General features: G+C 74.1%; 51 protein-coding genes and 1 tRNA gene (2 of these 52 cut by a window edge). 26 read left to right on the plus strand and 26 right to left on the minus strand.

The window, feature by feature from the left end; all coding sequences use genetic code 11:
* Window positions 1-335, plus strand: the end of a protein-coding gene (locus BCAV_RS14425) for an LLM class flavin-dependent oxidoreductase (protein ID WP_015883347.1). It extends 535 nt beyond the left edge of the window; 335 of the gene's 870 nt are visible here — the last part of the coding sequence; the start codon falls outside the window, past its left edge; it ends in the stop codon at window positions 333-335.
* Between the two features lie 294 nt (window positions 336-629).
* Here the strand turns inward: BCAV_RS14425 and BCAV_RS14430 are convergent, their stop codons facing one another.
* The gene (locus BCAV_RS14430; RefSeq protein ID WP_015883348.1) at window positions 630-1778 is read right to left on the minus strand and encodes a glycerate kinase; all 1149 of its coding nucleotides are present in this window, start codon (window positions 1776-1778) and stop codon (window positions 630-632) included.
* A 101-nt stretch (window positions 1779-1879) separates the two neighbouring features.
* Here BCAV_RS14430 and BCAV_RS14435 point away from each other — a divergent pair, with 101 nt between their 5' ends.
* Window positions 1880-2707 (plus strand): thymidylate synthase, encoded by an 828-nt coding sequence (locus BCAV_RS14435; RefSeq protein ID WP_015883349.1) that lies wholly within the window; start codon window positions 1880-1882, stop codon window positions 2705-2707.
* Between the two features lie 19 nt (window positions 2708-2726).
* Window positions 2727-3236, plus strand: a complete 510-nt coding sequence (locus BCAV_RS14440; RefSeq protein WP_015883350.1) for a dihydrofolate reductase — start codon at window positions 2727-2729, stop codon at window positions 3234-3236.
* Window positions 3237-3238: 2 nt separating this feature from the next.
* On the opposite strand, the gene BCAV_RS14445 is transcribed toward BCAV_RS14440, so the two are convergent.
* Complete coding sequence (locus BCAV_RS14445; RefSeq protein WP_015883351.1) at window positions 3239-5644, minus strand: DUF4838 domain-containing protein; 2406 nt, start codon at window positions 5642-5644, stop codon at window positions 3239-3241.
* A 104-nt stretch (window positions 5645-5748) separates the two neighbouring features.
* Between BCAV_RS14445 and BCAV_RS14450 the strand changes: the two genes are divergently transcribed.
* From BCAV_RS14450 to BCAV_RS14480, 7 genes are all read left to right on the plus strand, one after another.
* Window positions 5749-6759 (plus strand): LacI family DNA-binding transcriptional regulator, encoded by a 1011-nt coding sequence (locus tag BCAV_RS14450; protein WP_015883352.1) that lies wholly within the window; start codon window positions 5749-5751, stop codon window positions 6757-6759.
* 63 nt (window positions 6760-6822) lie between these two features.
* A complete protein-coding gene (locus BCAV_RS21695; protein ID WP_015883353.1) occupies window positions 6823-7545 on the plus strand; it encodes a DUF4129 domain-containing protein in 723 nt (240 codons plus the stop codon).
* Complete coding sequence (locus BCAV_RS22995) at window positions 7542-8042, plus strand: hypothetical protein (protein WP_015883354.1); 501 nt, start codon at window positions 7542-7544, stop codon at window positions 8040-8042. The genes BCAV_RS21695 and BCAV_RS22995 overlap by 4 nt, the downstream gene beginning before the upstream one ends.
* A complete protein-coding gene (locus tag BCAV_RS14465; RefSeq protein ID WP_015883355.1) occupies window positions 8039-9013 on the plus strand; it encodes an AAA family ATPase in 975 nt (324 codons plus the stop codon). The genes BCAV_RS22995 and BCAV_RS14465 overlap by 4 nt, the downstream gene beginning before the upstream one ends.
* Complete coding sequence (locus tag BCAV_RS14470) at window positions 9010-10350, plus strand: DUF58 domain-containing protein (protein ID WP_015883356.1); 1341 nt, start codon at window positions 9010-9012, stop codon at window positions 10348-10350. Before BCAV_RS14465 ends, BCAV_RS14470 begins: the two co-directional genes overlap by 4 nt.
* A complete protein-coding gene (locus BCAV_RS14475) occupies window positions 10347-10883 on the plus strand; it encodes a hypothetical protein (protein ID WP_015883357.1) in 537 nt (178 codons plus the stop codon). Before BCAV_RS14470 ends, BCAV_RS14475 begins: the two co-directional genes overlap by 4 nt.
* Before the next feature lie 39 nt (window positions 10884-10922).
* Window positions 10923-11822, plus strand: a complete 900-nt coding sequence (locus tag BCAV_RS14480; protein WP_043349986.1) for an Fpg/Nei family DNA glycosylase — start codon at window positions 10923-10925, stop codon at window positions 11820-11822.
* 92 nt (window positions 11823-11914) lie between these two features.
* On the opposite strand, the gene BCAV_RS14485 is transcribed toward BCAV_RS14480, so the two are convergent.
* From BCAV_RS14485 to BCAV_RS14495, 3 genes are read right to left on the minus strand one after another with little or no spacing between them, the layout of a single operon-like run.
* Window positions 11915-12829: a carbohydrate ABC transporter permease gene (locus BCAV_RS14485; RefSeq protein ID WP_015883359.1), complete on the minus strand. Its 915-nt coding sequence runs from the start codon at window positions 12827-12829 to the stop codon at window positions 11915-11917.
* Window position 12830: 1 nt separating this feature from the next.
* Complete coding sequence (locus BCAV_RS14490) at window positions 12831-13787, minus strand: carbohydrate ABC transporter permease (protein WP_015883360.1); 957 nt, start codon at window positions 13785-13787, stop codon at window positions 12831-12833.
* Window positions 13788-13800: 13 nt separating this feature from the next.
* Complete coding sequence (locus BCAV_RS14495) at window positions 13801-14952, minus strand: extracellular solute-binding protein (protein WP_245528858.1); 1152 nt, start codon at window positions 14950-14952, stop codon at window positions 13801-13803.
* 310 nt (window positions 14953-15262) lie between these two features.
* Here BCAV_RS14495 and BCAV_RS14500 point away from each other — a divergent pair, with 310 nt between their 5' ends.
* The 7 genes from BCAV_RS14500 to BCAV_RS14530 all read left to right on the plus strand — a co-directional run bounded on the left by BCAV_RS14500 (window position 15263) and on the right by BCAV_RS14530 (window position 21924).
* Entirely contained in the window at window positions 15263-16381 is a 1119-nt protein-coding gene (locus BCAV_RS14500) for a LacI family DNA-binding transcriptional regulator (protein ID WP_015883362.1), read from the plus strand.
* 118 nt (window positions 16382-16499) lie between these two features.
* Window positions 16500-18344, plus strand: a complete 1845-nt coding sequence (locus BCAV_RS14505) for a glycoside hydrolase family 2 protein (RefSeq protein WP_015883363.1) — start codon at window positions 16500-16502, stop codon at window positions 18342-18344.
* Between the two features lie 111 nt (window positions 18345-18455).
* Window positions 18456-19721 (plus strand): D-arabinono-1,4-lactone oxidase, encoded by a 1266-nt coding sequence (locus BCAV_RS14510; protein WP_015883364.1) that lies wholly within the window; start codon window positions 18456-18458, stop codon window positions 19719-19721.
* Window positions 19718-20431, plus strand: coding sequence for a DNA alkylation repair protein (locus tag BCAV_RS14515; RefSeq protein WP_015883365.1), 714 nt, complete (start codon window positions 19718-19720; stop codon window positions 20429-20431). The genes BCAV_RS14510 and BCAV_RS14515 overlap by 4 nt, the downstream gene beginning before the upstream one ends.
* Window positions 20432-20512: 81 nt before the next feature.
* Window positions 20513-20869, plus strand: a complete 357-nt coding sequence (locus tag BCAV_RS14520; RefSeq protein WP_015883366.1) for an ArsR/SmtB family transcription factor — start codon at window positions 20513-20515, stop codon at window positions 20867-20869.
* A complete protein-coding gene (locus BCAV_RS14525) occupies window positions 20866-21354 on the plus strand; it encodes an SRPBCC family protein (RefSeq protein WP_015883367.1) in 489 nt (162 codons plus the stop codon). Before BCAV_RS14520 ends, BCAV_RS14525 begins: the two co-directional genes overlap by 4 nt.
* A 3-nt stretch (window positions 21355-21357) precedes the next feature.
* A complete protein-coding gene (locus BCAV_RS14530) occupies window positions 21358-21924 on the plus strand; it encodes a dihydrofolate reductase family protein (RefSeq protein WP_015883368.1) in 567 nt (188 codons plus the stop codon).
* Window positions 21925-21946: 22 nt separating this feature from the next.
* Here BCAV_RS14530 and BCAV_RS14535 read toward each other — a convergent pair whose 3' ends face one another.
* From BCAV_RS14535 to BCAV_RS14545, 3 genes are all read right to left on the minus strand, one after another.
* On the minus strand, window positions 21947-22135 hold the full coding sequence (locus tag BCAV_RS14535; RefSeq protein WP_015883369.1) for a hypothetical protein: 189 nt from the start codon (window positions 22133-22135) through the stop codon (window positions 21947-21949).
* A 219-nt stretch (window positions 22136-22354) separates the two neighbouring features.
* Window positions 22355-22428: transfer RNA gene (locus BCAV_RS14540), tRNA-Met, on the minus strand.
* 113 nt (window positions 22429-22541) lie between these two features.
* Window positions 22542-25484, minus strand: coding sequence for a UPF0182 family membrane protein (locus tag BCAV_RS14545; protein ID WP_015883370.1), 2943 nt, complete (start codon window positions 25482-25484; stop codon window positions 22542-22544).
* Between the two features lie 217 nt (window positions 25485-25701).
* Here BCAV_RS14545 and BCAV_RS14550 point away from each other — a divergent pair, with 217 nt between their 5' ends.
* A complete protein-coding gene (locus BCAV_RS14550; protein WP_015883371.1) occupies window positions 25702-26241 on the plus strand; it encodes a PPA1309 family protein in 540 nt (179 codons plus the stop codon).
* A gap of 1 nt (window position 26242) precedes the next feature.
* Here BCAV_RS14550 and BCAV_RS14555 read toward each other — a convergent pair whose 3' ends face one another.
* Complete coding sequence (locus BCAV_RS14555; protein ID WP_015883372.1) at window positions 26243-26812, minus strand: DinB family protein; 570 nt, start codon at window positions 26810-26812, stop codon at window positions 26243-26245.
* An 81-nt stretch (window positions 26813-26893) separates the two neighbouring features.
* Between BCAV_RS14555 and BCAV_RS14560 the strand changes: the two genes are divergently transcribed.
* Window positions 26894-27847 (plus strand): helix-turn-helix transcriptional regulator, encoded by a 954-nt coding sequence (locus tag BCAV_RS14560; protein WP_015883373.1) that lies wholly within the window; start codon window positions 26894-26896, stop codon window positions 27845-27847.
* Window positions 27848-27859: 12 nt separating this feature from the next.
* On the opposite strand, the gene BCAV_RS14565 is transcribed toward BCAV_RS14560, so the two are convergent.
* Entirely contained in the window at window positions 27860-28963 is a 1104-nt protein-coding gene (locus BCAV_RS14565) for a YlbL family protein (RefSeq protein ID WP_245528860.1), read from the minus strand.
* Between the two features lie 142 nt (window positions 28964-29105).
* Here BCAV_RS14565 and BCAV_RS14570 point away from each other — a divergent pair, with 142 nt between their 5' ends.
* Window positions 29106-30614 carry a zinc-dependent metalloprotease gene (locus tag BCAV_RS14570; protein ID WP_015883375.1) on the plus strand — a complete coding sequence of 503 codons (1509 nt, stop codon included), beginning with the start codon at window positions 29106-29108 and terminating at the stop codon, window positions 30612-30614.
* A 9-nt stretch (window positions 30615-30623) separates the two neighbouring features.
* Here BCAV_RS14570 and BCAV_RS14575 read toward each other — a convergent pair whose 3' ends face one another.
* The 8 genes from BCAV_RS14575 to BCAV_RS14605 form a co-directional block, all read right to left on the minus strand.
* Window positions 30624-31250 carry a M48 metallopeptidase family protein gene (locus BCAV_RS14575; protein ID WP_015883376.1) on the minus strand — a complete coding sequence of 209 codons (627 nt, stop codon included), beginning with the start codon at window positions 31248-31250 and terminating at the stop codon, window positions 30624-30626.
* Between the two features lie 143 nt (window positions 31251-31393).
* Window positions 31394-32344 (minus strand): hypothetical protein, encoded by a 951-nt coding sequence (locus BCAV_RS22280; RefSeq protein WP_144016789.1) that lies wholly within the window; start codon window positions 32342-32344, stop codon window positions 31394-31396.
* Window positions 32345-32395: 51 nt separating this feature from the next.
* Window positions 32396-32818, minus strand: a complete 423-nt coding sequence (locus tag BCAV_RS22285; RefSeq protein WP_083770050.1) for a WhiB family transcriptional regulator — start codon at window positions 32816-32818, stop codon at window positions 32396-32398.
* A 53-nt stretch (window positions 32819-32871) separates the two neighbouring features.
* Window positions 32872-33102 (minus strand): hypothetical protein, encoded by a 231-nt coding sequence (locus BCAV_RS14585; RefSeq protein ID WP_015883378.1) that lies wholly within the window; start codon window positions 33100-33102, stop codon window positions 32872-32874.
* A gap of 191 nt (window positions 33103-33293) precedes the next feature.
* Window positions 33294-34271 carry an ABC-2 transporter permease gene (locus tag BCAV_RS14590; protein ID WP_015883379.1) on the minus strand — a complete coding sequence of 326 codons (978 nt, stop codon included), beginning with the start codon at window positions 34269-34271 and terminating at the stop codon, window positions 33294-33296.
* Window positions 34268-35248, minus strand: a complete 981-nt coding sequence (locus tag BCAV_RS14595; RefSeq protein WP_015883380.1) for an ABC transporter ATP-binding protein — start codon at window positions 35246-35248, stop codon at window positions 34268-34270. Before BCAV_RS14595 ends, BCAV_RS14590 begins: the two co-directional genes overlap by 4 nt.
* Window positions 35249-35414: 166 nt before the next feature.
* Window positions 35415-37001 (minus strand): alkaline phosphatase D family protein, encoded by a 1587-nt coding sequence (locus BCAV_RS14600; protein ID WP_144016790.1) that lies wholly within the window; start codon window positions 36999-37001, stop codon window positions 35415-35417.
* Window positions 37002-37123: 122 nt separating this feature from the next.
* Entirely contained in the window at window positions 37124-39148 is a 2025-nt protein-coding gene (locus tag BCAV_RS14605) for an ATP-dependent DNA helicase UvrD2 (RefSeq protein WP_083770180.1), read from the minus strand.
* A gap of 134 nt (window positions 39149-39282) precedes the next feature.
* Between BCAV_RS14605 and BCAV_RS14610 the strand changes: the two genes are divergently transcribed.
* A complete protein-coding gene (locus tag BCAV_RS14610) occupies window positions 39283-39543 on the plus strand; it encodes a mycoredoxin (RefSeq protein WP_015883383.1) in 261 nt (86 codons plus the stop codon).
* Between the two features lie 2 nt (window positions 39544-39545).
* On the opposite strand, the gene nudC is transcribed toward BCAV_RS14610, so the two are convergent.
* Window positions 39546-40493 carry an NAD(+) diphosphatase gene (gene nudC, locus BCAV_RS14615; protein WP_015883384.1) on the minus strand — a complete coding sequence of 316 codons (948 nt, stop codon included), beginning with the start codon at window positions 40491-40493 and terminating at the stop codon, window positions 39546-39548.
* Between the two features lie 104 nt (window positions 40494-40597).
* On the opposite strand from nudC, the gene BCAV_RS14620 reads away from it, so the two are divergent.
* A complete protein-coding gene (locus tag BCAV_RS14620; protein ID WP_015883385.1) occupies window positions 40598-41758 on the plus strand; it encodes a macrolide 2'-phosphotransferase in 1161 nt (386 codons plus the stop codon).
* Here BCAV_RS14620 and BCAV_RS14625 read toward each other — a convergent pair whose 3' ends face one another.
* The 3 genes from BCAV_RS14625 to BCAV_RS21710 form a co-directional block, all read right to left on the minus strand.
* Window positions 41759-45169 (minus strand): ATP-dependent helicase, encoded by a 3411-nt coding sequence (locus BCAV_RS14625; protein ID WP_015883386.1) that lies wholly within the window; start codon window positions 45167-45169, stop codon window positions 41759-41761.
* Entirely contained in the window at window positions 45166-48393 is a 3228-nt protein-coding gene (locus tag BCAV_RS14630; protein ID WP_245528862.1) for a UrvD/REP family ATP-dependent DNA helicase, read from the minus strand. Before BCAV_RS14630 ends, BCAV_RS14625 begins: the two co-directional genes overlap by 4 nt.
* A gap of 76 nt (window positions 48394-48469) precedes the next feature.
* Window positions 48470-49246, minus strand: a complete 777-nt coding sequence (locus tag BCAV_RS21710) for a DUF3152 domain-containing protein (protein ID WP_015883388.1) — start codon at window positions 49244-49246, stop codon at window positions 48470-48472.
* Between the two features lie 83 nt (window positions 49247-49329).
* On the opposite strand from BCAV_RS21710, the gene BCAV_RS14640 reads away from it, so the two are divergent.
* Complete coding sequence (locus BCAV_RS14640; RefSeq protein WP_015883389.1) at window positions 49330-49569, plus strand: DUF3107 domain-containing protein; 240 nt, start codon at window positions 49330-49332, stop codon at window positions 49567-49569.
* A gap of 33 nt (window positions 49570-49602) precedes the next feature.
* Here the strand turns inward: BCAV_RS14640 and BCAV_RS14645 are convergent, their stop codons facing one another.
* Window positions 49603-50301: a ferritin-like fold-containing protein gene (locus BCAV_RS14645; RefSeq protein ID WP_015883390.1), complete on the minus strand. Its 699-nt coding sequence runs from the start codon at window positions 50299-50301 to the stop codon at window positions 49603-49605.
* Between the two features lie 267 nt (window positions 50302-50568).
* On the opposite strand from BCAV_RS14645, the gene BCAV_RS14650 reads away from it, so the two are divergent.
* Window positions 50569-52311: a DEAD/DEAH box helicase gene (locus BCAV_RS14650; protein ID WP_015883391.1), complete on the plus strand. Its 1743-nt coding sequence runs from the start codon at window positions 50569-50571 to the stop codon at window positions 52309-52311.
* A gap of 7 nt (window positions 52312-52318) precedes the next feature.
* Here the strand turns inward: BCAV_RS14650 and BCAV_RS14655 are convergent, their stop codons facing one another.
* From BCAV_RS14655 to BCAV_RS14665, 3 genes are all read right to left on the minus strand, one after another.
* On the minus strand, window positions 52319-52939 hold the full coding sequence (locus tag BCAV_RS14655; RefSeq protein WP_015883392.1) for an L-threonylcarbamoyladenylate synthase: 621 nt from the start codon (window positions 52937-52939) through the stop codon (window positions 52319-52321).
* Between the two features lie 164 nt (window positions 52940-53103).
* The gene (locus BCAV_RS14660) at window positions 53104-53724 is read right to left on the minus strand and encodes a MarC family protein (RefSeq protein WP_015883393.1); all 621 of its coding nucleotides are present in this window, start codon (window positions 53722-53724) and stop codon (window positions 53104-53106) included.
* Window positions 53721-54563: a PHP domain-containing protein gene (locus BCAV_RS14665; protein WP_015883394.1), complete on the minus strand. Its 843-nt coding sequence runs from the start codon at window positions 54561-54563 to the stop codon at window positions 53721-53723. Before BCAV_RS14665 ends, BCAV_RS14660 begins: the two co-directional genes overlap by 4 nt.
* A gap of 181 nt (window positions 54564-54744) precedes the next feature.
* Here BCAV_RS14665 and BCAV_RS14670 point away from each other — a divergent pair, with 181 nt between their 5' ends.
* Together BCAV_RS14670 and BCAV_RS14675 are read left to right on the plus strand one after the other, a co-directional pair.
* The gene (locus BCAV_RS14670) at window positions 54745-56286 is read left to right on the plus strand and encodes an aminopeptidase P family protein (RefSeq protein WP_015883395.1); all 1542 of its coding nucleotides are present in this window, start codon (window positions 54745-54747) and stop codon (window positions 56284-56286) included.
* A gap of 13 nt (window positions 56287-56299) precedes the next feature.
* On the plus strand, window positions 56300-56783 hold the 5' portion of the coding sequence (locus tag BCAV_RS14675) for a DUF2079 domain-containing protein (protein ID WP_015883396.1). It continues 1001 nt past the right edge of the window; 484 of the gene's 1485 nt are visible here — the first part of the coding sequence; it begins with the start codon at window positions 56300-56302; the stop codon falls past the right edge of the window.

Genomic DNA, 56783 nt, shown 5'->3' on the forward strand with positions numbered 1-56783 from the left:
TCGTCTCCTCGACCGGCCCCGACGGCGTCCGGGCGGCGCTCGAGCACGTGCGCGAGGGGCGCGAGGCCGCCGGTCGCACGGACCCGCACGAGGTCGTCGCGTACGTGTCGTTCGCGCCCGGTCCCGACGGCGCCGAACGGGTGCGGCGCGAGCACGAGCCGTCGCGCGTGCTGGACCCGGAGCGCGCCGCCCTGGTCGGCGACGTCGCGGCCATGCGCGAGGTCGTGGCCGCGTACCGCGACGCCGGCGTCACGACGATCGCGCTCGAGCCGGTGGCCGAGGACCCCGAGCTGACCGGGGTCATCGACGTCGCCGCCGAGCTCGCGGGGCGCTGACCCGCATCTGGTCAGCTGGCCGAGCCGGCATCCGAGCTCGGGGTGAGTCGTTCTCGCGGTGCTACGTCACTGATCCACCACACGGATCAGTGACGTAGCCGACCGGGCCCCTCCCGCAGCCCTACGTCACTGATCCACCACACGGATCAGTGACGTAGCCGACCGGGCCGCTCCCACAGCCCTACGTCACTGATCCACCACACGGATCAGTGACGTAGCCCGCCGGAACGACCCGCGCCCAGGGCGGGCCGGCCCAACGCGCGCCGCGGCAGCACGCGGCGCGGCGCGGCCCGATCAGCGCAGCGCAAGCCGCGCGACGTGCGCGGCGGTCTCCCGGACCAGCTCGGCCGTCCGCGGGAGCAGCGTCTCGAGCGGCACCGGACCGGGCGCGATCGAGAACGCCGCCGTCAGCCCGGCCCGCGCGACGGCTCCCGCGTCCAGCTCGACGCGACCGGCGATCGCGACCACCGGGACGTGCCCGCCGGCCAGCTCGGCGATCGTGCCGACGACCTTGCCCTGCACGGACTGGTCGTCCAGCGCGCCCTCGCCGGTGAGCACGAGGTCGGCGCCGGTGAGCAGCACCGGCAGCCCCACCGCCTCCGCTACGAGCAGCCCCCCGGCCGTGATCTCGACGCAGTCCGCGCCGAGCACCCCCAGCAGTCCCGCGGGGACTCCCCCGGCGGCTCCGGTGCCGGGCACGGCAGGGTCCGCGCCGATCACGGCCGCCCAGCGCGCGAGCGCAGCGTCGAGCGCGGCGACGTCGTCGGGGGCGGCCCCCTTCTGCGGGCCGTAGACGGCGGCCGCGCCGGCGGGACCGAGGAGCGGGTTCGTGACGTCGACGGCGAGCCGCCACCGCACCGCCCGCGCCCGCGGGTGGAGCGCGGCGTCGTCGACCGCAGCCAGGCGCGCCAGGCCGCCGCCGCCGGGGGGCAGCTCAGCGCCGTCGTCGTCGAGCAGTCGCACGCCGAGCCCCCGCAGCAGGCCCGACCCTCCGTCCGTGCTCGCGGATCCGCCGAGGCACACCAGGATCTCCGCGACGCCGGCGTCGAGCAGTGCCCGCGCCACGACACCGGAGCCGGTCGTGTCCGCGTCGCGCGGCCGCGGGGCGACGTCGGCGACGGTCGGGAGCCCGCTCGCCTCCGCGAGCTCGAGCACGCCGAGCCGCCCGTCGGCGCTGATGCCGTACCGGGCGCGGCCCGGCCGGCCGAGGGCGTCCGGGGCGTCGACCGCGCGGGGCGCGACACCCCAGGAGGCGAGCAGCGCATCGAGGGTGCCCTCGCCGCCGTCGGCCATCGGGCACGCGACGACGTCCGCGTCGCTCCGCGCCGAGCGCACGCCGTCCGCCATCGCCGCAGCGACATCGGCGGCGGCGAGCGAGCCCTTGAACGAGTCGGGGGCGACGACGACGCGCGGGACGCTGCGGGTGGGATCGTCGTCGCTCACGCCGTGCACGATAGCGACGACGACGCCGGCGACGTCGTCGTCGTCCGACACACGAACCGATACACCCGGGTCTGTCGGCGCCGCGCCCTACCCTGGGAGGCGTGACGCTCACCGACGCGGCCGCCGCCCCCCGGACCGACACGCAGTACGAGGATCTCCTCGCCGAGGTGCTCGCCGACGGCGCGCACAAGTCCGACCGCACCGGGACCGGCACGCGGAGCGTGTTCGGCCGGCAACTGCGCTACGACCTGCGCCACTCCTTCCCGCTCGTCACCACGAAGCGGGTCCACGTGAAGTCCCTCGTGCACGAGCTCCTGTGGTTCCTGCGCGGCGAGTCGAACGTGCGGTACCTGCAGGAGAACGGCGTGCGGATCTGGAACGAGTGGGCGGACGACGACGGCGAGCTCGGCCCGGTCTACGGCGTCCAGTGGCGCTCGTGGCCCACGCCCGACGGTGGCCACATCGACCAGATCGCGCGTGTGGTGGAGAACCTGCGGACGGACCCGGACTCGCGGCGGCACATCGTCTCCGCGTGGAACGTGGCCGAGCTCGACGACATGGCGCTCGCGCCGTGCCACGCCCTGTTCCAGTTCTACGTGGCGAACGGCGAGCTCTCGTGCCAGCTGTACCAGCGCAGCGCCGACCTGTTCCTCGGCGTGCCGTTCAACGTCGCGAGCTACTCGCTGCTCACCCACATGGTCGCGCAGCAGACCGGGCTGGCCGTCGGCGACTTCGTGTGGACGGGCGGGGACTGCCACATCTACGACAACCACACGGAGCAGGTCCGGGAGCAGCTGGCGCGGGACCCGTACCCGTTCCCGACCCTCGCGCTGCGCCAGGCGCCGTCGATCTTCGACTACGCCTACGCCGACGTCGAGGTGGTGGGCTACCAGCACCACGCCCCGATCGCCGCGCCGATCGCCGTCTGAGGCGAGCCCAGGGCGAGCGATGATCGGGATGATCTGGGCGCAGGCCCACGACGGGGTGATCGGCGCCCGCGGCACGGTGCCGTGGCACGTGCCCGAGGACTTCGCGCACTTCAAGGCGACGACGCGCGGCCACGCCGTCGTCATGGGCCGCGCCACGTGGGACTCGCTGCCCGACCGCTACCGGCCCATGCCCGAGCGGCGCAACGTCGTCGTCACGCGGCAGGTGGACTGGTCGGCCGACGGCGCCGAGCGGGCCGGGTCGATCCCGGACGCCCTCGAGCGGTGCGCAGCCGAGCCGGAGACGTGGATCATGGGCGGCGCCCAGATCTACGCCGAGGCGATGCCCTACGCCGACACGCTCGTGGTCACGCAGCTCGACCTGGCCCTCGACGTCGAGGGCGCACCGGACGTCGTCCACGCGCCGCCGATCGGCCCGGAGTGGCGGATCGCGACGGACACGTGGGACGGGACGTGGCAGACGTCGCGGACGGGCGTGCGCTGGCAGGTCCACCAGTACGTGCGGGCCTGACGTCAGGCGCGGACGGCGACCACCCGGTCGATGTCCACGTGCGCGACGCTGTCGGAGTCCGGCGGCGACATCCAGAACGCGACGTCGAAGCTGCGCCCGTACGTGCCCGGAATCTCCACCGTGCGGAACTCCTCGCCGCCGACCTGCTCCACCGTGAGGTCGATCGTGGGAGTCCCCGGGTACACGCCCATCCGCATGGCGACGGCGTCGTCGGCGGCGTCGCCGGTGTCGGCCCGGACGACGGCGTGCAGCCGCCACGGGCCGTCGTCGGGCAGCTGGCCGAGGTTCAGCTGGAAGCCCCAGTCGGGGACGTCGCCCGGCATCCGCGCGAGGTAGCCGTCGGACGCCGCGTCGTCCGCCAGCACGCTCGTCACGGGCGGGTACAGGTCGAGCTCGAGCACCGAGAAGTCCGCCCAGTCGGACTCCGGCAGCCCGGCGGCCTCCTCGGGCACCGGCGCCTCGCGGGGCATGACCGACACCAGCGTGCGCAGCCAGCCCATGTCGCCGATCGCGGGACCGCCGAGGATCTCCCGGAACGCCGTCGTGCCGGCGTCCGAGAGCGCGCGCAGCACCCGCCGCAGCCGGCGCTCGACGTCGAGGTCCCACGAGATCCCGAGGCGCTCCGCGTCGCGGGCGAAGATCCGGCGCTGCTTGAGGACCACGAGGTCCATCCCGATGCGGGCCTCGCGCACGTGCGCGAGGCGCTCATGGTCCCGGCGCACCGCGCGCTCCGCTGCGGCGAGCAGCTGGTCCGCCCGGTGGGCGGTCTCGACGTCCAGGTACGGCACCACGACGGTGTCCACGTAGCACGGGAGCCGCATCTGCGTCCGCTCGAACGCGTCGGAGAGCAGGTCCATGTACTCGGCGACGTGCCGTCCGCCGGCGCCGTAGAAGCCGTCGGCGAACTCGCGCACGAGCGCGGCGGCGTCCTGCTCCGGGTCCCACAGCAGCCGCGCCAGCACCCACATGCGGAGGTCGGCGAGCTCCGCGCCGCCTCCCATGTCCCAGGCCGCCTGGCCGAAGTAGCCCTGGATCCCGCGCTCGGCGAGCTGCGCGACGCTCGTGAACATCGGCCGGTAGTTCGGGAACGGCATGAGGTAGTCGTGGAAGTTGGTGTTGTACGTCCACACCACGATCTCGCCCGTGAGGTCGGACCACCCCTGGATCGCCGCGGAGAACTCCGCGTTGCCGTCGTCGATCAACGGCCGCCCGAAGTCCGCCTGCAGCGGGGCCATCGTCACGACCACGCCGTCGTCCACGGAGAGGTCGGTCGGCGGAACGAGGCTGAACAGGTACGCGAGCGTGCCGATGCGGGCGCCGGGGATCTCCTGGCGGACCCGCTCGGCGACCTCGTTCACCATGTCGATGACGGGCGCGGACAGGGCTCCGCCGTGCGCGTCGGCGAACGCCCGGCTCTCCGCGTCCGGCGTCCACCCCCAGTCCATCTGGCCGAACCCGTGGGCCGCGGGGCCGCCCTCGGCGAGCTTCGCGTCGATGCGCCGCACGAGCTCCGTGGCGGCGGCCTCGCGGGTGCGTGGCTCCATCGCCAGGAGCTGCCCGCCGGACCAGAGCTGCTGGTCGGGGACGATCTGGTGGAAGTTGTGCGTCTCCCACGGCCAGTACCCGGACCACGTGTCGACCTCCGGCGGTGCGGGGACCTCGCGCGCCTCGAGACTGCGGCCGTTCAGCAGGTTGTGCTGCCGGCACACGGGGTCGAACCCGTCGGACGCGAACACCTCCCGGAAGCGGAAGCGCGGCACGTGGTCGCCGTCGACGTCACGGCGCCGCAGGCTGAGCCGGCGCTCGTCGGGCACCGCGGTGTACGTCGGTGCGAACCAGCGCACGCCGCACAGCCGGTCGAGGAACCAGGACACGCCGTAGAGCGTCCCGCGCTCCGTCCCACCCGCGATCAGCACGTCGTCGCGCGAGCCACGCCGCGCGGAGAACGTCCGGAGCGCGAACCCGTCGTCGCCGAGCGCCGCGGGGTCCACGCCGACGGCGCCCGCGTCGACGCCGTGCTCGCTGTCGAGCGTCTCGGCGCGCCCCACGAGCAGCACCTTCCGGCCCCGCCCGCGCGGCGGAGCGGAGACCAGGTCGAACCGCGCGCCCGTGATCTCGTGCAGGTAGTCCGCCAGCTCCTGGGCGGCGTGCCGCACCACGGGTGTCTCGTCCGCGGCCACCTGCACCACGTAGTCCGTGCGGCCCCCCGAGGCGAGCACGAGCCGCCCGCCGCCCGCTCCGTGCGTCTCGGCCCCGGCGGCGGTGGCCGTCGCGAGCGTCCCGGCCACCCCGACGACACCGGCCCCCAGCACCGTCCGGCGCGTCGTCCCCCTCGCCTGCGGGACGTCCGCGGGCCCGCCTCGCGCCGTCAGCCCCTGCGCCACTCGATCCGTCGGCTGCTCGGTCATCGTCGACTCCTGCCCGTAGACTTGAAGCGCTTCAATGCCGCCCGACGCTAGGACGCGTCCCTAGCCTTGTCAATGCCCCCGAGCCGGAGAGGACCCCGCGCCCGATGCCCGTGACCATCGCCGACGTCGCCCGCCGCGCCGCCGTCTCCCCCGGCACCGTCAGCAACGTCCTCAACCGCCCGCACATCGTGCGCGAGGCCACCCGCACGCGCGTCGAGGCCGCCATGGCCGAGCTCGACTTCGTGCCCAACCGGCAGGCGCGGGCGCTCGCCGGCGGGCTCAACCGCAGCATCGGGCTCGTCATCCACGACGCGGCCAACCCCTTCTTCGCCCAGGTGGCCGACGGCGCCGACGACGTCGCCGTCGCGCACGGGTACGGGCTCGTCCTCACCAGCAGCCGGGCGTCCCTCGCCCGGCAGGAGGCGTCGCTGCGCATGTTCGCGGAGCAGCGCGTGTCCGGCGTGCTGCTCGCCCCCACCGTCGACGGGCCGACGACGGCGGACCGGTTGCGGCAGGCGGGCATCGCCGTCGTGATCGTGGACTTCCCGGGAGGAGCGAGCGAGTGCTCCGTCACCGTCGACGACGTGACCGGCGGAGCCGTCGCCGCGCGCCACCTCCTCGACCTCGGCCGGAGGCGGATCGCGTTCGTCGGCGGCCCGCACCGGGTCCGCCAGCACGCCGACCGGCTCACCGGGGTGCGCCGGGCCGCCCGGGACGCGCGCCGCACCTCGGGCGCGGGCGTCAGCGTGCGGGTCCTCGAGGTCGAGGAGCACACGGTGGAGCACGGGCGCCGCGCAGGCGCGCGGCTGGCGGCCACACCCGGCGACGTGGACGCCGTCGTCTGCGGGAACGACCTCCTGGCCGTGGGGGTGATCAGCGAGCTCACCGGGGCGGGCGTCCGGGTGCCCGAGGACGTCGCCGTCGTGGGCTACGACGACGTCGACCTCGCCGCGCTGGTGGCCGTCCCGGTCACGTCGGTGCGCCAGCCGATGGCCGAGATCGGGCGTGCGGCGATGCGTCTGCTCCTCTCCGAGCTCTCCGGCGACGAGCACGTCCACGAGCACCTGCGGTTCGAGCCCGAGCTGGTCGTGCGCGCCTCGACCACCGCCGGCTAGCGGCGGCGACACCGGGCGGCGACCCGTCCCCCCGGCGCCGCTCGCGCGCCTAGGCTGGAGCGGATGACGGACGACGACGCCGAGCCCCGCACCGCGTGGCGACCGACCGCCCTGGTCGCGCTGCTGCTGGGCGTGCTCGCGATCGGCGCCGCCCTGCGGGGTCCCTGGGCGCTGAACCCGCCGCGCCTCGACCCGAGCGACGAGGCGCCCACGGATCCGGCCCCCACCGAGTCGCTCGTCCCGCAGCCGGGCGTCGAGCTCCCGCCGGACCTGCCGACGCTGTCCGGCTCACCGGACGTGCCGACGTGGGTCGGCATCGTGCTCGCTGTCGTGGTCGGAGCGGCGCTCGTCGCCGTCGTCGTCGTCCTCCTGCGCCGCTACGCGAGGTCCTGGCTGCGGGGTCGGCGGGTCGTCGCCCCGCCGACCATCGGTCGCGTCGGCGCGGACACCGAGGCGGAGGAGCTCCCCGACCTCGGTGAGGCCACGCAGGCCGCGCGGCGTGCCCTGGAGGAGCAGGCGGAGCCCCGCGACGCGATCGTCGCGGCCTGGGTCGAGCTGGAGCGCGCCGCCACAGCGGCCGGCCTGCAGCGCGCGGCATGGCAGACGCCCACCGAGTTCATCCACAGCGTCCTCGTTCGCACGGAGGCCGACCCGCCCGCCGTGACGCGCCTGCGCGAGCTGTACGAGGCCGCCCGGTTCGGCACCGCGGAACCCGGCACGGACGCCGTCGCCGACGCCGCGCTCGCGCTCGCCGCGATCGAGGCGAGCTGGCAGGTGCGCCGATGAGCCTCCTGCGCCGGCTGTCCCGGCGCGCGTGGGAGGTCATCGCCGTCGTCGCCGTCGTCGCGTTCGTCGCGTGGGTGCTGCGCGGCTCCCTGCTCGACGTGCTGCTCAGCGCGCTCGTCACGGTCGGGTTCATCGCCGTCGGGCACGCCGTCCCGTTCGGCGAGGCGACGGAGTGGCCGCGGCTGCCCGCGACCGAGCGGTCCGGCCGCCGCGCCGAGGTCTACCAGCTGTCGTGGAGCATGACGACGCGGGGCAACCTGGTCGACGACGCCGCCGTCCGCCGCCTGCGTGCCGTCGCCGCCGACCGGCTCGACCTGCTCGGCCTCGACCTCGACGAGGTCGACGACGACGCCCGGATCGCCGCCACCCTCGGCGCTCGGGCGCACGCCGTCCTCACCCGCGCCGAGGGCGGCACGAGCCTCGCCGAGGTCAGCGTCGTCCTCACCGCCCTCGAACGCCTCGATCCGACGACGCATCCCACCAGGAGTCCCGCATGACGTCACCCCTGCCCGTTCCCGAGGTCGCCCGGCTCGGCGCCACCGTGCTCGACGAGGTGGGCACCGTCGTCGTCGGGATGGACGAGGCGCTGCGCACCGCGCTCGCCACGATCCTCGCCGGGGGCCACGTGCTGCTCGAGGACGTGCCCGGGCTGGGGAAGACCCTGGCCGCGCGCAGCCTCGCGAGCGCCCTCGGCCTCGACTTCCGGCGCCTGCAGTGCACCCCCGACCTCCTGCCCGCCGACATCACCGGCTCGTACGTGTTCGACCCGGCGACGACGAGCTTCGAGTTCCGCGCCGGACCGGTCTTCACCGGGCTCTTCCTCGCGGACGAGATCAACCGGACGCCGCCCAAGACGCAGTCCGCGCTGCTCGAGGCGATGGCCGAGCGCCAGGTGACGGTCGAGGGCACGAGCTTCGCGCTGCCCGCCCCGTTCCACGTCATGGCGACGTCGAACCCGGTCGAGTACGAGGGCACCTACCCCCTGCCCGAGGCGCAGCTCGACCGGTTCATGGTGCGGCTCGCCGTCGGCTACCCCACCCGCGCGGCGGAGCAGGAGGTGCTCACCCGGCGGCTCGCGCGCCAGCGGGAGGACACGAGCGTCCGCGCCGTCGTCGACGACCAGACGCTGCTCGAGATGCAGGCCGGGGTCGAGCAGGTGCACGTGGACCCCGACGTGGTGGCCTACTGCGTGGACCTCGCCGCCGCGACGCGCAGCCACGCCCACGTCGAGGTGGGCGCGTCACCGCGCGGCTCCCAGTCGCTCATGCTCGTCTCCCGCGCCCGGGCGGTGCTGGACGGCCGCAACTTCGTGACGCCGGAGGACGTGAAGGCGGTCGCGGCGCCGGCGCTCGTGCACCGGCTCACGCTGACGCCGCAGGCCTGGGCGTCCGGCGTCGACCCGTCGTCGGTGGTCTCCGAGCTGCTCGGGAAGGTGCCGGGGCCGGCGACGACGGCGCAGGTCCGGTGACGACGCCGTCAGGGGCGCCCCGGCCGTTCGCGGCCGTCGGGTCGGCACGGCCCACGTGGCGACCCGGCCTCGCCGCCGCGTCGGTCGCCGTCGCGGCGATCCTGCTCGCGTTCGTCGGACTGCTCGCGGCGCGCCCCGACGTCGCGCTCCTCGGCGCGCCGATGCTCCTCACCGTCGCGTACGCGCTCGCCCGCCCTCGCGGCGTCCCCGCCGTGCGCCTGCGCGAGCAGCACGTGCGGGCGGAGGCCGGGCGGTTCACCGGCGCGCTGGAGATCGACGACGGCGGCGCCTCGACCGTGCGTCTGCGGGTGAGCACGCCGGGCTTCCGCAGCGTCGAGGCGCTCCTCGCCGCCGACGCCCGCGCCGAGGTGGCCGTCGTCAGCGCCCGGACCGGGCCCCAGGAGTTCTTCCGCACCGACTGGATCGCGGAGGGCGTCGACGCGGCGTTCGTGACGGAGCCGCGGCTCGTGCCCGCCGTCCGAGTCACCGTCGAGCCCGCGATGCACGCGCTCGGCCAGCAGCCGCTGCCGTTCCGGCTGCTCGGCCTCACCGGGGCGCACACGGGCCGCCGGCCGGGTGACGGCGACGACCTGCACGACATCGCCCCGTTCGCCCCCGGCGACCGCCTCCGCCGGATCGACTGGCGGGTCACGGCCCGGCGCGGCACGCAGAGCGGGGCGGCGACGGAGCTGTACGTGCGCCGCACCAGGGCGCGCGCGGACGCCGTCGTCATGCTGGTCGTCGACAGTCGTGACGACGTCGGCGCCGACGTCGTCACGTGGGCGGGCGGGATCCCGGTCCCGCGCGACGAGCCGACGTCCCTCGACATCGCGCGCGAGGCGGCGGCGTCGATCGGCCGGGCGTTCCTGGCCGGCGGCGACCGCGTGGGCCTCGAGGACCTGTCGGTGCGGCGGCGCGGCGTCCGGCCGGGCTCGGGGCGTGCGCACCTCGACCGCATCACGTACCGGCTCGCGCTCTCCCGCCCGGAGGGTGATCCGAGCCGCCGGCTCCGGCCGCCGCAGGTCCCCTCCGGCGCCCTCGTGGTGCTGGTCTCGACCTTCCTCGACGCGCAGAGCGCCCGGATGGCGCGCCTGTGGCGGGCGTCGGGCCACCGCGTCGTCGCCGTCGACGTGCTGCCCGCGACCCGCACCGACCGCCTCGACGACGCCGAGCTCACCGCGTACCGGCTGGTCGCCCTCGCCCGCTCGACGGCGCTCGAACGGCTGGTCCGGGAGGGCGTGGAGCTCGTCAGCTGGACCGGACCCGGGGGGCCGGTGGCGGCGTCGGTCGCGCTCGCCGCCCTGCGGCGCGCCCGCCCCGCGGAGGCCCGCCGATGAGCACGAACCACGGACTTCCCCCCGTCGAGCTGTCCGCCGGGCGCGTCGTGCGCGGCTGGGTGGTCCGGCTCGCGACCTGCCTCGCCGCGCTCGGCGCCTCGTTCGCGACGGTGCCGCAGCTCGGCGAGCTCGTGCTGCTCGCCCTCGCGATCGCCGTCATCGCGGTGCGACCCGGCTCCGGGATCACCGGCGTCTGGCTGGCCGGGCTCGGCATCGTCCTGCTCCGCGACCCCGAGATCCTCGCCCCGCCGCTCCTGGCCGCTCTCGTGCTCGGCGCGCACGCGACGCACTACCTCGCGCGGTTCGCGGGCGTGGGGCCGCGGGCCGCCGTGCAGCTCGCGGCGCTGCGCGTCGACCTCCCCGTCGCCCTCGCCGCGCAGGCCACCATCCAGGTCCTCGCGTTCCTGGCCGGCGCCCTCGCCCGCGCCGAGGCGCCCGGGCAGGCGGCGTGGTTCGCCCTCGCCGGGGTGCTCGCGCTGCTCGGGGTCACGGCTCTCCTCCTGCCGCCGCTGGTGCGTGCCGCGCGAGGATGAGCTCGGCGGGCCACGCCGCGACGCGCCACAATGGGTCGCATGCCAGAGCTGCCGGAGGTCGACGCTCTCGGCGAGTTCCTGCGGGAACGCGTCGTGGGGCGCGAGATCGTCGCCGTCCACATCGCCCAGATCGGCGCCCTGAAGACGTTCGACCCGCCGCTCACCGACCTGGTCGGGCGCACCGTCACCGGCGTGGAGCGGCACGGGAAGTGGCTCGACCTCGCGCTCGGGCGGCGCGGCGATGCCGATGACGGCGAACCGCACCTCGTCTTCCACCTCGCCAAGGCGGGATGGTTGCGCTGGAAGGACGAGATGCCGCCCGCGTCCACGCCCGCGGGTCGTCCCATGGGCCGGCGCGCGGGGCCGCTCGCGCTGCGGGTGTGGCTCGACGACGGCGCCGGCTTCGACCTCACGGAGGCCGGCACGCGCAAGCGGCTCGCCGTGCACGTGGTCGGCTCGCCGGAGGAGGTCGGACCGATCGCGAGCCTCGGCTTCGACCCTCGCTCCGAGCTGACCGCCGAACGCCTGGGGGCGGCGCTGCGGACGCGCAACCAGCAGCTGAAGGGCGCCCTGCGGGACCAGACGCTGGTCGCCGGGATCGGCAACGCCTACTCGGACGAGATCCTGCACGCGGCGCGGATGTCCCCGTTCACGCTGACGAAGTCGCTGACGGACGACGACGTCGCTCGCCTCACGGACGCGACCCGCCAGGTGCTCGACGCCGCCGTCGCGGCCGCGAGCGGGAAGCCGGCGGCCGAGCTCAAGGACGCGAAGCGCCGAGGCATGGCCGTCCACGGGCGGACCGGCGAGACGTGCCCGGTGTGCGGCGACGTCGTCCGCGAGGTCTCCTTCGCGGACCGCAGCCTGCAGTACTGCGCCACGTGCCAGACCGGCGGCGTGCCCCTGGCGGACCGCAGGATGTCGAAGCTCCTGCGCTAGCGGGTCGGTCCGCCGCCGCCCGCCGCCGTGTCATCCGCTGCGGAGCCTTCCTCGTCTCTCCGCAACGGATGACACGGGCGGGTCGGGCCGGGCTACTGCCCGCCGAGGCCGGTCGTCGCCACGCCGCGCACGATCTGCCGCTGGAACAGCATGAACACCACGAGCAGCGGGAGCGCCGCGAGCATCGCGGAGGCCATCGTGCGGGCGTACTGCAGCCCGTACGTCTCGGTGACGGTCGCGATGCCCACCGGGATCGTCATGAGCGCCGAGTCGGTCGTCACGATGAACGGCCACAGGAAGTTGTTCCACGCGCCGATGAACGTGAAGATCGCGACGGCCACGAGGATGGACTTCGACAGCGGGACGGCGATCGTGAAGAACGTCCGCCACGGTCCCGCGCCGTCCACGCGGGCGGCGTCGAGCAGCTCGCTGGGGATGCCGTCGAAGAACTTCTTGAGGATGAACACCATCACGGGCGCCACGACCTGCGGGAGGATGATGCCCGCGTACGTGTCGACCATCTGGAAGGCCAGCATCTGCTGGAACAGGGGCACGATGAGGATCTGCCCCGGCACCATGATCGACGCCACGGTGAGCGCCAGAGCGAACGCCCGCCCACGGAACATGGTGCGGGAGAACGCGTAGCCGGCCATCGCGGAGACGACCACGGTGATCAGTGTGACGAGCACCGCGGTGATGACCGAGTTCAGCATCCAGATCGGCAGGTCGCCCTTCGTCAGGACGTTGGTGTACGCCTGGAGCGACCACCCGCTCGCGGGCCAGACCGTGGCCGCGCTGGCGGCGTCCTGCTCGGTCTTGAACGACGTGATGATCGCCCAGGCGAACGGCAGGAGCCAGACGAGCGTCATGAGCACGAGCGCGATGACGGCCAGTGTCCGGGCGGACGCGCTGGACCCGAGCAGGAGTCGGGTCGCGCGGCGGTTGTCCGCGCCGCGGATCGCGCGACGTGTCGCGACCTCGGGCAGGACGAGCGATGCGGTCGCCATGTCAGGCCTCCTTCCGTCGGTTGAACAGCTGGATGAGCGACAGCACGATGATCAGCGCGAAGAAGATGTACGAGATCGCCGAGGCGTAGCCCAGCCGGTAGTTCACGAAGCCGGTGTCGTAGATGTAGAGCAGCGTGGAGCGGGTGGTTCCCGCCGGACCGCCGCCGGTGAGCAGGTAGATCTGGTCGAAGACCTTGAGCGAGGCCAGGACCTGCAGGATCAGCACGAGCCACGTGGTCCGGCCGAGCTGCGGGATGGTCACGGAGAAGAGACGCCGCCAGGCGCCCGCGCCGTCGATCGCCGCCGCCTCGTACAGGTGCTCCGGGATCGCCTGCAGCGCGGCGAGGTACAGCAGGAAGTTGAAGCCGACCGTCCACCAGACGGTGACGAGGGCGATCGACCACATCGCGAACCGCTCGTCGGTCAGCCATCCGACGGGATCCAGTCCCAGGTTGCCGAGCCAGGTGTTGAACAGCCCCAGGTCCGGCTGGAACATCCAGCCCCACACCTGCGTCACCACGGCGACGGGCAGGAGGAACGACGCGAAGAACGCGAATCGCCACAGCCACTGGCCCGGGAGCCCGGTGAACACCAGCAGCGCCATGACGAGGGCGACGATCACCAGGGGGATCGTGCTGATGACCGTGAAGAAGACGGTCTGCCAGAGCGTCTGCCAGACCTGCGCGTCCCCGAACGCCTCGATGTAGTTCTCGAGGCCGACGAGCCCGGGGTTCGTGCCGATCAGCGTGCGGTCCGTGAAGCTCATCCAGAGGCCGTACACGATCGGCCAGATCAGGAAGAGCAGGAAGACGATCGCGAACGGGGCCAGGAACCAGTACCCGCTCAGTCCGCTGTGGAGGCGCTGGGCGCGGCGCTCGGCCTCACGTTCGGCCCGACGGCGGGACTTGCGGACGTCGGCGGAGGGCGGTACGGCGGCTGTGGAAGTGGTGGCGCTCATGTGTCTCTCCTTCCTACGCCGGTGCCGGCGTCGCGAGGAACGTGTTCATCTCGCGGATCATGGTGTCGACGGAGTCGCGGGCGCTTCCCAGCCCCTGGAGCGCCGTCTGCATCGCCTGGCACATCCGGTTCTGGAAGTCGCTGCCGGACCCCGCGAACCAGACGGGCGGGTCGAGGAAGATCGACTCCGCGGCCTGCGCGTAGTTGCTCTGCGGCACGAGGTCCTGGTACTCCGGCGACTCCACCACCGGGATGAGGGATGGGATGTGCCCGGCCCCGGCCCACGTCAGACCTTGCTTGAGGATCGCCCCGAGGACCTCGTACGTGGCCTCGCGCCGCGCCGGGTTCGGCGTCAGCTGGCGCGGGAGCACGTAGCTGTGCGAGTCGCCGAATGCGGCGGGGGTGCCGAACATGACCGGCACCGGGGAGCCACCGAGGTCCGGGAACGCGCCCTGGAGGCTCGTCTTCTCCCACACGCCGGAGAGGATGAGTCCGGCCTGCTCGGTGGTGAAGTTCGCGATCGCGCTCCCGTAGTCGCTGTTCGGCGCCGCGACGGTGCCGTCGAGCATCGACTGCATGAACTCGAGGAGCTCGACCGCCGTGCCGTCGTCGAACCCGACATCCTGGCCGGGCGTGAAGTCGTACTCCGCCCCGGACTGCCCGTACAGACCCCAGAAGAGGCGCCACGCCTGGGCGGGGTCGCTGAGGTACCCGTAGGCGATGCCCTGGGCACCCGTGACGTCGGCCATCGCACGCCCGGCGTCGAGGAACTCGTCCGGGCTCGTGATCTCGATGAGCGTGCCGTCCGGGTTGAGCAGGCCGGCGGGCTCAGCGATCGCGGGGTTGTAGAACGTGATGAACGGGTGGGTGTCCAGGGGCAGCGCGTACATCTCGTCCTGGAACAGGCACCGTTCGAAGAGTGCGGCGGGGATGTCGGACTCGCGGATCCCCACCTGCTCGAGCATGTCCATGTCGAACGGCTCGAGCAGCCCACCCGGCGCGTACCCGATGAGACGGGACAGGTGCATGACGGCGGCCTCGGGAGCCCGCCCCCCGGTCGAGGCCATGGCGAGCTTCGTGTAGTACGGCGCTCCCCAGGCCAGGGTCGTGCGATCGATGGAGATGTCGGGCAGCTCCACGCGGACCTCGTCGACGATCTCCCCCATGATCTGGCCGTCGGAGCCACCCAACAGGTCCCAGATCCGGACCAGGGTTCCCGATGTCGCTGCCCCTGCGATGCTTCCGGCGCAGCTCGACAGACTGCCTGCCGCGACCAGTGCCCCCGCCCCCAGCGTGCCTTGCATCATCGTTCGTCGGCTGGGTCCGCGTGCCCCGGGATCCGGGGCTCGCTCGGCGGTGCCGTGGGTCATCGTCGACCTCCTCGCTGGTGCGGTTCGCGTCGTCGCGGACCGCCATCCCGATTCTAACGTTGCACACAGTGATGTACGGCACACTTCGTGTCAAGGAGGCGCTTCGATGGATCACACCCCAGGTCAGGAGCCGGTCAAGCAGGGCACCGCTCTCGACCCGTTACCCCTGCCCGGACCACCCCGCAGACCCGGGATCAAGGACGTCGCCGCCCTGGCCGGGGTCTCGTGGAAGACGGTCTCGAACGTCATCAACGGGTCGGCCCCGGTCCGGGAGCAGACCCGCGCGCGCGTGGAGGCCGCCGTCGCGGAGCTCGGGTACCGCCCGAACCTCTCCGGCCGCCACCTGCGGCAGGGGCGCAGCCACCTGCTCGCGCTCGCGTTCCCCGAGATCCGCAACCCGTACTTCGCGGACCTCGCGCACGCGGTGATCCTGACGGCGCAGGAGCACGGATACACGGTGCTCATCGACGAGACGTTCGCCGACGCCGGCCGCGAGCGTGTCGTGGCCGAGGGGTTCCATGTGCACCTGCTCGACGGCGTGTTGTTCTCCCCGCAGGCGCTGGCGCTGCACGACGTCGTCGCCGTGCGCGGGAACCTGCCGATGGTGATGATCGGCGAGCACGCCCTCCCCGCCCGGGGCGAGCCCGCCGTCGTCGACCACGTGGTCATCGACAACACCGCGTCCGCGCGGGAGGCGACCGCGCACCTGCTGGAGACCGGCCGACGGCGGATCGCGTTCCTGGGCGGGGAGGCCGGGCTCTCGTCGGGCACCGGTGCGCTGCGCCGCGCCGGCTACGAGGCAGCGCTCAACGCGGCCGGCCTGACCGCCACCTCGACGTTCCTCGCGGCGCAGTACACGCGCCCGGTCGGCGCGGCGACGGTGTCGGCGGGCATCGCGGCGTTCCAGGGTCCCGACGCGATCGACGCGCTCCTGTGCGCGAACGACCAGCTCGCGGTCGGCGCCATGCACGCGCTGCGCGAGGCGGGGCTGCGCGTGCCGCAGGACGTCGCCGTGCTCGGCTGGGACGACATCGAGGAGGGGCGCTACTCCCACCCGACCCTCACGAGCGTGTCGCCGGACGTGGAGGCGCTGGCCCAGCTCGCCGTCGAGCTGCTCGTGTCGCGGATCGAGGGTTCGCGCGAGCCGCCGCGTGTGCACATCGTCGCCCACACGCTCGAGGTGCGGGAGAGCACGGCACCGGCGACACCCGCGCCGACCGCGTGAACCGCCCAGGTCCGGAGCGAACCAGCGGTCTCGTGTGCTGGGCCCGGTGCCGCCGCCCGCAGCGGCGCCGGTATGCTGGTCCCGCCCTCGTCTACAACGTTGTACCTCAGGAGTACGCATGAGCTTGCCCACCAGCGACGTCCCCCGTCCCGAGTACCCCCGCCCCCAGATGGTCCGGCCCGACTGGCTCAACCTCAACGGCACCTGGCAGTTCGAGATCGACGGCGGCGACTCGGGTCTCGAGCGCGGCCTGGTCGAGAGCGACCTGGCCGGCGAGATCACCGTGCCGTTCGCTCCGGAGTCGGAGCTGTCCGGCGTCGGGAACGTCGACTTCATGGAGGCGGTCTGGTACCGCCGCACCGTCACGATCCCCGCCGACTGGGCCGGGAAGAAGGCGCTGCTGCACTTCGGCGCCGTCGACCACGACACCACGGTGTGGGTGAACGGCACCGAGGTGGTGCGCCACCGCGGCGGGTTCTCCCCGTTCACCGCCGACCTCGACGGCGTCGCTGCGCCGGGCGAGGAGGCGACGATCGTCGTCCGCGCCCGCGACCCCCGGCACACGCCGCAGGCCCGCGGCAAGCAGGCCACGAAGTTCATCAACTCGGAGTGCAACTACACGCGCACCACCGGGATCTGGCAGACCGTGTGGCTCGAGCCGGTGCCGCACGTGCACCTGCGCCGTCCGCGCATCACGCCCGACGTCGCGACCAGCTCGTTCACGGTCGTCGCGCCGCTCTCCAACAACCGGCCGGGCTTCTCCGTGCGGGTCACGGTGGGCGACGCCGACGGCGCGATCGCCACCGCGACCGCCCGTGCCGACGTCGACCTGGCGCCCTCGCTGCGGCTGGAGGTGCCCGCGGACCGCGTGCACCTGTGGTCCGCTGGTGACGGGCACCTGTACGACGTCACGGTCGAGCTGCTGGACGCCGACGGCGCCGTGGTCGACGCCGTCGACTCCTACGCCGGCCTGCGGTCGGTCTCGATCGACGGCAAGCGCATCCTCATCAACGGCAAGCCCGTCTTCCAGCGCCTCGTGCTCGACCAGGGCTACTACCCCGACGGCATCATGACGGCGCCGACGGACGACGCGCTGGTCCGCGACATCGAGCTCAGCCTCGAGGCCGGGTTCAACGGCGCGCGCCTGCACCAGAAGGTGTTCGAGGAGCGCTTCCTCTACCACGCGGACCGCCTCGGCTACCTCGTGTGGGGCGAGTTCGGCGACTGGGGGGTCGGCGGCGGCGGCCCGATCACCGACCACCAGCGCGTGACGGCGTCCTTCACCACGCAGTGGCTCGAGATCCTCGAGCGCGACGTCTCGCACCCGTCGATCGTCGGCTGGTGCCCGCTCAACGAGACGTGGCAGGTGCTGCACGACCGCATCACCGACCTCGACGACGTCATGCGCGGCATGTTCCTCGCGACGAAGCTCGCCGACCCGAGCCGGCCCGTGCTGGACACGTCCGGGTACTCCCACCGCGTGCTCGAGACCGACGTGTACGACTCGCACGACTACGAGCAGGACCCGGCGAAGTTCCGCGAGAACCAGGCCGGCCTCGCCGACGGGACGCCGTTCCTCAACACGCACGACGGCCGCACCATCTCGCAGGGCTACGCCGGCCAGCCGTACTTCGTCAGCGAGTACGGCGGCATCTGGTGGAACCCGGAGGCCGCGGCGTCGGTCGACGGCACCGACCGGGCGGAGTCGTGGGGCTACGGCCAGCGCGTGCAGGACGAGGAGGAGTTCCAGGTCCGGTTCGCCGGGCTGACGGACGTCCTGCTCGACGACGAGGACATGTTCGGCTACTGCTACACGCAGCTGACCGACGTGTTCCAGGAGCAGAACGGCATCTACCGGTTCGACCGGAGCACGAAGCTCGACGTCGACCGGGTGCGCGCCGTGCAGCAGCGCGCGGCGGCGATCGAGCTGGCCGACGGGGCAACGGCCGACGCGACGGTCTGAGCAGGCGACCTCGCCGAGGTAGAACCCAGCGGCCGAGGTAGGAGCACCGAGCTCCTACCTCGGCCGCTCGCATCTACCTCGGCGCTCCCGGAAGCACGGCAGGATGAGCACATGACGCTGGAGCTCCTCGACGCCGGATCCGCCTGGGCCGGTCACCGCCGTTACGCCACCCGCGGCCTGGTCCGCCCGGCCAGCCACGCCGAGCTCGCGGACGTCGTCACCAGCGGCGAACCCGTGCGCGTGCTCGGCTCCCGGCACTCCTTCAACGACCTCGCCGACTCGCCAGGCGTCCTCGTGAGCCTGGACGCGCTCGTGGGCGAGCCGGTCATCGACGAGGCACGGCGCACCGTCACCGTCGACGGGGCCATGCGCTACGGCGAGCTCGCCGCCTTCCTGCACGCCCACGGCTGGGCGCTGCACGCGATGGCGTCGCTGCCGCACATCTCGGTCGCCGGGGCGATCGCGACGGCGACCCACGGCTCGGGCGACACGGTCACCAACCTGGCGGGCGCCGTCGTCGGCCTGGATCTCCTCACGGCGGACGGCCGCCTGCACACGCTGGGCACGGGTGACGGCGACCTCGCCGGTGCCGTCGTCTCGCTCGGCGCCCTCGGGGTCGTGACGAGCGTGACGATGCGGATCGAGCCCACGTACGACGTCGCACAGGTCGTGTGGGAGGGCCTCGGCTGGGACGTGCTCACGGCCGAGTTCGACACGCTCAGCTCGAGCGCGACGAGCGTCAGCGTCTTCACGACGTGGCGGGACGACGTCGCCGGCGCCGTCTGGCAGAAGCACCGCACCGACGCCGCTCCCGCACGTGACCTCGCGGACCTGAGCGTGCGGCGCGCGACCACCCCGCACCACCCGATCCCCGGCGTCGACGCCGCGGCGTGCACGCAGCAGCTGGGCGTGCCCGGCCCGTGGCACGACCGGCTCCCCCACTTCCGTCTCGAGTTCACGCCGAGCGCCGGCGCCGAGCTGCAGAGCGAGTACCTCCTGCCGCGGGAGCACCTGCCGGCGGCGATCACCGCGCTGCGGTCGCTGGCCGACGACCTGCGCCGCCTCGTCCTCGTGACGGAGGTCCGCACCGTGGCCGCGGACGAGCTCTGGCTGAGCTCCGCGTACGGCCGCGACACGGTGGGGCTGCACTTCACGTGGGTCCAGGACGTGCCGGCGGTCGAGGCGCTGCTCCCCCGGCTCGAGGCGGCGCTCGACGGGCTCGACGCCCGTCCGCACTGGGGCAAGCTGTTCGCCGCCGACGCCGCGACGCTCGCGGCGCGGTACTCACGGTGGGACGACGCGCGGGCGCTCATCCGCCGGTACGACCCCGACGGCGTGTTCGCCAACCCCTACCTCCAGCGGGTCGGGCTGCGGTGACCCTCGCGGACGAGGTGGTCGCACAGATCGCCTCGGCCGCCGACGCCGACGTGGCGTCGCAGCTCGCGCGGTACTTCCAGGTGCGTCCCGGCGGGTACGGCGAGGGCGACGTGGTCGTCGGGGTCCGGCTCGGCGAGCTGCGCCGGATCGCGCGCCCGTACGCCCGGCGACCCTTCGACCCCGACGACTGGCTCCCCCTCCTGCGCAGCGCCGTGCACGAGCACCGCCTGCTGGCCCTCGTCGCGATGGCGACCCGCTCCGGCGTCGGCGACGAGATCGAGCGCACCTTGATCACCCGGACGTACCTCGCGAACACCGCGCACGTGAACGGCTGGGACCTCGTCGACGCGTCCGCGGCGCCGATCCTCGGGCGGTACGTGCGGGACCACGACCGCAGCGTGCTCGACGAGCTCGCCCGGTCGGAGTCCGTGTGGGAGCGGCGCATCGCGATCGTCAGCACCCACGCGCTCATCCGCGCGGGCGAGAGCGCCGACACGTTCCGCATCGCCGACGCCCTCCTCGACGACCCGCACGACCTCATCCACAAGGCGACCGGCTGGATGCTGCGCGAGGTGGGCGCCCGCGTGTCGCAGGACGCGTTGCGCGCCTACCTCGACGACCGGGCGCCGCGGATGCCACGCACCGCGCTGCGCTACGCCGTCGAGCACCTCGACGCCGACGAACGGCGGCACTACCGCGCGCTGCGCTGAGGGACGACGACGGCGCCCCTTGCGGGCCGCTCGATCGTCGCCTAACGTACAACCAATGCGTTGTACGTCGGAGGAGAAGGCATGTCTCCCGTGGCCGGGGTGAGCGAGCGCGACGCCGAGATCGACCGGGTCTTCGGCGCGCTCTCCGACACGACCCGGCGCGACATCGTGCAGCGCGTGCTGCGCCAGGAGGCGTCGGTGTCGGAGCTCGCCGCCGCCTACGACATGAGCTTCGCCGCCGTCCAGAAGCACGTCGCCGTGCTCGAGCGAGCCGGCCTCGTCAGCAAGATCCGGCGCGGGCGGGAACAGATCGTTCACGCCGACGTCAGCACGATCCGGTCAGCCGCCCGGCTGCTCGGACAGTACGAGGAGATCTGGCGTGCCCGCATCGGGCGCATCGACGAGATCCTCGGCACGCCCGGAAGGGGCACGTCATGACCGTCATCAGCACCACGCCCGACACCTCGGCGCTCACACTCACCATCGTGGCGGAGTTCGCCGCGCCACCGGAGCGGGTCTGGGAGATCTGGTCCGACCCGCGGCAGCTCGAGCGCTGGTGGGGTCCGCCGACCTGGCCGGCGACGTTCACGGAGCACGACCTCTCCTCGGGCGGGGCCGCGAAGTACCACATGACCGGGCCGGACGGCGAGGAGTCGCACGGCTGGTGGCGCTTCCTCGCCGTCGACTCCCCGCGCTCGATCGAGTACGAGGACGGCTTCGCCGACGCCGACGGCACCCCGACCGACACCATGCCCACGGTGCGGGGCCGCGTCACGCTCGAACCGACCGACGCGGGCACGCGCATGACCGTCACCTCCTCCTTCGACACTGCCGAGCAGATGCAGCAGCTCACGGAGATGGGCATGGTCGAGGGCATGCAGGAGGCCATGGGCCAGATCGACGGCATCCTCGCGGGCGCCTGAGCGATGACGACGGCGGGACCGCACCGCAAGGTCGTCCTGTACCAGCTCCAGTCGCTCGACGGCGTCGCGGAGGAGCCGGGCGACTGGATGACCGACGGCGGCGAGGAGCTGATCGAGAACCTCGCCGGTGTCATCGCGACCCAGGACACCGTGCTGCTCGGTCGCGGCACGTACGACTACTGGGTCGCCCACTGGCCGGGCTCCGACTTCGAGCCGTTCGCACCGTTCATCAACGGCACGCCGAAGATCGTGTTCACGTCACGGGCATTCGAGCCGACGTGGTCGAACACGTCGGTGGTCACGACGGACGCCGTCGCGCACGTCGCTGACCTGCGCACGCGCGAGGGCGGCGACATCGGCATCCACGGCAGCCTCGCGCTCGCGCAGTCGCTCTGGGCGACGGGGCTGATCGACGAGCTGCGGCTCGTCGTGGGCGCCGTGGTGGCCGGCCCGGGCAGGCGCGGGTTCGTCGCCGACGGCGCCGGGCGCCGCCTCGAGCTCGCGGACGTGAGCCGCAGCGCGCCCGGCACGCTGTTCCTCACGTATCGCGTGGCCGACGACGGCGCCTGACACGCTCCTCACCCCGCGGGGGTCACTCCGCTGGGGCGGTGCGGCGGCGACGGCGGACGACGAGGGCCGCGGCGGCGACGCCGAGGCCCGCCACGAGGACCAGGTGCACCGGCGCGATGCGGCCGAGCATGCTGAGGAAGAGCAGCGCCAGCGTGCCGGCGCCCCACCCGGCGAGGACCGCGAGGACGACGGTTCCCACGACTCGGCCCATCGGCCACGCTCCTTCGCGTCGTTCCCCCGGCCTCACGGCCACCGGGAGGCCCGCCGTCCGTCGGCGGCCTGAGGCGGACACTATCGCCGCGGCACGTACCCGTGGTGAGGGTCCGGCGTGGAGGTTCGGGGACCTGGGCGAGCGCGGACCTTCCGCGGAACCGACGTCCCGAGACAGCCGAAGGGCCCGGAGACCAGTGGTCTCCGGGCCCTTCATCTGTAGCGGGGGCAGGATTTGAACCTGCGACCTCCGGGTTATGAGCCCGGCGAGCTACCGAGCTGCTCCACCCCGCGTCGGCTCGACCACTCTACGTGGCCGCGCCCTCGAAACCAAATCGGGGCGACGCGGGCCGGTGCAGCCAGCGGCGTCATCCGCCGGCAGGTGCACCCAGCCCAGACCGTGGTGCCTACCCCTGGGCGGCGTCGATCTCCTCCTGCGCCGCGATCGCCCGCTCCAGCGCGTCACTGAGCCGCTCCTGCGCCTCGCCGTACGCCGTCCAGTCGCTCTCGGCGAGCGCCGCGGAGCTGTCCTCCATCGCCTGCGCCGCGTCCTGCAGCGCCTGCGACAGCCGCGTCTGGGCGTCGTCGGCGCCCGGCGTGTCGGTCGGTTCCTCGGTCGGCTCGTCCGTCGGCTCCTCGGTCGGCTCCTCCGTCGGTTCGCCGTCGCCCGGCGGCTCGACGGGATCGGTCGGATCGACACCGGCATCGCCGGCATCCGCACCGGAGTCACCGCCGAACACCTGGTCCAGCGCCTCGTCGAGCGTGGTCGCGAACCCGATCTCGTTGCCGAACGCCACGAGCACGTACCGCAGCAGCGGGTACTGCGTGCCTGTCGACGCCTGGGCGTACACCGGCTGGACGTAGAGCAGACCGCCGCCCAGCGGCAGCGTCAGGAGGTTCCCCTGCCGAACCTCCGAGCCCTGCTGGTCGAGGATGTTGAGGACGTCGGCCGCGTCGGGGTCGGTGTTGAAGCTGTTCTGCACCTGCCCCGGGCCCGGGATGGAGAGGCTCGCCGGCAGGTCGAGCATCCGGATCGTGCCGTAGCCCTCGCGTCTGACGCCGTCCTCGCTCCCGGCGTCCGCATCGACGGCGGCGAACCCTCGCATCACGTTGCGCGAGTCGTCGTCGAGGATGAACGACGACGTCAGGGAGAAGCTCGACTCGTCCTGGCCGGGCATCCGCAGCGTGAGGTAGTACGGCGGCTGCGGGATGTTCGCGTCGCCCTGGGTCGGGTCGTTCGGCGTCCGCCAGAAGTCCGATCCGGCGAAGAACTGGCCGGCGTCCGTCACGTGGTAGGAGTTGAGCAGCGTGCGCTGGACCTTGAAGAGGTCCTCCGGGTAGCGCAGGTGGCTCATGAGGCTGCCGTCGATCTCGGACATCGGCCGCACCGCGTCCGGGAACACGTTCTCCCACGACTCGAGGACCGGGTCGTTCTCGTCCCACGCGTACAGCGTGACCGAGCCGTCGTACGCGTCGACGACCGCCTTGACGGAGTTCCGGATGTAGTTGATCGACTCCGGGAGCACTCCCTGGGCGAGCTGCCCCTCCTGCTGGGCGACGAGCGAGTCGATCGTCGCCTCCTCCAGCTGCTGCCGCGCGGAGTACGGGTACTCGTTCGACGTCGTGTACGCGTCGACGATCCACACGACCTCGCCGACGCCGTCGCCGTCCTGGTCGACGACCGCCGGGTAGGCGCGGTTGTCGAGCGTGAGGAACGGCGCGACCTTCCCGACGCGGACGTGCGGGTCGCGGTCGTAGAGGATCTGGGACTCCGGCGTCACGCGGTCGGAGAACAGGATCTCCTGGCTCCCGAAACGCAGCGCGAAGAGCAGGCGCAGGAACGGGTTCGAGACCTCCGGGCCGCCGTCGCCGGAGTACGTGCTGAGCACCTCGCCCTCGGACTCGTCCGACGGGTAGTCGACCTCCCACGGGTCGGTGCCCTCCGGCGCGCCGACGACCGAGTACGTCGGGGAGTTCTGGCCGAAGTAGATCCGCGGCTCGTAGTCCCCGAGCGCCCCGCTGCTCGGGATGCCGCCCTGGAAGAAGTCCGGCTGGCCGCTCGCCGTCGGCGTGTTCCCGTACGCGGCGACGACGCCGAACCCGTGCGTATACACCGTGTGGTCGTTGACCCAGTTGCGCTGGTTCTCGCCCAGCCCGTTGAGGTTGAGCTCGCGCACCGAGATCACCGTGTCGCGGCTCTCGCCCTCGAGCTCGTACCGGTCGACCGACAGGTTCTCGGGGAAGGAGTAGTACTGGCGGATCTGCTGGAGCTGCTGGAACGTCGGCGAGATGATCGTCGGGTCCATGAGGCGGATGCTCGCCGTCGTCTCGGCGTCCTCCCGCAGCGCGCCCGGCTCGGCCTGGGTGACCGCCTCGTAGTCCTGCGTCTCGATGTCCTCGAGCCCGTATGCCGCCAGCGTCGCGTCGATGTTGCGCTGGATGTACGGGCTCTCCAGCGTCTGCGCGTTCGGCCGCACCCGGAACTGCTGCACGAGCGCCGGGTAGATCCCGCCGATGACGATCGCGGAGACGACCATGAGCGCGACGCCCACCGCCGGGAGGCGCCACGTGCCGCGCGCGGACGCGAACACGAACATGAGCGCCACGAGCACGGCGATGATCGCGAGGATCGTGCGGGCCGGGAGGACCGCGCTGATGTCGGCGTACCCGGCGCCGTCGAACCGGTCGCCCTGCTTCGACAGCAGCGAGTAGCGGTCGAGCCAGTAGCTCGCCGCGATGAGCAGGGTGAACACCGCGGCGAGGATCCCGATGTGGATCCGTGCCGCGCGCGAGATCTTCTGCCCGGAGCCGCCCACCTGGAGGCCGCCGTACAGGTAGTGCGTGACGATCGCGCCGATCGCGGCGAGGAACGTCACCGCCATGAGGAACGACACGATGAACCGCAGGAACGGCAGCGTGAACAGGTAGAACGACAGGTCGATCCCGAACTGCGGGTCCACCTCGCCGAACTGCTCGGCGTTGAACGCGAGCAGCACGGTCTGCCACTGGCCGGCGGCGGCGCCCCCCGCGAACAGGCCGAGCACGATCGGTGCGCCGATGAGGACGACGCGGCGCAGCGGCTCGATCCCCTCGCGGTACCTGTCGAGGTTCTGCTGCTCCGGCGTCACCGGGGCGTACACCGGGCGGTTGCGGTAGGCGAGCGACAGGTTGAGGTACACCGCGCCGCCCATGAGGCCGCCGCCCAGCAGGAACAGCGCCGTGCGCGTGATCCACTGCGTCCGCAGCACGTCCGTGTAGCCCACCTGGGCGAACCACAACCACTCGGTGACGAGCTGGGCCAGGATCAGGACGCCGACGATGACGACGCCGAGGACGACGAGCGTGGGCACGAGGGCCGAGCGTCGTTCGCGTCGTGCGGGCGGGGAAGCGGAAGCGGACGACACGGCTGGGGGCACCTCGCGGTCGGGGTCGGGTCACCACCTCAACGGCAGGTGGCGCACGTGGCTCTACGTCGGGCAACGCAGGACCTGCACGGAAAGTTTCCCACACCTGGGCGCGGCAGCGGTCGGCGTCGGACGCCCGGTCCGCCCTGGGACACTGGGGCCCATGACTCCCCGCCAGTCCGCCCTCGCTCGCGCCGTCGTCGAGATCGAGCGGCACTCCGCCTCGGCCGGATGGGACGGCCCGGTGCGCGTGTTCGCGCTCGTCCGCACGACGGAGGCGCTCGCCACCGATCCCACCCTGGCGCAGGCGATCGACACGTCGGCCCTGGGCGCCTCGGCCGACGACGCCGAGCACCTCACCGCCGTCGAGCAGGAGGGGCTGCCGGCGGCGTCGTCGCTCGAGGACCTCCTCGCCCAGCTGGCGTGGCCCGACGCCGTCGACGGCGCGGCTCTCGTCGTCGAGCGGATCGTCCTCCCGCCCGACGCCGAGGCCACGATGCCCACCGGTGACGAAGCGGCCGCCCTCGCCTACCTCGAGGGCCACCCCGAGCGGCAGGACGTGCGGATCGCCGTCGGCGTCCTGCGGTCCGGGGAGTCGTGGTGCGCCCTGCGGACCCGGTCGCACGACTCCGACGACGCCGTCGGCGGTGCGCCAGACGCCGTGCCCGGCCTCGTGGCGGCGCTCGACGCCACGTTGCGCTGACCTACCCGAGCCGCAGGTAGAGGTCGCGCAGCAGGGCGATCTCGGCGCCGTGGTGGATCACCTCACGGTGGATGTGCACCACCAGTGCCGCCATCGAGTCGGACTCGAACCCGGGCTCGCGGCAGTTCGCGGCGAGCGCGTCGATGTCGAGCGAGGCGACGCCGTCGCGCCAGGTCCGGTATCCCTCGTCCAGCGCCGCGAGCGCCCCGTCCGCGGTCGCCGGGTAGTCGTACGAGTCGTACGTCATCTCCGGGCCGCCGAAGTACCTGGCGTTGCGCTCACCGAACACGCCCACCACGAGGTGCCCGAGCCGCCACGCGATCGTCGTGACCGGGGCCGGGACCGGCTCCGGGTACCCGAAGTCGATGAGGTACTCCCCCGATCCGGCGGTCATCGGCGCGTCCGAGGCCCCACGCGGTGCGACCGTCCAGACGTCGTCGACCGGCTTCCAGAGGTACTCGTCGTCGGTGAGCCCGTCGAGTCGCTGCCGGAGCTGGTTGTCCCAGTGCCACTCCAGCTGGCTGAGCAGGACTGAGGTCCAGTCGAGTCCGGGTGCTGCCTGCGTGTCCATCGGTCCCTCTCCGTCGTCGTCCCACCACCGTAGGCATGAACCCGGACATCTACTGTCCAGGTTGGGGAGCATCATGGTCGGGTGATCTCGACGTCGGCGCGCCTCCTCCGCCTCCTGGCCCTCCTGCAGGACCGGCGGACGACGACGGCGCCCGTGCTCGCGGGACGGCTCGGCGTCACCGAGCGGACCGTGCGTCGCGACGTCGAGAAGCTCCGCGAGCTCGGCTATCCCGTGACGTCGCGCGCGGGAGCCGACGGGGGCTACGGCCTCGGGGCGGGAGGCGCGCTCCCGCCGCTGCTGCTCAGCGAGGAAGAGGCGGTCGCCGTGGCGATCGGGCTGCGCCTCGCCACGTCCGCGGGGCTGCGCGGTCTCGACGACGAGGCCGTGCGCACGCTGGCCCGCCTCGAACCGCTGCTCCCGGCGCCCGCCCGGGAGCGGCTGCGCACGCTGCACGCGGCCACGCTGACGCTGGGCGAGCCGGAGACCGTGGACGTCGACCTCCTCGTGGCCCTCGCGCAGGCCCGGCGTGACGCGTGCGAGGTCCGATTCACGTACGTGCGCCCCGAGAAGGCGGAGAGTCGGCGTCGCGTCGAGCCCCACCGGCTGGTCCGGGGCGGGCGTCGCTGGTACCTCGTGGCGCGCGACGTCGACGCCGCGAGCTGGCGCACGTTCCGCGTCGACCGCATGCGCGAGCTCACCGTCACCACCTGGCGGTTCACACCGTCCGAACCACCGGAGCCGGCGGACGTCATGGTCTCGCGAGGCGTCTCGACGGCGCCCTACCCCGTCCAGGTCCGTGTGCGGTTCGAGGTGCCTCGCGCCGTGCTCGCGGACCTCGTGCCGCCGACGGTCGGGGTGATCGACGACGACGGCGCGCACGCGTGCGTGCTCACGACGGGCGCCGGCTCCGCCCTGGCGCTCGGCATGCACCTGGCCGACCTCGGCCTGCCGTTCCGGGTGCTGTCACCCGACGACGTCGCCACCCGCCTGCACGCCGCCGCCGAGCTCCTGCTCGCCGCCACCGCCCCGGCCTGAACGGCCGCGCCGTCAGGAGCAGCTGGGCAGGTCGGCGGTGTCGCCGGCCCCGATCGCCTCGACGGCGTCCCGTGCGTCGGACAGCGTCGCCACGCGCACGACCTGCAGACCCTCCGGGACGTTCCCGACGACCTGCTCGCAGTTGGCGGCCGGGGCGAGGAACCACCCGGCTCCGTCGCGCTGAGCCCCATGCAGCTTCTGCACGATCCCGCCGATCGCGCCGACCTCGCCGGACAGGTCGATCGTGCCGGTCCCCGCGATGATCTCGCCGCCGGTGGAGTCGCCCGGCGTGAGCCGCTCGATGATCCCGAGCGCGAACATCGTGCCCGCACTCGGCCCGCCGATGTCCTGGATCTCGATGTCGACCTCGATCGGGAACGTGAACGTCGGGTCGATGAGCACGCCGAGCACGCTGCCGCCGTTGCCGTCGTCGCCGGTCACGACGTCGAGGGTCTCGGGCTCGCCGTCGCGCTCGACGCCGAGCGCGACGCTGGAACCGGGGGCGACGCCGTCGAGCACCTGCGTGAGGTCCGGGAACGTCTCCGTCGGCACGAGCGGGCCGTCCGGCGCCTGGATCGACGTGACGACGTCGCCCGGCTCGACGACGCCGTCCGACCCGGAGTCCGGGACCGCCGCGCTCACGGTCAGCACCGTCGGCACCTCGTAGCCCAGCTCGGTGAGGGCGGCAGCCGTCGCGTTCTCCTGCGACGTCGTCATCTGCGCCTGCGACGTGGACTGCAGCTCCTCACGGCTCACGCCGCGCTGGTAGACGCTCTCGACCGGGACGACGGCGACGGCGGAGGACAGCCAGCCCTGCACGACATCCGCCGCATCGACCGGGAAGCCCGGGCCTCCGGCGACCGACACGGTCGTCAGGCGCAGCTGCCCCTCGCTGGGGAACGTCTCGGCGTCCGGGATCGTGATGAGCTCGACGTCGTCGACCTCCCCGAGCGTGTCGACGGTCGGCCCGGGCTGCTCGATCGCGTACGGCGCCGGCACGACGAGGATCGCGGCGAGCAGGACGAACGTCGCGAGACCGCTGGCCGCGAGCAGCACGCTGCGCGGCGAGAGCGACGATCGCGGCATGGGGATGTTCCGGTACGTGCGCGTGACCACCCGCCCATTCTCTGGCATCGGCGAGGATCTCCGGCACGCTCCGGCTGCGTGGCTCGGCTCTGCGCCGTCAGCGAACCTCGTGCAGGCGCTGCCCCGCCGGTCGTTAGCGTGGGGGAAAGCCGGATCGAGCGGAGGCCACCTGATGAGCGACGAGACCGACGACGACGCCCGCCGCACCTGGCGAGCGCTGCTGCGCTCGATGCTCGGCGAGGAGGGTGCCGAAGAGGCGATGCGCGCCCTCGAGGCGAACGGCTTCGATCCCGGCGCGATGGCTCAGGCGGCGGGCCTCCCCCTCGACCCGGCGCAGCTGCAGTCGATGATGGCGCAGATGCAGCGGATGCTCGCGAACCCCGGCGGCGGCCCGGTGAACTGGACGCTCGCCCACGACGTCGCACGGCAGGCCGCGCACACGGGCGGCGACCCGTCCGTCACCGCGGCGCAGGCGGCGCAGGTGACGTCGGCGCTCGGCGTCGCGGACCTGTGGCTCGACGTCGCCACGGACCTCCCGCCGGCGGGAGGCCGCCAGGAGGCGTGGAGCCGGGCGACGTGGGTCGAGAGCACGCTCCCCACGTGGAAGCGGCTGGCAGAGCCGATCGCCGCGTCGGTGGCGCAGGCGCTGGTGACGGCGCTCGCCTCGCGCGGGGAGGACGTCGTCCCGGGCATGGGCGCCGACGCGTCCGGCGTGCTGCGCCAGCTCGGCGGCACGGTGTTCGGCATGCAGGTCGGGCAGGCCGTCGGCACGCTGGCGAGCGAGGTGTTCGGCGTCAGCGACACGGGCCTCCCGCTGCTCGAGACGCCGGGCTCGGCGCTCGTCGTCGCGAACGTGGCGGCGTTCGCCGACGGGCTCGACGCGCCGGTGGACGAGGTTCGGCACTTCCTCGCCGTCCGGGAGGTCGCTCACGCACGGCTGTTCGCGCACGTGCCGTGGCTGCGCGCCCACGTGCTGGGGCTCGTCGAGGAGTACTCCCGCGGCATCGTCATCGACACCGAGCGCATGGAGGACGCGGTCCGTTCCATCGACCCGTCGGACCCGGAGGCGCTGCGCGGTGCGCTGTCGAGCGGGGTGTTCGCGCTCGAGCGGTCCGAGGCGCAGGAGGCGGCGCTCGGCCGCCTCGAGACGGCTCTGGCGCTCATCGAGGGCTGGGTGGAGGACGTCACGGCTCGCGCCGTCGCCCCGCACCTGCCGCACGCCGTGCCGCTGCGCGAGATGCTCCGCCGGCGCCGCGCCGCGGGCGGTCCGGCCGAGCAGACGTTCGCCGCGCTCGTCGGCCTGGAGCTGCGGCCCCGCCGCGCCCGCGAGGCGGCCGTGCTCTGGGCGTCGCTCGTGGAGCACGGTGGTGCGGCCGAGCGGGAGAGCGTCTGGGAGCACCCCGACCTCCTGCCCACCGCCGACGACCTCGACGACGCCGCCGGCTATCGCGAGCGGCGCGCCGCACGCCTGGTCGAGAGCACCGACCTCGACTCCGCCCTCGCCGACCTGCTGGCCACCGGCGAGGCCGAGTGGGCCGCCGAGCGTGACGCGGTCGACGGCGGTGCCCACGCGGGCGGCGGCGCCGTCGAGCGCGAGAGCGCCGCGGACAAGTCCGACGGCGAGTCCGAGGACGTGGCCGACGGCGACGACGACGACGGGTCGTCCAGCCGCGAGAGGTAGCGGACCGGGTCAGGCGCGCGGGCCGGCGAGGACGTCGTCGGCGTCGCCGTCGTCCCCGAAACCGTCGTCGTCATCTCCGAATCCGTCGGCGTCCGCGAAACCGTCGCCACCGGCGGAGCCGTCCTGCTGCGCGAACGAGACGCCGCTGAGGAAGCCGCGCGCCCGCTCGGTGTGCGGATACCCCTCGAGCAGCGCCCAGAAGGCAGGTCCGTGCCCGGCGTCGACGAGGTGCGCGAGCTCGTGCAGCAGCACGTAGTCCAGCACCCACGTGGGCATGCCGCGCAACCTGTCGCTGATGCGGATCGACCCGTTCGACGGGCTGCACGAACCCCACCGGCGCCCCTGGTTGCCGACCCACGCGACCGACGTCGGGCGGACCGCGCCGCCGAGGTACGTGGAGGAGAGCCGCGCGGCCCGGGTGACGAGCTCGTCGTCGGAGGGGCGTCGACGTCGCTCGGTGCGCTCGAGGCGCGCGACCATGCGCTCGACCCAGGCGGCCTCCTCGGCGCGGGAGAACCGCGCCGGGATCGCGACGACCACGCGCCCGCGCTCGCGGAACGCCGTGACGGTGCGGGTCCGTCGGCGACTCCGGCGAACCTCCACCTCGGGCGCGATCTCCGCCGCGTCGGGCTCCACGCGGTGCAACCTACCGGGCGCGCGGCGCGTTCGCTCGCAGCACGCCGCCCGTCGTCCACAGGCTGGGGACGGAGCGCACACGCGCCGCTTCTCGGCTGACACGCTCGGGCTCGTCGACGCGGGAGGTCGCGATGAGGCTGAGATCAGGGATCCGGGTGCTGTGGCGCGAGGACGGCGTCACCCAGTTCGGCACCGACGCGCGCCGGGCGTTCTCGCTCCGGGGCCTCACCCGCGGTGAGCAGGCGCTGTGCGAGCGCCTCGTCCGGCCGATCGAGCACGGGGCCGATCTGCGGCGAGCCGCCCGGGCGAACGGGGTCGGCGCCGACCGGGCCTCGGCGCTCGTGGAGACCCTTCTGCGCGCCGGCGTCGTCGTCGAGGCGGACGACGCCCCGGACCTCCCCGACGGGTCGTTCTGGGAACGCGCCGTGGGCGTCGGGAGCTCCTCCGGGAGGCCGGTTCGTGCCCGTTCCGCGGCGTGCGTGGCCGTGCTCGGTGCCGACCGGCTCGGCATCACGATCGGCTCCCTGCTCGCGGGAGCTGGCGTCGGGACGATCCTGCTGGACGACGACGCGCCGGTGGGCCCGGCCGACGTCGGCCCGCCCGGCTACCTCGCCTCGGACGTGGGCGTACCCCGCGGGGTCGCCGGCGTCGGTGCGCTGCGCCGTGCGCAGCCGGGCGTGCGGGTTAGCGCACGCGGCGACGCGCGGCCGGACGTCGCCGTCCTCGTCTCGTCCGGCGTCGCCCACCCCTGGCGGGCCGCGGCGCTCATGCGCGAGGACGTGACCCACGTGTCGGTGCTCTCGCGTGAACTCGACGTGGTGGTCGGGCCGTTCGTCGAGCCCGGGCGCACGGCGTGCCTGCGTTGCGTGGACCTGCACCGCACCGACCGCGACGCCCGGTGGCCGGTCGTGGCCACGCAGCTCGCCGGCGACGATCCGGTGGAACCTGAGTCCGTGACGCTGCACCTCGCGGCGTCGCTGCTGGTCCGGGACGTCCTCGCCGAGCTGGACGGCCGCGTGCCCGCGACGGTCGCCACGACCATCGAGGTCGATCCTTTCACGCCGTTCGGGCGGATCCGGACATGGGAAACGCACCCTCGCTGCGGGTGCAGCGAGGGTGCGTTCCGTTCGGTGATCCAGCGCCCGTCAGGCCGCGGTGGACGCCGCCACCTCGGCCTTGCGCGGACGGCCGCGGCCGCGCTTGCGCGCGACGACGACGCCGTCCACGAACACCTCGCCGCCCCAGACGCCCCACGGCTCGCGCCGGCTGACGGCGCCCGCGAGGCACTCGACGCGGAGCGGGCAGTCGGCGCACAGGGCCTTGGCCCGCTCGACGTCGTCACCGCGCTCGGCGAACCAGAGGTCACGGACGTCGGGCTCCTGGCAGGGCAGGGAGGTGGAGCCGATCAGGTCAGTCGTCGGGGCGACGGACGCGATCGGCGGCCAGGTCGCTGAACCACCCTGGATCGGGTTCTCGATCAGGGATGTGAGCTGCACGGGAATCTCCAGCAGAAGAAGTTCGAGAGGGTGGGGCGTGGGCCGCGAACCACTCGGATGCGCATCGCGCATGAAGTGGGAGCCGCGGCCGATGGGCTACGCGGCGGAGGTCGTGCTAGATGCTTCTAGCGGACGACGCTCATGGCGCGGAGCCGGGCGCTGATCGGGGCCGGGACGCCGAACCGTCCGCGGCCACCGAGAACGCCCGCGGGCACACGTGTACCCCGGGCATCGGCGCCGGACGGCGAGATCCGTGCCATCTTGGCCAGCCCCGAACCGCAGAGGGCGAGGTCAGAGAAGACGGGACGGCGCATGGCGTCGTCGGCGAGCAGCTGCGCTGCGTAGGTGGTCTCCATCTGGGTCTCACCCCCTCTCCGTGCGGGTCCGTGTGCTGGCTAGGCAGGACCGGTCTCTTCGAACGGTTCACGAGCCTAAGCCCGGCCCCGCCGGAGGTGCAAACGTATTTATCGACGAGTTTCTGAGAGGTCTCGTCGAGCCCGCCGGCGGTCGCTCCGGAGCTCTCGCTCAGCCCCTGCCGCCGCGGGCCTCAACTCACGTCGCGGCGGCGGAACACGAGCACGCCGACCAGGGCGATCAGCGCCGTCGCCCCCAGCAGGTACGCGGCGCTGTGCCCGAGCGACACGGTGCGCTCGATTCCCTCGCACATCGTCCCGGTCTCCGAGACCGTGCACTCCTGCACCCAGTAGCTCGCGCCGTCGAGGATCCAGCTCTGGAGGTTCAGGAGCACCTTCCAGGGCTGCAGCCACGCAACCGTGCCCGAGGTCATGCCGTCGACGATCGCGTAGGCGGCGACGACGCCGAGCACCGCTGCGGTGTGGCGGAGCAGGACACCGAGCGAGGCGCCGACGACGGCGGACAGCGCACCGAGGGCGGCGAGACGCACGGCCGTCCATGCGAGGTCGGCGGTGAACGCCACGTCGAGCCCGTTCTGCGCGTACGCGAACGCCGTGCCGCCGACCTGCAGCGCCACCAGGAGTGCGGAGACGACAACCGCCGCGAGCGACACCGCGATGAGCTTGCTCGCGTAGACCCGGCCGCGCCGTGGCTCGAACGTCAACCAGTTCCCCATGCTGCCGGTGGCGAACTCCGCCGCCGTGAACGTCGCCCCGACGAACAGGGCGAGTGCGACGACGAGCAGACCCGAGGATCCCAGGGCGTTCGCCGTGAACTCCTCGAACGTGGCCGGCTGGGGGAAGAACCACTCGCGCTCGGGTGCGGTGATCGAGTCACAGCCGAAGTCGACGTCCTCGCCGGTGGCCTCGCTCTCCGCCTCCTCCTGCTCCCGGCAGTCCGCGATGTAGCGCTCCCCGTTCTCCTCCCAGTCCTCGACCTGCAGCTGCCACTGCTGCTCCGCGAGCTCCTGCTCTGCGGCGGTCAGCGGACGCGCGTAGTTCCACGCACCCACGAGGGCCACGGCAACGCCGGCGAGTGCCGCCAGCACGCCGAGCACCACGGCACGCCGAGCGACGAGCCGACGCAGCTCGACACGGACGAGGCGGCTCATCGCGCCACCCCCGCCGTGGTCGCGGGTTCCTCCCCGACGTCACCCTGTGCGCCGAGATGCTCCTCGCGGGTGAGGTCCAGGAACACGGACTCGAGGCCGGCGCGGACGCGGGTCAGCTCATGCACGTACAGGCCGTGCGTCGCCAAGAGGTACGTGATGCGAGCGGGATCCGCCTCGCCGTCGACCACGAGGTGACCGTCGTCGTCGCGCACCGCGAGCCCGGACGCCGTGAGCACGTCGCGCGCCGCCCCGGGATCGGCGATCCCCACCCTGACGGCGGCGGTCCGCTGGCCCACGATCGCCTCGACGGTGCCGGACGCCAGCAGCCGGCCCCGGCCGATGATGGACACGGTGTCCGCGACCTGTTCGACCTCCGCGAGGATGTGGCTGCTCACGAGCACCGTGCGTCCTTCGTCCGCGAGCCGGCGCATCGTGGCCCGGATCTCGTGGATGCCCGCCGGGTCGAGGCCGTTCGTCGGTTCGTCGAAGATCAGGAGGTCGGGCTCCTTCAGCAAGGTGGCCGCGATCGCGAGCCGCTGCTTCATGCCGAGCGAGTAGGTCTTGTACCGATCGCCCGCGCGATCCGTGAGGCCGGTCTGGCCCAGCACCGTCTCCACACGAGCACGGCCGACGTCGATGGCCTCCGCGAGCAGCGAGAGGTTCTTCGCCCCGGTGAAGGACGGGAAGAACTTCGGCGACTCGACGATCGCGCCGACGCGCGAGACGACGTCGGGCAGCTCGTGCGGCACCGGCCGGCCGAAGATGCGCATCCGCCCGGAGTCGGCGCGGGCGAGGCCCAGCAGCATGCGGATGGTCGTGGTCTTGCCGGAGCCGTTCGGCCCGAGGAAGCCGTGCACGCCGCCGACGGGGACGCGCAGGTCGAGTCCGTCGACGGCGACCCGGCGGCCGCGGCGCGTCAGATACGTCTTCCGGAGCTCCCGGGTCTGGACCGCCCACTCCGTCGACGCATCGGCCACGACGCCTCCCTGCTGATCCGTCCCGCCACGACGCCGGGGTTTCGCAGCAACCATAGTCGTCGGGGCACCCGCACATGGGCGACTTCGCACGGCTCTTTCGCGGCACGGGATGTCGCACCTCGAGCCCACGGCCGTCCCGCGGCCGAGGAACGGACGGGCCTCGTGGCTACTCGCTGACGTGCGCCACGCCGGCGCGGCCGGACTGCACGTAGACGCTCGCCCGTGTCGAGACCGCCGCCCCGGGCTCGCTGACGAAGGGCACCACCCGGTAGTCGGTCCGCATCTCGTCGCGTCCCAGCCGGCACACCTGGTACCCACGCTGGGCGTTGTGGAAGGACAGGAACGGGTTCTCGGCCAGCCACACCGCACCGAGGTCGTCCATGTCCGCGCCGTCCTTGCCCGAGCTGATCGACGTCCCCAGGAACTCGGTGCCCACGGTGCGCGAGGACATGTCGGCGAAGTCCAGCTTGAGGTCCGACGCGGCACTGCGGTGCGCGTCCCCGGTCACGACGAGGAAGTTCTCGACATCGCGCTCGACCAGCCCGTCGAACAGGCGCTGCCGGGCAGCTGCGTAACCGCCCCACGTGTCCATCCCGTACCGCTCGCCCTCGCCGGCGGTGTGGTCGGCGTCGAACATGAACACCTGGTTGCCGAGCACCTTCCATCTGGCCGTCGCGGCGCCGAGTCCCGCGAGCAGCCACGCCTCCTGCTCCGCGCCGAGGATCTGCCGCGCGGGATCCCAGCGCTGGGACTGGTCCGTCAGCAGCTGGTCGCGGAACCGGCGCGTGTCGAGCACGTCGAGCTGGAGCAGGTCGCCGAACTGCAGGCGCCGGAAGACCTGCATCTCCGGCCCGCGCGGCATCGACGAGCGCCGCATCGGGAGGTTCTCGTAGTACGCCTGGTAGGCCGCGGCGCGCCGCAACCGGAACACCGCCGGGTCCTGGTCCGGCTCGCTGTCCGGCTGCGAATGGTCACCAGCCCAGTTGTTCTCGACGTCGTGGTCGTCCGGGGCCACGATCCACGGGGCAGCAGCGTGCGCCGCCTGGAGGTCGACGTCGAGCTTGTACTGCGAGTACCGGATCCGGTAGTCGCTGAGCGAGAAGACCTCCGCCGCGGGGAGGTGCGGGCGACCGATCGACCCCGCTGAGCTGCCCTCGTAGATGTAGTCGCCGAGGTGCAGGATGAAGTCGACGTCCTCGGTCGCGAGGTGCCGCAGAGCCGTGAAGTACCCGTCCGGGACGTTCTGGCAGCTCGCGAACGCGAACGTCACGTCACCGAGGCGGGCGCCCCGGGCGGGCGCGGTGCGGGTGCGCCCGACCGGACTCACCTGGCCACCCGCGCGGAACCGGAACCAGTACACGCGATCAGGACGCAGTCCGCGGACCTCCGCGTGCACGCTGTGGCCCCACGACGCCGTCGCCCGTTCGACGCCGCGCCGCACGACGCGACGGAACCCCTCGTCCTCCGCCACGTCCCACGCCACGTTGACGGCGATGTCCGGCATCCCGCCCAGTCCGTCGAGCGCCAACGGCTCGGGCGCCAGTCGCGTCCACAGGACGACCCCGTCGGGGTGCGGGTCGCCGGACGCCACGCCGAGCGTGAACAGCGGATCGGTGGGGAGCTGCCCGGGACCAGCGAGGGCCGGCTCGGTGCCGAGCATGACGGCCGATCCGGCGGCCACGCCGGTGAGCGTGAGGAACGAGCGGCGGGGCAGAGCGAGCGGCTGGACGGGCACAGCTGACCTCCGGGTCATCGGAATCACACGATCAGCGACCCTAGGGAGGTGTGCCGAACGAGGGCGGGATCACTCGCGGTGTGTCGTCGGTCACAGTCCACGGGCGGTGGGCGCCGGCGCGTGACGAGCGTCGCGAGCCGTCACCGCCCGCCGGAGCTGTCCACGGGCAGCGGTTCCCCGCGCACGAGGGCGAGCACGGCGCTTCCGTACGCCTCGAGCTTCGCGGCGCCGATCCCCCGCAGCACCGCGAGCTGGCGCAGGTCGCGAGGCTTCGCCGTCGCGATCGCCACGAGCGTGGTGTCGTGCAGGATCGTGTACGCGGGCTTGCTCGTCTCGCGCGCGACGTCCGCGCGCCACGCCCGCAGCCGCTCGAACACCTCGGGATCGGCCTCGCCGTCGTCGAGCGCGGCGGCGAGCGCCTGTGCCCGCGCCTTCCGCCGCGACCGCTCGCTGCCCTGGCCCGCCGTGCCGTCACCCGGCCAGATCCCGTCGAGGAACCGGGACGGCTTGCGGGTAGCCCGGCCTCCCGGCGTCCGCGCCCGTCCGAACGACAGGGCGAGATGCTCCCGGGCCCGGGTGACGCCGACGTACAGGAGCCGGCGCTCCTCGGCGATCGCCTCGTCACCCTCGGCGAGCGAGATCGGCAGGAGCCCGTCGCTGACCCCGGCGAGGAAGACGGCGTCCCACTCGAGGCCTTTCGCCGCGTGCAGCGACGCCAGGGTGACGCCCTCCACCGTCGGCGCGTGCTGAGCCGCCGCGCGTTCGTCGAGCTCCGCGAGCAGGGCCGGCAGGTCGGCGTCGCGCCGCTCGTGCAGGTCGTCGGCGAGCTGGACGAGCGCGTCGAGCGACTCCCACCGCTCCCGCACCGCTCCGCGCGCCGTCGGAGCCTGCGCGGACCAGCCCGCACCGCCGAGCACGTCGCGCACGATCTCGCCCACCGGCCGCTCGTCCGCGGCGCGTGCGGCGCCACGCAGGAGCACGACCGCCTCGCGCACCTCACGCCGCGCGAAGAAGCGCTCGCCGCCCCGGACCAGGTACCCGATGCCGGCCTGGGCGAGCGCCTGCTCGAACGCCTCCGCCTGCGCGTTCGTGCGGTACAGGATCGCGATCTCGCTGGTCCGGACCCCGCCGGCGACCAGCGCCGCGATCCGCCGCGCGATCGCCTGGGCCTCCGCGGCGTCGTCGTCGTAGGCGTCGAACGTCGGTGCCGGCCCTGACGGCCGCTGCGCCACGAGCTCGACGGCGGCACTGGACCGTGCGCGGCCGGCTCGGGCGAGCACGTCGTTGGCCAGGCGGACCACCTGCGGCGTCGACCGGTAGTCACGCACGAGCCGGACGACGTCGGCCTCCGGGTACCGGCGCGGGAAGTCCGTGAGGTAGCGCGGCGACGCACCGGTGAACGAGTAGATCGTCTGGGACACGTCGCCCACCACGCACAGCTCGCGGCGCTCACCCAGCCACAGCTCGAGGAGCCGCTGCTGCAGCGGCGAGACGTCCTGGTACTCGTCCACCACGAAGTGGCGGTACTGCGCGCGCACGGCGCGGGCGACGTCGTCCCGCTCCGCGAGGATCCCGACCGTCAGGAGCAGGACGTCCTCGAAGTCGATGACCCCGCGCTCGGTCTTGCACTCCTCGTACATCGTGAGGAGGCGGGCCACGGTGGTCAGGTCGTGCCCGGCCGCGCCGGGCCTCCCGGCGGCGGAGGCGGCCCGCACGTAGTCGTCGGCCGTCACGAGGCTGACCTTCGCCCACTCGATCTCGGACGCGAGGTCTCGGATGGCGAGCCGGTCCGCTCCGAGCCCCAGACGCCCGCTCGCCTCGCCGACCAGCGGCGCCTTGTACTCGGCGATCCGCGGCAGCGACCCGCCCACGGCGTCCGGCCAGAAGTAGGACAGCTGGCGGAGCGCCGCCGCGTGGAACGTGCGCGCCTGCACACCGCCCACACCGAGGTCCCGCAGCCGCGACCGCATCTCCCCCGCGGCGCGCGCCGTGAACGTCACGGCCAGCACCCGCGAGGCCTCGAACGCTCCGGCCTGCACGCCGTGCGCGATCCGGTACGTGATGGCGCGGGTCTTGCCGGTGCCGGCACCGGCCAGCACGCACAACGGGCCGGTGAGGGAGGACGCGACGGCGCGCTGGTCGTCGTCGAGCGCATCGAGGAGCATCCTGGCGTCGGTCACCGGCACAGTCACCACGTCATCCTCGCAGGCTGCGCCGACAGCTCGACGGGGAGCCGGAATGATGTGGACAGCCCGGCGGTTGACGCCGGTGACCACGCACGAAGCGAGAGAGGACCCCGATGACCCAGGCGACGCCGGAGACGGGCACCGTGACCATGTACTCCACGACGTGGTGCGGCTACTGCCGGCGGCTCAAGTCGCAGCTGGACCGGGAAGGCATCGCCTACACCGAGGTCAACATCGAGCTCGAGCCCGAGGCCGCCTCGTTCGTCGAGCAGGTGAACGGCGGGAACCAGACGGTCCCGACGCTGCTGTTCCCGGACGGGTCCTCCGCGACCAACCCGTCGCTGGCCGAGGTGAAGCAGCGCCTCGGCGTCTGAGGTCACGGCGCGAGGGGGCCGCCGAACCACTCCTCGATCAGGGCGAGGGCGATCGACGAGCGCGGCGGCAGCAGGACGCGCCCCGCCGCGACGTCGGCGGCCAGCTCGTCCGGCGTGAACCACCGCGCCTCGGTGAGCTCGACGCCGTCCACCTGCACGATGTCGGGGACGCCGTCGCCCAGCCACGCGTCGAACCCGACCATGAGCGAGGCCGGGAACGGCCAGGGCTGCGACCCGCGGTAGGTGACGCGATCGACGACGAGGCCGACCTCCTCGGCCACCTCGCGCCGCACCGCCGCCTCGAGGTTCTCCCCGGGCTCCACGTACCCGGCGAGCGTCGAGAACCGACGCTCCGGCCAGTGCGCCGCGTGCCCGAGGAGGAGCCGGCCGGCCGCATCCTGCACGGTCATGATCACGGCGGCGTCGGTGCGCGGGTAGTGCAGGGAGCCGTCCGCCACGCACTGCGCCACCCAGCCGGCCTCCACGAGCTGCGTGCTCTCTCCGCACCGCGGGCAGCGCACGTGCCGTTCGCGCCACTCCGCGAGGGCGACCGCGGCCGTGGCCAGCCCGGCGTCGCGGGCCGGGAGCGTGTCCCCGATCTCGCGCAGGCCACGCCACGTCGCCGCCGCGACGAGCCTCGCCTCCGGGTGCACCGGCACGCCCTCGAGGTCCGCTTCGCGGGCGACGTCGTCCGGCAGCACCCAGGAGAGGTACGCCCCGCTCTCGTCCCGGCCGAGGTAGTGCAGCGTGCCCGTCGTCGGTGGCTCGAGGTCGAGGTCGGCGGCGGCCGTCAGGTCGAGGCCGTCGACGGCGGCCGCGAGCCGCGCGCGATGGACGAGCACCACCCGCGTCCCGGCGGCGCCCCACGACTCCGTCAGGAGATCGGGGCGGACGCGGGCCGCCGCGTCGCGATCGACGGTGGACCTGGCGAGGGGCAGCTGCTCGAGCACGACACCACGCTAACGGCCGGATCCGGCCTCACGGCGCGGCGAGCTGGGCGCTGACGGCGCGTCGCGACCGGGCCGCGGGGGCCGCACTGGCATACCGTGGCTGCGTGCCCGAGGACGACGACCGCGCAGCACCCCCCGCGACCGAGCCCCGCCCGGCCCGGTCCCCGCTCGCGCTGGCGGCTCTGGCGACGGCGGCTGTGTCCGGCCTGGACGTCGTCGCCACGCGCGCCCCGCAGTCGGTGGGCGCCGACTTCGAGGTGGCCGGGCTGCTCGACGCCGAGGGGCGCAGCTGGGTGGTGCGCAGCCCGCGTCACGACGCCGCCGGGGCGGCCCTGGAGGGCGAGGTGGCGCTGCTCGGCGCCCTCGCGAGCGCCGTCGACGACGGCGACCTGCCGTTCGAGGTGCCGCGGCCGGTCGGGTTCGCGCCGCTCCCCGAGGGCGGCCGCGCCATGGTCTACCGCGAGCTCCCCGGCCGGGCGCTCCCTCTCGAGGATCTGGCTCCCGGCCCCGGCCTCGCCGCCGGGCTCGGACGGGCGGTCGCCGCGTTGCACGAGCTTCCCACCGACGTCGTCGCGGACTCGGGGCTGCCCGTCTACGACGCCGACTCCTACCGCCGTCGTCGCCTCGCGGAGGTCGACGAGATCGCCCGTACCGGCCTCGTCCCAGCCCCGCTGCTGCGCCGGTGGGAACGCGCCCTGGAGGACGTCGCGCTGTGGCGGTTCCGCGCGACGCCGGTGCACGGCGATCTCGCCGCCGAGCACGTGCTCGTGGACGGCGACCGCATCGTCGGCGTCATCGACTTCGCCGACGCCCGGGTCGCGGACCCGGCGGACGACCTCGCGTGGCTCGTCGCGGCGGCTCCCGAGGACGCGCTCGAGGCGATCCTCGAGGCCTACGCGCTCGCGCGGACGGAACGCGGGGACGCGAACCTCGTGCCCCGCGCCCAGCTCGCCAGCGAGCTCGCCCTCGGCAGGTGGCTGCTCCACGGGTTGCGGCACGACGAGCCCGCCGTCGTCGAGGACGCCCTCGCGATGCTGCGCGAGCTGGACGACGCCGTCGACGGCGCGCCGGACATCGCCGCCCAGGCGCCCCGTTCCGGCGGCAGCACCGGTGACGCACCGACCGACCCCGCGACGAGCGCCCCGGCGCGGCCGGCGACGTCGGCGATGCGCGGGCCGCGGCCGCCCGGCCCCGGGGACACGCAGCCCACGCAGGAGCTCCCCCACGCCGCGCACCTCGCGCAGCGCGACGACCAGTCCGACTGATCAGGCCCGCAGCTCGGCGAGGTGCCGGCCCACCAGGTCCTCGATCTCCAGCTCGCTGAGCATCGGGGCGTCGTGGGTCACGACGCCGTCGTCCGCCCCGACGAACACAAACGACGCGGCGATCCGCTCGACCGGGACCCCGTGGAGACGCGACCAGGCGAGCCGGTACAGCGCGAGCTGCACCTCGCGGGCCTCCCGAGCGGAGCGGTCAGCGGCCGGGGTGCCGGTCTTCCAGTCCACGACGTGCACCTCCTGGCCGCTCCTGCGCCCCGGGAAGACGGCGTCGATGCGGCACCGCACGAGCGTGCCGTCGCGCAGCGGCGTCTCCACGTCGGCCTCGACGGCGATCGGCGTGCGCGCGGCCCAGTCGGACGCGAGGAAGGCACGCCGCAGCACGTCGAGGTCCGCGTCGGTGGCCTCGTCGTCCAGATCGTCGACGTCGAGCAGCGCCGCGGCCGCGAAGTGCTGCTCGACCCACGCGTGGAAGCGGGTACCGCGCCGGGCGTTCGGGTTCGGCTCCGCCGGCACCGGCCGCCGGCGAGCCCGGGCGAAGGCCTCCGGGTCGCGAGCCAGCTGCACCACCGCGGACGCGGACAGGTGCCCGGGCGGGTCCGCCGGCAGCGCCTCACCGGCCGCGGCCTCCCGCTCGTCGAGCAGAGCGCGCGCCTGCCAGAGCCACTCCCGCGCGCGGGCGCTCGGCTCTGCCCCGGGCTCCAGGTCGAGCCGGTCGGAGCCCGCCGCCAGCCACGACCGGACGCCCGAGGCGGCATCCCGCAGCGCCTGGGCCGTGGCGCCGCCCGGCTCCGCCGGCCACATCGCCCGGGCGGGTTCGGCGGGCGCCGCCTCCGCCGGCGCGGCGTCCAGCGTCCCGCCCCAGGGCGGGGGAAGCGGGACCGCCGAGCCGTCGGCCACCACCTCGCGCAGGAACCGCGACGGCGTCAGGGTGGTCTTGCGGGTGCCCCACCACGAGCCGGTGAGCAGCAGCACGTGGCGCGCCCGCGTCATCGCGACGTAGGCGAGCCGGCGCTCCTCGAGCAGCTCCCGCTCACCTGCCGCGGACCGGAACTCCTCGCGGGCGACGTCCATGTCCTTGTGCGTGACGGGGCCGATGACGTCGAGCTCCGGGAGGTGGTCGACGTCGCCGCGCAGCGGGTACGGCAGCTCCGCGACGCCGGTCAGCCAGGCCGACGACCGCACGCCGTTCGCCCCGCCGTCGACGGCCGGGAAGTCGCCCTCCGTGAGACCGGCGACGACGACGACGTCCCACTCGAGCCCCTTCGAGGCGTGCACCGTGAGCACCTGCACCGCCGCCGGGTCCGGCTCGACGTGCGCGGCCTCCAACCCGCGCTCGTGCTCCTCCGCGGCGTCCAGCCAGGCGAGGAACGCGCCGAGCGTGGCCAGGGCCGCTCCGGCGTCGAACTCCGCGGCGACGGCGGCGAGCTCGTCGAGGTTCGCGCGCGCCCGGCCGCCGGCGCCAGCGCGAGCCTCGTGCACGGCGACCTCGACGTCGAGGCCGAGGATCTCCTCGGTGGCCGTCACGAGGTCGGGCATCGGCAGGTGCGCCACGCCGCGGATCCGCCGCAGCTGGGCGGCGAGCCCGACGAGGCGCGCGCGGCCCTCGTCGGACAGGGACCTGCCGGACGGTGACACCCATCCCGGCGGCGGCAGCTGGTCGAGCACCTCCACGATGCTCGCCGCCTCCGCCGGTTCACGGCGCCCGCCGCGGCCGGCATCGTCGTCGCCCGCCCGCCGCACCGTCCGTGCCGACGCGGCGTCGGCGAGCGCGACGAGGTCCGCGGGACCGAGCGCCACGGCAGGTCCGGTCAGCAGGCGCATGAGGGCGTCCCCGCGCGACGGGTCGTACGCCGCCTGCAGCGCAGCCCGGACGTCGGTCACCTCCGGGGTGCGCAGCAGGCCGGCCAGGCCGACCACCTGGTACGGCACGCCCGCTGCCTCGAGGGCGGCGCGCACCGGCTCGAACAGGTCACGCTTGCGGCACAGCACGGCCGCCGTTCCTCGCCCGGGACGCCACCGGTCGGCCAGGAACGCCGCGATCGTGGCGGCCTCCTCGGGCCGGTGCGCGGCGAACGCCGAGCGCACCTCGCCGCGACCCGCGTCCGGGCGGGCCGCCAGGGGTGGCACGAGGTCAGGTCCGGGCGGCGTCGATGCCTCGTCGCCCGCCGCACCCGCCTCGCCCGCCGTGCCCGACTCGCCCGCCTCGTCGGGCACGGCCGGAGCCGCGTCCTCGTCCGCCAAGCGCAGCGCCCGCGCCACGCGGTTCGCCGCCTGCAGGATCGCCCGGTCGTTGCGCCACGACGTCGTCAGGTGCGCGCGGCTCGCGGGCGTGCCGTCGGCGCGGGGGAAGTCCGTGTCGAACGCGAGCAGCGACCCCGCCGACGCCCCGCGCCAGCCGTAGATGCCCTGGTGCGGGTCGCCGACCGCCGTCACCGGATGACCGCCGCCGAACAGGCCGCGCAGCATGCGGAGCTGCGCGACCGACGTGTCCTGGTACTCGTCCAGCAGCACGACGCGGGCGGACGTGCGCTCCGCCTCCCCCACGGCCGGGACGTCGCGGGCGATCCTGGCCGCGAGCGCCACCTGGTCGGCGAAGTCGAGCACCGACCGCTCGCTCTTGAGCGCGGCGAACTGCGCGACCAGCGGCATCAGCGCGGCCCGCGAGCGCAACGACCGCACGACGCGCGCGACCCCGGCCATCGGAGCCTTCGCCCGGGCCACGGGCTCCTTGTCCTCCAGCTCGTCGGCCAGCCGCAGCATCGCCTCCGCCGCCTCGTGCGGTGTCAGGAGGTGCTCCGCGAGCGCGCCGGCCAGGTCGGCCACGGCACCGATCACCGTGACCGGCTTGACGTCGACGTCGAGGTCCGTGTCCCAGGACTCCACGACGCGAGCCGCGAGCTGGTACCGGCCGGCGTCCCCGATGAGCCCCGCGTCGGGCTCGACGCCGATCCGCAGGCCGTAGTCCTTGACGAGGGATCCCGCGTAGGCGTTGTAGGTCGAGATCCGCGGCCGGTCCTCGCCCAGCAGCCCGGCGCTCGACGACGCCCCGGAGAGCTCCGCGTCGGCCGGTTCCGCGCCGGAGCCGAGCCCGTGCCGGTGGAGCAGCGCGAGGTGCCGCTCGACGCGTTCGGCCAGCTCCGAGGCAGCCTTCCGCGTGAACGTCAGGCCCAGCACCTCCGACGGGCGCACGAGCGAGTTCGCCACCAGGTACGTCACACGGTCGGTCATCGTCGCGGTCTTGCCAGAACCGGCCCCGGCGACGACGAGCATCGGCTCGAGGGGCGCCTCGATCACCGCCACCTGCTCCGGGGTCGGCGCCGGCCTGCCCAGCAGGCGCGCCAGCTCGAGCGCTCCGAGGAGCGACTCCGGGGCGGCCTCGCGCGCGGGCGCGCTCACGGCTCGACCACCCGCCCGCCGCCTGGCCATACCGGGCAGCTCGCACGCACGGGACACCGTTCGCACGACGGGTTCGCCTGCGCGAGGAACGTCGACGCGGACATCGCGTCCGTCGCCTCCGCGAGCATCGCCCGGGTCCAGTCCTCGTCGCCGGGCGGCGGGGCCGCCTGCTGCCGGTGCTTGGCGGAGCGTCCGCCCGCACCGACGTACACGAGCCGCGCGCCGTCGGCCGCGGCGCCGTCGAACGCGCCGGCACGCGCCGCCGCCTGGTACGCGCCGAGCTGGGGATGGTGCTCGGCCTCCTGCGCCGTCACGGCGGTGGCGCCGGTCTTGAGGTCAGCGATCCGCACGCCGTCCTGGGTGTGCTCCACGCGGTCCACACGGCCGCGGATGCGGGCGCGGTCGACGACGACGTCGACGGGCACCTCCACGTCCACATGGCCGGGCACGCCGGCGAGGTAGTCCGCGAGGAGCCGCACCATCTCCTCGGCACCGGCCCGGGTGCGGCGCGCGGCCCAACCCTCCGGCAGGCCGAGCGCGGGCCAGCGCCGGTCGAGCTCCGCGAGCAGCTCCGCCGCGCCCCCGTGCGGGAGGTCGGCGGCGATCTCGTGCACGAGCGTGCCCACCTCCTGCGGCAACGCCGACCCGGACCGCCCTCCCGCCGTCGTCAGGAGCCACCGCAGCGCGCACGCCTGCAGATACTCGAGCGACGACGGCGAGACGGGCACCACGTCGTCGTCCGCCCACAGCTGCTGGGGCGTGGAGGTCGGCGCGAGGCCCGCCCATGCGTCGGGGTGCGCGAACGGCACCTCCGCGGCCGCGAGCGACGCGAGCAGACGCACCGCCCACGGGTCGGCCGCTCTCCCGCGGAGCGTCTCCGCGCGCAGGACGCCGACGAGCCCGCGCAGGTCGAGCGCGGGCGGGACCCGGACCAGGCGGTGGTCCGGCTCGTCGTCGGCGCGCGGCGCGGGGCCGGCGGACGCGAGCCGCAGGAACTCCGACGGGCGCGTCTCGCCGTCCTGCACAGCCGTGAGCAGCAGCCGGCGCCGCGCCCGCGAGAGCGCCGAGACGAACATGCGGAGCTCGTCGTGCAGCACCGCGCGACGGGCCTGCGCGGGGCCCGCCGACGCCGCGTCGCGACCGGCGGCGACCTCCGCCACCGCCTGCGCGCCGAGCAGCGAGTCGCGCAGACGCAGGTCCGGCCAGACGTCCTCCTGCACGCCCGCCACGACGACGACGTCCCACTCCTGCCCGGCCGCGGCCGACGCCGTGAGCACGGGGACGGACTCCGCCCTCCGGCCACGGGCGGCGAGCGTGTCGGAGGCGAACTCCTGCGTCTCGAGATACGTGAGGAAGTCCGGCGCGCGGGCGCCGGGCGTGCGGTCGGCGAACTGCTCGGCCGCCCGGAACAGCGCGATGACGGCGTCGAGATCGGCGTCCGCCCGCTCCGCCGTCGGGCCGCTGCCCAGCGCACGCTCGCGCCAGTCCGACGCCAGACCGGACGCGTCCCACAGGGCCCACAGGAGGGTCTCGACGCTCGCGCCGGGCTCCGCCGCGGCCGCCGCGCCGCGGGCGAGCGTCCGGGCCAGCCTCGCGCACGCGCGCCGCAGCCGCGGCGGCAACGTCGCGGCCCGCGACGGGTCATCGAGCAGCTCGACCAGGAGCTCGTCGCTGGCCCGCTCCCCACCGCCGGCGATCTCCTCGCGGCGCAGCTCACGCCGCAGGACGCGCAGCGCGACGGCGTCGAGCCCGCCGAGCGGCGAGCACAGCAGCCACGACGCCTCCTCCGGCGTGCACGTGCCGGCGTCCAGCATCGCGAGCGCTCGCAGCAGCGGCCGCACGGCCGGCTCGTCGCGCAGCGGAACCTCGGCGGACGCCGTCGCCACGGGCACTCCTGCCGCGCGCAGACCGCGGCGCAGCGGTGCCACCTGCGCGGTGCGGCGCACCACGACGGCCATCCGGGACCACTCGACGCCGTCGCGCAGGCGAACCTCGCGCAGGCGGCGCGCCACCAAGCGGGCCTCCTCGCCCGCGCTGCGGACGACCGCGACCTCGACGGCGTCGCTCCCGAGCGGGTCGACGTCGCCTCGCATCCGGCCCGGATCCCACGCGCCGGGCTCCTCGCGCCCGTCGGGGACGCCGGTGGCCGCCGGAGCGACGGCCGCGCGCCGGCGCTCGTGACCGCCGAGGGCCGGCAGGTGATCGCTGAGCGACGCGACGAGCGAACGCAGCGCCGGCGTGCCGCGCCAGACCGTGCGGAGCGTGTGCACGGTGGCACCGAACGCGCCGACATCGGAGCCGGCGGCTCCCGCCCGGGCCACCAGGGACGGCACAGCCCCGCGGAACGTCTGGACGGACGTGTCCGGGTCGCCCAGCAGCAGCAGGGAGGAGCCGTGCCCGGCGAGCGTGCCCAGCAGGCGCGCCGTGGCAAGCGTGGCGTCCTGGTAGTCGTCGTGGATCACGGTGCGCCACCGCGGCGGCTCGTGACCCGGCAGATCGGCCTCCCAGGTGGCGAGCGCCCGGGCTGCCTCGTCGACGATCGTCGCGACGTCGTACTGCGCCCCGCGATCCGGCGTCACCGACGAGAGCTGCGTGATCTCGGTGTACTCCGCGAGCACCGCCGCGCACGCCACCCACTCGGGCCGGCGGCGTCGTCTCCCCTGCCTCGCGAGCTCCTCACCGTCCCAGCCCGCCTCCGCGGCCCGCATCAGCACGTCCCGCAGCTCACCGCGGAACGCGCGCAGCGCGAGCGCCTCGCGGGGCACGGACGGCGGCCACGGCACCGGCCGGCCCTCGCCCTCGGCGTGCCCGGCGAGGAGCTCCGCGAGGATTCGGTCCTGGTCAGCGCCCACCAGCAGCGCGGGCGCCGGCTCGCCGAGCAGCGTCGCCCGCGAGCGCAGCACCGAGAACGCGAGCGAGGCGGGAGTGCGCACGAGCACGCGCCCGACGGTGTGGCGCACCGCCGTCGCCACAGCCTCGCGCACCCGCGCGGCCTGCCGACGGGTCGGCACGAGCAGCAGGAGATCCTCCGCCCCGCCGGCGGCGGCCAGCTCCGCGAACGCGGCGACCGCCGTCGTCGTCCGCCCGGACCCCGGAGCGCCGAGCACCACGTGCTTCCCACCCCAGATCGCAGCATCGACGACGGCGCGCTGGCTCGCGTCGAGCGTCACCCCGTCCGCTTGCTCGCCGAAGGACAGCGGCGGCGCGAAGGCGGAGGTCGTCACATCGACGATGACACCACGCCCCGCCGACATCCCCGGCCTCCCGGCAGCGCGCGTCGCCGAGCCGGAGCCGGCCGACTCACCCGGCTGCCGGCCAGCCGTTCGGAACGCAACCGCCGACGTCGATGGACTGCTGCACCATCACCGGTGCCACGGCCCCCGGCGCCGGGCACGCCTCGTGCTGGTGGCCGAGCAGGTGACCCACCTCGTGGTTGACGAGGTACTCGCGGTAGCCCTCCACCGTGCCACCCGCATCGACGAACGGCGACGTGCCGAGCACGAACCGTTCCGCGTTCAGAGCGGCGTGCCCGTTGCGCCCGCAGGAGTACACGCCGACCGTCGGCAACGGGGCGCACAGCGCGTCGACGGTCGCCCCCGTCGCGAGCACCACGCGGATCTCGGCCTCACCTGTCGTGCGGGCGAACGAGACGTCGTCGACGGCGGGCCAGCCGCGCTCGTCGTTGAGCGTCGCCATGACGAAGGACGCGAACGCGTCGACGTCCACGGGCAGCCCCGACTCGACCTCGACCCGCACGAGGACGGCCCGCCCGGCGCCGGGCGCCGGCTGCTCGCCGTCGGCGACGACGAACGTGCCGTCGCCGGCGGCCGCGACGTCCGTGCCGAGCACCCCGGCCCGGGCGTCGGCCGCCGCGGCGGGATCCGGCGACGGCGTGGGGCTGGGCTCGGGCTCCGGCTCCACGCGGACGGTGGGGGCGGGACTCGCGCTCGGCGTGGCGACGGGCGCCGCCTCCCGCGGCAGCGGATCACCGGGGTGCCGGCCGACGGCGATGAGGGCGATCGCCGTCGCCACCGCCACGGCGAGCACGACGGCGCCGTGCCACCCGCGCAGTCGCATGCCGCCATCGTGCCACCCGCGCGGGACCCTACGATGGGAGGCAGAGGTACCGGGAGCCCGGTGCGTGACCTGGAGGAGACAGCGTGGAGATCACGATCGGCGTCCGGAACGTGGCGCGGGAGCTCACCTTCGAGACGGCCGGAGCGGCCGACGAGGTGGTCGCGACGGTGACCGCCGCGCTCGAGAAGGCGAAGGGTGCGGGCGGCGGCGTGCTCGACCTCGAGGACAACCGCGGACGCCGGATCATCGTCCCCCTCGACGCGCTCGGCTACGTCGAGATCGGGTCCGACGAGCCGCGTCGCGTCGGGTTCGGCACCATCTGAGGACCATCTGGGGACGGCCGGAGGCCCGGGCGGTCAGGCGGTCAGCCCGAGCCTCCCCATCCGCCGGGCGTGCTCGCCGGAGAGCCGGTTGAGCATCGCCCCGGGGCCGCCCGCGAGCGCCTGGCCGGCGAGCTTCACGAGGTCCGGGTGCTGCGCCAGGACCTGGGAGGCGACGCCCAGACCCTCGCCCACGATGCGCCGCCCCCACAGCGCGAGGCGTGCGCCGATCTGCGGTTCGGCGGCGATGACCGGCCCCAGCGCCCCGACCACGTAGTCGCCGTGCCCGCTGTCGGCGAGCACCTCGTCGACGACGGCCCGCGTGGCCGGGTCGAGGTGGCCGGCGACCTCGCGCTGGAAGTCGAGCACGAGGCTGTACCCGATGTACGTCTTGATCAGGCGCTCCCACCAGTCCCGGGGGACCGTCCGCGCGTCGAAGTCGCTCAGCACGTCCCGGTAGCGCTCCATGAGCGCCGGCAGGTCGCCCCCGAGCGAGGACACGTAGGACTCGAGCGCGTCGATGTGCGCGAGCTCCCCGGCCGCCATGCGCGAGATCGTGAGGCGGTCCACCAGGTCCGGTGCGTGCGGGGCGTCCTCCGCGAGGCGCGCGAACGACGCCAGCTCCCCGGAGGCGAGCAGTCCGAGCACGTCGAGGACGGCGGCGCGGTACTCGGCGTCGTCCAGCGACGGCACGGCACTGGAGGACTCGTCGGCGATCGCCGCGGCATCGGTCATGCGTCCCAGGGTAGTTCGGGGCCACGTGACGCGTCGCACACGGCGCGAACGGCGCGTGCCGGTAGGATTGCGCGTGACAAGGGTTGCCCGGTCGCCTCGTCAGGACCTCATCGCCAGCGCCAGACGCCGGCACGCACTTCGCGATCGGCTACCACGAACGGCGCCAGGCCGCCGTAGTCGACGCAGGCCCGCACCGCCTCCCCGCGAGAGCGTGACCGGGTGTCGATGCTGCTGGCCGCGCCACGAACGATGAGGCGGACCATCCGCATGACCGACACCACCACGGCACCCGTGCCCTCCCCCACCGACGACGCCGGCGACGTCGACGCCGCGTCCCTGGACGCCGTCGTCGAGGAGACGATCGAGGCGGCGGAGGTCGACGCCGCCCCGCACGCCACCGACGAGCGCACGTTCGCCGACTTCGGCGTGTCCGACGCGATCGTGACGGCGCTGCGCGACGTCGGGATCGTCCACCCGTTCCCGATCCAGTCGCTGACCCTCCCGGTCGCGCTCCAGGCGCACGACATCATCGGCCAGGCCAAGACCGGCACGGGCAAGACGCTCGGCTTCGGCATCCCGCTGCTCGAGCGCGTGGTGGGGCCGGGCGAGGACGGCTGGGACGCCGTCGAGGCGCCCGGCGCTCCGCAGGCGCTCGTCGTCGTCCCCACGCGCGAGCTCGCTGTCCAGGTGGCCGGCGACCTCGAGACGGCGGCGCGGCACCGCAAGGCGCGCGTCGTCCAGCTGTACGGCGGCCGTGCCTACGAGCCGCAGGTCGCGGCGCTCGGACGCGGCACGGAGGTCGTGGTCGGCACGCCCGGCCGCATGATCGACCTGATGCGGCAGCGCGTGCTGGACCTCAGCCACGTCCGCACCGTCGTGCTCGACGAGGCCGACGAGATGCTCGACCTCGGGTTCCTGCCCGACGTCGAGACCCTCCTCGCCGCGACGCCGCCCCAGCGGCACACGATGCTCTTCTCCGCGACGATGCCCGGCGCCGTCGTCGCCCTCGCACGGCGCTTCATGTCGCACCCCACGCACATCCGCGCGCACGACCCGAACGACGACGGCGCGACCCTCAAGGCGATCCGCAAGGTCGTGTACCGGGCGCACGCCCTCGACAAGGTCGAGATGCTCGCCCGCCTGCTGCAGGCCGACGGGCGCGGGCTCACGATCGTGTTCACGCGCACGAAGCGGACGGCGGCGAAGGTCGCCGACGAGCTCGTCGACCGTGGGTTCGCCGCTGCCGCGATCCACGGCGACCTCGGCCAGGGTGCCCGTGAGCAGGCGCTGCGCGCCTTCCGCCACGGCAAGGTCGACGTCCTCGTCGCGACGGACGTCGCGGCCCGCGGTATCGACATCGACGACGTCACGCACGTCGTCAACTACCAGTGCCCCGAGGACGAGAAGACGTTCCTGCACCGGATCGGCCGTACGGGCCGCGCCGGCAACACGGGCACGGCCGTGACGTTCGTGGACTGGGACGACATCCCGCGCTGGGCGCTCATCGACCGCGCGCTCGAGCTCGGCACGCCGAACCCGCCGGAGACGTACTCGACGTCGCCGCACTTCTACTCCGACCTCGGCATCCCCGAGGGCACGAAGGGCCGGCTCCCGCGCGGCGCCCGCACCCGCGCCGGCCTCGAGGCCGAGGAGCTCGAGGACATCGGCGAGACCGGGAAGCACCACGGGACGCCGACGGCGCGCGGTGGCCGGGACGGCGAGCGGCGCGGCCGGGACGGCGAGCGGCGCGGCCGCGACGGCGACCGGCACGACCGGCCCGCCGGGGGCGACGGTCCGCGCGGCGAGGGTGGTCGACGACGGCGCCCGCGTCGCACCGCGTCCGAGGCGCCCGCCGACGGTCAGGCGCGTCGCTCCGACGAACGTCCCGCCGGCGAGCAGCCGCGGCCCGACGGCGAGCAGCCGCGGCGTCGTCGCCGTCGTCGTCGCGGTGGTGCCGGCGACGGCACGGCCCCGGCAGCACCGGCCGACGGCGGGTCCCCGACGCCCTGAACCGGCGTCAGGCGAAGCGGCTCGGGTCCCCCGCGCCGACGCGCATGATCTCCGGCGCACCGCTCGAGTAGTCGACGACGGTCGTGGGCACCACGCCGCAGTCGCCGGCGTCCACGACCGCGTCGACGACCGTGTCCAGCTGCTCCTTGATCTGCCAACCCTCCGTCATGGGCTCCTCGGCGTCGGGGAGCAGCAGCGTGCTCGACAGCAGCGGCTGGTCGAGCTCGCGCAGGATGGCCCGCACCACGGGGTGGTCGGGGATGCGCACCCCGACCGTGCGCTTCTTCTCCTGCGCGACCCGGCGGGGCACCTCGGGCGTGGCCGGCAGGACGAACGTGTACGGCCCCGGGGTGGCGGCGCGGATGGCGCGGAACGCGGCGTTGTCCAGGTGCACGAGGCGGCCCAGCTGCGCGAAGTCCGCGCACACGAGCGTGAACTCATGCCGGGAGTCCAGCTGCCGGATCCTGCGGATCCGCTCGGTGGCGTCGTGGTTGTCGACGCGCGCCCCGAGGGCGTAGCAGGAGTCGGTCGGGTACGCGATCAGCGCGTCGGCGCGGAGCATCGCGACGATCTGTGCGACAGCGCGCGGCTGAGGATCCTTCGGGTGCACGTCGAAGTACCGGGCCATGAGGGTCAGACTAGGGGGCGCCGCCCGGTCCCGAGCTCGTACCTTCCCGGCGAGATCGGACGCCGGGGCGTACGAGCTCGCCGCGCGGGTACGAGCTCGGCGTGACGCGGCCGGTCGCGCGACGCCGGGAGGTGCGGACCGCGCGGGCGCGTGCCGGCGGCGCGTCAGCCCTCGAGCACGAATGCCCGGACGGCGTCGGCGATGAGCTGCACGGCGATCGCGGCCAGCAGCAGACCGGCGATCCGGGTGACGAGCGTGGTGCCACCCTCACCGAGCACGCGGTGGATGACGCCGGCGAACCGCATCGCGATCCACAGGCTGACGTGGACGAGCACGATGGCCGCGATGATCGCCACCCAGGACGCCACGTCGCCGTCACCCTGCTGCACGGCGAGCATCGACGCGACGATCGCCCCAGGTCCAGCGAGCAGCGGCGTCCCGAGCGGCACGAGCGCGACGTTGACGCCGCGCCCGGACGGCTGCGGCTCCTCCGCCTTCCCGGTGAGCAGCTCGAGCGCCACGAGGAGCAGGAGCAACCCGCCCGACGCCTGCAGCGCCGGGACCGAGATGTGCAGGAACCGCAGGATCGCCTGCCCGAACAGCGTGAACGCCATGATGACGCCGAACGCCACGTAGACCGCCTGCAGCGCCGCGCGCGCCCGCTGCTTCGCCGTCATCGTCGACGTCAGCGCGAGGAACACGGGCACGGTCCCGGGCGGGTCCATGATGACGAACAACGTGAGGAACGTCGTCGAGAACAGCGTGACGTCGATGATCGAGCTCACGGCCGCACCAGCGCGAGGCGCCCCTGCTCCTCGATCGCGGCGAGCACCGCGCGCGACGTCGTGTGTTCGCCGAGGCGGTTCGGCTTGCCGGCACCGTGGTAGTCGCTCGACCCCGTGACGAGCAGCCCGAGCTCGGCGGCCAGAGCGCGCAGGGTCTCGCGGGCGGCGTCGGTGTGGTCGCGGTGGTCGACCTCGAGCCCGGCGAGCCCGGCGTGCGCCATGTCCCGCACGACCGACGCGTCGACGATGCGGCCTCGAGCGTCGGCCCGCGGGTGCGCGAAGACGGGGACCCCTCCCGCGCGGCGGACGACGGCGACCATCGCGACGGCGTCGGGCGCCGAGTAGCGCACGTAGTACGGGCTCGCGGAGGACAGCACGTCGGCGAACGCCTCCTCGCGGTCGGCCACGTACCCGGCGGCGACCAGGGCGTCGGCCAGGTGCGGCCGCCCGACGGTGGCGTCCGGCCCCACGTGTGCGGCGACGTCGTCCCACGTGAGCGGGTAGCGCTGCGCGACGAGCTCGACCATGCGGCGCGCGCGGGCGTCGCGGGAGGCCCGCGCCGCCTCGAGGGCGGCGAGCAGCTCGGGTTCGTCCGGGTCGTGCAGGTAGCTGAGCAGGTGCACGCTGATGCCCGCGGCCGAGCACGAGATCTCCGTGCCGCGCACGAGGACGACGCCGGTCTCCGGGACGGCGTCGGCGGCCTCGCCCCAGCCGCGGGCCGTGTCGTGGTCGGTCAGGGCGACGACGTCGAGGCCCGCGTCGGCAGCGGCGCGCATGAGGTCCGCGGGGGCGTCGGTGCCGTCCGAGGCGCGCGAGTGCGTGTGCAGGTCGATGAGCACAGGTCACAGGGTAGGGCCCGTCGCCGAGCGAGCCTCCGACAGCGAGGAACGAGCGCAGGAGGATCGCGACCGAGGGGAACGAGCGAGCCTCCGACAGCGAGGAACGAGCGCAGGGGGATCGCGCCAGAGACGGACGCGCGACCGGCGAACGCCCGCGCTCGCCGGATGAGACGATGGGCGCGTGACCGAGCAGAGCGATGCAGCCAGCCCCGACGGCCCGGAGGGCCAGCCCCTCACCGACCGGGGGTCGAACCGGTCGCAGCGCCCGGCATCCGCGGCGTTCCGGGCGTTCATGTCGTCCGCGTGGGCGCAGCGCCGGGTCGTGCCGCCCGAGCAGGATCCGGCGGCGCCGTTCGCGGCCGACCGGCGCGGCCGGCTGTCGGACCGGTTCCCCGGCGACCGCCTCGTGCTGCCGGCCGGGCCGCTCAAGGTCCGCTCGAACGACACGGACTACCGCTTCCGCGCCCACTCGGCGTTCGCCCACCTCACGGGCCTGGGCGGCGAGCACGAGCCGGACGCCGTCCTCGTGCTCGAGCCCAGTGCCGACGGCGGGCACGAGGCCGTGCTGTACTTCCGCCCGCTCGCCGGCCGCGACACCGAGGAGTTCTACGGTGACGCCCGGTACGGAGAGTTCTGGGTCGGGGCGCGGTGGACCCTCGAGGAGGCGGAGGCGCTGACCGGGCTGCGGTGCGCGCACATCGACGCGCTTCCCGACGCCCTCGCGAAGGACGCCGGCACCGTGCAGCTGAGGGTGGTCCGCGAGGCCGACGACGCCGTCACGCGACTGGTCGACGACCTGCGGGCGAGCGACGCGACCGCGTCCGGATCCGCCGAGAGCTCGGAGTCGGCCACCCAGGAGGACGACGCCCTCGCCGAGGCCGCGTCGGAGCTGCGCCTCGTGAAGGACGCCTACGAGATCGAGCAGATGCGGCTCGCCGTCGCCGCCACGGCCGACGGGTTCGCGGAGGTCGTCCGCTCCCTGGGGCGGGCGGAGGCGCACCGCCGCGGCGAGCGCGTGATCGAGGGGGCGTTCGCCGCCCGGGCACGCGAGGAGGGCAACGCCGTCGGCTACGACACGATCGCGGCTGCCGGTGACCACGCGACCACGCTGCACTGGATCCGCAACGACGGCGCCGTCCGCTCGGGCGAGCTCCTGCTGCTGGACGCCGGCGTGGAGGTCGACTCCCTCTACACCGCCGACGTCACGCGCACCCTGCCGGTGTCGGGCGAGTTCAGCGAGGTACAGCGACGCGTCTACGCGGCCGTCCTCGACGCCGCGGACGCCGCGTTCGCGGTCGTGAAGCCCGGCGCGATCTTCCGTGACGTGCACGCCGCGGCGATGGAGGTGCTCGCGGCGCGGCTCGAGGAGTGGGGGCTCCTCCCGGTGAGCGCCGCGGAGTCCCTCGACCCCGACGGCCAGCAGCACCGCCGCTGGATGCCGCACGGCACGAGCCACCACCTCGGCATCGACGTGCACGACTGCGCGCAGGCCCGCCGCGAGATGTACCTCGACGCCGAGCTGCGCCCCGGCATGGTGTTCACCATCGAACCGGGTCTGTACTTCAAGGCCGACGACCTCGCCGTACCGGCGTCCTACCGCGGCATCGGCGTGCGGATCGAGGACGACGTCCTGGTGACCGACTCCGGGTACGAGAACCTCAGCGCCGCCCTGCCGCGCACGCCGGACGACGTCGAGGCCTGGATGGCCTCCCTGCGTCCGTGACCCTGCGAGCGTCATGACCAGCGGCGGGCGGGGGGCGACGACGACGGCCGACGACGCGGCGGGCGAGCCGGACGCGACGGACGCCGTCGTCGCCCAGGCACCCGCGCACACCGGCCGGGCGACGTGGGTCGCACCGAGCGCCGTCGGCCTCGGCGTCACCGCGGTGTACTGGCTGTACGCCGCCCGTCAGTGGGCGAACTACGACGTGCCGTCCTGGGACCTGGGGATCTTCACCCAGACGGTGCAGGCGTACGCGGAGCTGCGCGTCCCGATCGTCCCCATCAAGGGCGACGGCTTCATGATCCTCGGGGACCACTTCCACCCCCTGCTCGTGGTGCTCGCCCCGTTCTACGCCGTGTTTCCCTCCGGGCTCACGCTGCTGCTCGCGCAGGCCGTCCTGTTCGGGCTCACCGCCGGCATCATCACGCGCCTGGCCGTGCGGCGGCTCGGCACGTGGCCCGGCGTCGGGATCGGCATCGCCGCCGGGCTGTGCTGGG

It is taken from the genome of Beutenbergia cavernae DSM 12333, assembly GCF_000023105.1.
Lineage (GTDB): Bacteria > Actinomycetota > Actinomycetes > Actinomycetales > Beutenbergiaceae > Beutenbergia > Beutenbergia cavernae.

What these genes read in the sequence shown, in the direction of transcription:
- BCAV_RS14440 (WP_015883350.1), top strand. Translation starts at nt 2,727, where the DNA reads ATGATCGGGATGATCTGGGCGCAGGCCCACGACGGGGTGATCGGCGCC.
- BCAV_RS14445 (WP_015883351.1), bottom strand. Translation starts at nt 5,644, where the DNA reads ATGACCGAGCAGCCGACGGATCGAGTGGCGCAGGGGCTGACGGCGCGA.
- BCAV_RS14450 (WP_015883352.1), top strand. Translation starts at nt 5,749, where the DNA reads ATGCCCGTGACCATCGCCGACGTCGCCCGCCGCGCCGCCGTCTCCCCC.
- BCAV_RS21695 (WP_015883353.1), top strand. Translation starts at nt 6,823, where the DNA reads ATGACGGACGACGACGCCGAGCCCCGCACCGCGTGGCGACCGACCGCC.
- BCAV_RS22995 (WP_015883354.1), top strand. Translation starts at nt 7,542, where the DNA reads ATGAGCCTCCTGCGCCGGCTGTCCCGGCGCGCGTGGGAGGTCATCGCC.
- BCAV_RS14465 (WP_015883355.1), top strand. Translation starts at nt 8,039, where the DNA reads ATGACGTCACCCCTGCCCGTTCCCGAGGTCGCCCGGCTCGGCGCCACC.
- BCAV_RS14475 (WP_015883357.1), top strand. Translation starts at nt 10,347, where the DNA reads ATGAGCACGAACCACGGACTTCCCCCCGTCGAGCTGTCCGCCGGGCGC.
- BCAV_RS14480 (WP_043349986.1), top strand. Translation starts at nt 10,923, where the DNA reads ATGCCAGAGCTGCCGGAGGTCGACGCTCTCGGCGAGTTCCTGCGGGAA.
- BCAV_RS14485 (WP_015883359.1), bottom strand. Translation starts at nt 12,829, where the DNA reads ATGGCGACCGCATCGCTCGTCCTGCCCGAGGTCGCGACACGTCGCGCG.
- BCAV_RS14490 (WP_015883360.1), bottom strand. Translation starts at nt 13,787, where the DNA reads ATGAGCGCCACCACTTCCACAGCCGCCGTACCGCCCTCCGCCGACGTC.
- BCAV_RS14495 (WP_245528858.1), bottom strand. Translation starts at nt 14,952, where the DNA reads ATGGGGGAGATCGTCGACGAGGTCCGCGTGGAGCTGCCCGACATCTCC.
- BCAV_RS14500 (WP_015883362.1), top strand. Translation starts at nt 15,263, where the DNA reads ATGGATCACACCCCAGGTCAGGAGCCGGTCAAGCAGGGCACCGCTCTC.
- BCAV_RS14505 (WP_015883363.1), top strand. Translation starts at nt 16,500, where the DNA reads ATGAGCTTGCCCACCAGCGACGTCCCCCGTCCCGAGTACCCCCGCCCC.
- BCAV_RS14510 (WP_015883364.1), top strand. Translation starts at nt 18,456, where the DNA reads ATGACGCTGGAGCTCCTCGACGCCGGATCCGCCTGGGCCGGTCACCGC.
- BCAV_RS14520 (WP_015883366.1), top strand. Translation starts at nt 20,513, where the DNA reads ATGTCTCCCGTGGCCGGGGTGAGCGAGCGCGACGCCGAGATCGACCGG.
- BCAV_RS14525 (WP_015883367.1), top strand. Translation starts at nt 20,866, where the DNA reads ATGACCGTCATCAGCACCACGCCCGACACCTCGGCGCTCACACTCACC.
- BCAV_RS14530 (WP_015883368.1), top strand. Translation starts at nt 21,358, where the DNA reads ATGACGACGGCGGGACCGCACCGCAAGGTCGTCCTGTACCAGCTCCAG.
- BCAV_RS14535 (WP_015883369.1), bottom strand. Translation starts at nt 22,135, where the DNA reads ATGGGCCGAGTCGTGGGAACCGTCGTCCTCGCGGTCCTCGCCGGGTGG.
- BCAV_RS14550 (WP_015883371.1), top strand. Translation starts at nt 25,702, where the DNA reads ATGACTCCCCGCCAGTCCGCCCTCGCTCGCGCCGTCGTCGAGATCGAG.
- BCAV_RS14555 (WP_015883372.1), bottom strand. Translation starts at nt 26,812, where the DNA reads ATGGACACGCAGGCAGCACCCGGACTCGACTGGACCTCAGTCCTGCTC.
- BCAV_RS14570 (WP_015883375.1), top strand. Translation starts at nt 29,106, where the DNA reads ATGAGCGACGAGACCGACGACGACGCCCGCCGCACCTGGCGAGCGCTG.
- BCAV_RS22285 (WP_083770050.1), bottom strand. Translation starts at nt 32,818, where the DNA reads ATGCGCGATGCGCATCCGAGTGGTTCGCGGCCCACGCCCCACCCTCTC.
- BCAV_RS14585 (WP_015883378.1), bottom strand. Translation starts at nt 33,102, where the DNA reads ATGGAGACCACCTACGCAGCGCAGCTGCTCGCCGACGACGCCATGCGC.
- BCAV_RS14590 (WP_015883379.1), bottom strand. Translation starts at nt 34,271, where the DNA reads ATGAGCCGCCTCGTCCGTGTCGAGCTGCGTCGGCTCGTCGCTCGGCGT.
- BCAV_RS14600 (WP_144016790.1), bottom strand. Translation starts at nt 37,001, where the DNA reads ATGACCCGGAGGTCAGCTGTGCCCGTCCAGCCGCTCGCTCTGCCCCGC.
- BCAV_RS14605 (WP_083770180.1), bottom strand. Translation starts at nt 39,148, where the DNA reads ATGCTCCTCGATGCGCTCGACGACGACCAGCGCGCCGTCGCGTCCTCC.
- BCAV_RS14610 (WP_015883383.1), top strand. Translation starts at nt 39,283, where the DNA reads ATGACCCAGGCGACGCCGGAGACGGGCACCGTGACCATGTACTCCACG.
- BCAV_RS21710 (WP_015883388.1), bottom strand. Translation starts at nt 49,246, where the DNA reads ATGCGACTGCGCGGGTGGCACGGCGCCGTCGTGCTCGCCGTGGCGGTG.
- BCAV_RS14645 (WP_015883390.1), bottom strand. Translation starts at nt 50,301, where the DNA reads ATGACCGATGCCGCGGCGATCGCCGACGAGTCCTCCAGTGCCGTGCCG.
- BCAV_RS14650 (WP_015883391.1), top strand. Translation starts at nt 50,569, where the DNA reads ATGACCGACACCACCACGGCACCCGTGCCCTCCCCCACCGACGACGCC.
- BCAV_RS14655 (WP_015883392.1), bottom strand. Translation starts at nt 52,939, where the DNA reads ATGGCCCGGTACTTCGACGTGCACCCGAAGGATCCTCAGCCGCGCGCT.